A 55252-nucleotide genomic window follows, 5' to 3' on the forward strand; every position below is an offset into this window, starting at 1 on the left:
GGGAGCCGGTGCCGGAGTTCGGGGAGTGGGCGTCGATCACCCGCTTCGACCGGACTCAGCCGGTGGGGGCGTAGCGGGGGATGCGGACCGTGTACGGCAGGGCGTGGAACCATATGCGTCTGCGTATCGGCGGTGTGGTCGGCGAGGAACAAGCGAGGCAGTGTTTCCTCGAAGGTGGCAAGGATGACTGGTTCAGCGTCGCGGCGTATGCGGATGGTGTTCCGGATGGGGCGGCGCCGGAGTACACGATGGAGGTCACCCCGCAGGGTGGGTTCATCAGTGTGAGTTTCTACGATCAGTTGTGCCGGGTGCGTTTTGAGTTTCTGTTCGGGAAGACGGATGCCGGCGTGATGTTCCTGGAGGAGATCTACGATTTCCGTTACCCGGATGAGTCGACGTATTACACCCGGTCGGGATGCGTGACGAACACGAATTACCGGTATCGCCCGGATGGGTCGATGCACTGGCGCCGGACGGACAAGGTCGCGAACGTGATCGAGGAGGCGGATTACCGCGACATCGACGTGTCCACTCATTGGGAGCCGGTGCCGGAGTTCGGGGAGTGGGCGTCGATCACCCGCTTCGACCGGACCCAGCCGGTGGGGGCGTAGCGGGGGATGCGCACCGTGTACGGCAGGGCCTGGGACAGCCGGCTCCTGGTGATGGGTGGTGTCGTAACGGAGGGTGAGGCGCGCCGCCGGTTCGATGAAGGGGGCGAGGAGGAGTGGTTCGCGGTTGCGGCATATGCAGAGGGTGTTCCCGATGGGGCGGCGCCCGAATATTCGATGGAAGTCAACCCGGGGCGGAACTTCATCAGCGTGAGCTTCCATGATCAGCTCTGTCGTATCCGTTTCAAATTCCTTTTTCTGAAGCATGACAATGGAATGATGTTCCTAACGGAGATCTTTGCTTTCCGTTACCCGGATGAGTCGACGTACTACACCCGGTCGGGGAGTGTGTTGACGACGAATTATCGGTATCGGCCAGATGGGTCGATGCATTGGTATCGCGATGATGCGGTGAAGGGTGTGATCGAGGAGGCGGATTACCGCGACATCGACGTGTCCACTCATTGGGAGCCGGTGCCGGAGTTCGGGGAGTGGGCGTCGATCACCCGCTTCGACCGGACCAAGCCGGCATCCTGAGACTGCCCCTCCGGCGCGCGGCCCGACGACCGTCCTCACGGCAGAATGGACAGGATGCCAGGGAGGGAGGGCGCATGATCGTCGGAATCGGCGTCGACCTGGTCGACGTGCCGCGCTTCGAGCAGCAGCTCGCGCGGACCCCGCGCCTTCTCGAGCGCCTCTTCGCGCCGGCGGAGCGGCTGCTCAAGCCCCGCTCTCTGGCCGCCCGGTACGCCGCGAAGGAGGCGCTGATCAAAGCGCTCGGCGGGTCCGACGGGGTGTACTGGACCGACATCGAGGTGACGCCCGAGCCCTCGGGTCGCCCGACGTTCACGCTGACCGGCGAGACCGCGGCGACGGTGTCCGCGCGCGGAATCACCGCGCTGCACCTGTCGATGTCGCACGACGCGGCGCTCGCCACCGCGTACGTCATCGCCGAGGCCGGACCCTCCGCGTCCGAGGCCGGGCCCGCGGAACCGACCCGGGAGGGCGTCGCATGAGGATGGCATCCGGAATCCTGCGCGAAGCGCTGATCGACGTCGACGCGATCGCCGAGAACGTGCGGCACCTGCGTCGCCTGACCGGCGTCGAGGTCATCGCGGTCGTCAAGGCCGAGGGGTACGGGCACGGTGCCCATCGCGCCGCCGTCGCGGCGCTCCGTGGCGGCGCGACGCGTATCGGCGTCTCCGACATCGATGAAGCGCTTGCCCTGCGGCGCCGGGGTATCCGCGCGCCCCTCTTCGCGTGGCTGCACGCCCCCGGAGCGTCGTTCGCCCAAGCCGTCCGTGAGGACATCGAGCTCGGCATCTCCGACATCGACCAGCTGCTGCGCGCGGGCGACGCGGCGCAGGGCGATCGGCCCGCGGCCGTGCACCTGAAGATCGAGACGGGTCTGTCGCGCAACGGCATCGCGCCCGCGGATTGGCGCGTGGTGTTCTCCGAGGCCGCGCGCCTCGAGCGCATCGGGCGCCTTCGCGTCGTCGGGCTCTTCTCTCACCTGTCGAACACGAGCGAGGCCGATGACCTGGCCGCGCTGGCGAAGTTCGAGGAGGGCGTCGTGCTCGCGGCGGCCGCCGGGCTGAACCCGCCGTTGCGGCACATCGCGGCGACGCACGCCGCGATCGCCCTGCCCGCGGCGCGGCTGAACGCGGTGCGCATCGGCATCGGCATCTACGGCATCTCGCCGTTCCACGACCGGTCCTCGGCGGATCTGGGCCTTCGTCCCTCGATGACGCTGCGCGGTGCGGTCGCCGCGGTCCGCCGCGTGCCCGCCGGCACCGGCGTCTCGTACGGCTACGCGTACCGCACGGAGGCCGACACCACGCTGGCGCTCGTGCCCCTCGGGTACGCGGACGGCGTGCCGCGCCAGGCGTCGGATCGGGGCCCCGTGACGATCAACGGCCGGCGCTTCACGGTCGCGGGCCGCATCGCCATGGACCAGTTCGTCGTCGATGTCGGCGATCACCCCGTCGCCGTCGGCGACGAGGCGGTGCTGTTCGGCGACCCGACGCTCGGCGTGCCGTCGGCGAAGGACTGGGCGGATGCCGCCGACACCATCGACTACGAGATCGTGACGCGCATCGGCGCGCGCGTGCCGCGACGGGAGGTCGGGGCGTGAGCGTTCCCGACGAGCTGCGGGGCGAGCGCGAGGTCGCCGGCCCCGCCGACATGGAGGAGCTCGGGCGCGCGCTCGGCCGGGCCCTCGAGCCCGGCGACGTGGTCGTGCTCACCGGTCCGCTCGGCGCAGGCAAGACGACCCTGACCCGCGGGATCGGCGAGGGGCTCGGCATCCGGGGTCCGGTTCAGAGCCCGACGTTCGTGATCGCGCGGACGCATCCGTCGCTCGTCGGTGGCGCCCCTCTGGTGCACGTGGATGCCTATCGGCTCGGCGCCGCCGTCGAGCTCGACGACCTCGACATCGACGTGGAGCACTCCGTCGTGATCGTGGAATGGGGCCGCGGCGTCGCCGACCACCTCGCCGACCACTGGTGGGAGATCGAGATATCCCGCCAGACCGGCGGACGCGGCGTCGACAACGCGTGCGGCGAGATCGCCCCGCACACCCTCGACCTGGATGCGGACGCTCCGCGGACGGTGACGATCTCGCGGAGGCCGTAGTTCAGGTGGGCTGCCGGTCGCGCTTCGAGGGCGAGCGGCGGTCAGGCTCGGCGGTCCACACGTCCCGCAGTGCGCGGAGTGTCTCGTACGCCTGCTCCACGTGAGCGAAGTGCCCGCTGTCCTCGAGCACGGTCTCGCGGTAGCCGGGAATTCGGCGACGCGCGTCGCGTGCGTCCTGGCGCCCGGCGAAGACGTCGTGGCGTCCGCGCACGGCGCGCACCGGTGCGGTGATCCGTTTCCACGCGTCGTCGTCGTGCGTCCGGGCGGCCCGCGCCGCGTCGAGGAAGGCGGCCGGGCGGATCTCGTCAGCCAGCGCGTCGGAGACGGCCGGGTCGACGCGGTCCGGATGCCGGAACAGCGGTCGGGCGAACACCCGCAGCGCGCCGATGCGGCGCAGCCCGTGCAGCAGCGGCCGCGCGAGGGGACCGAGGCTCCGGAGGATCGCCATCGCCGCGACCATGCCCCCGAATGCGGGGAGCGTCAGCCATCCGGTGGCGGGCCGCCGGACCACGGCGCGCACCCCGGCGCCGGTGGGGGAGACGAGCCCGACGGCGACGGTCTGCGCGGGGAACCGCGCCGCGACGTCGAGGGCGACCACGGCGCCCAGGGAGTGCCCGACGACGCGCCACCGCGGATAGCCGAGGGCGCGCGCCACCGCGACGACCGCCTCCGCGGCGGCCGCGGGATCGGGCATCGGACCGGGCGACTCGCCCCACCCGGGCAGGTCGATCGCGATGACGTCGTCGAGGGGGATGCCGAGCCGATCGGCCGCGCTGAGCAGCGGCATCCACGTTCTCCACGAACCCGCGGCTCCGTGCAGCAGCACCGTCGCGACGGTGCCGGTGGAGCGTCGACCGGCGTGAGCGACGACCGGTCCCACGGCCGTCGGCACCACCAGTCGGCGCAACTGTCTTTCCATGTCTCTTGTTCGGAGCCGAGCGCCTCGCCGGATGCCTGCAGAACTCCGGCAATTCCTGCGATCTGCGGCCGCCCGTGCGCGGCATGGCGCGTTCTGCCGGAGTCGTGCCCGGTGAGCAGGCGGCCCGTGTCCCACTTGTGGCGGTTTTCGGCGCGGTGGGGCAGCAGGAATCGGGACATGCGCCGCCATAAGTGGGACGAGGTCCCCCGACCCGCCGACGGCACCGGTGTCGGGCGGCCCGGATACCCTGGAACGGTGATCATCGGCATCGACACCTCCCTCGGCACCGCGGTGGCGGCGATCGCGCACGACGGGGAAGTGCTCGCCGACGAGCAGAGCGCCAACGCTCTCGGGCATGCCGAAGTGATCGGCGACCTGCTGCGCCGAGCTTCGCAGGCCGTGCCGACCCCCACGCACGTCGCGATCGGCATGGGCCCGGGGCCGTTCACGGGGCTGCGCGTCGGCATCGCGACCGCGCGCGCGTTCGCTCTCGGGCGTGGCATCCCGGTCGTCCCCGTGCCGAGTCACGACGGCGTCGCCCTCGGCATCCTTCTCGCCGACGCCCTCACGGGCACCGACACCCCCCGCTTCGCCGTCGTCACCGACGCTCGCCGCAAGGAGTTCGCGTACAGCGTCTACGACGGCGTCGACGACGACGGACTCCCGATCCGGATCATGGATGCCACGCTCAGCCCCCGCGACGACCTCGACGCCCGCCTCGCCGAGGCCGGAGCCGTGCGTCACGACGCGACGAGCGTCTCGGCCGCGATGATCGCGCTCGTCGCGGCCCGCGCGCTCGACGCCGGTCGCGCCCTCGCCGGCCCCGAGCCGCTGTATCTGCGCAGCCCCGATGTCGTCGCCGCCCACGCCCCGAAGCGGGTGAGCGCGTGAGCACGCGCGCGGCGGCGCTCGACGATCTCGACGCCATCATGGCGCTTGAGCACGCGTCCTTCCCGACCGACGCGTGGAGCCCGGCGATGATGCGCGAAGAGCTTGCGTCTCCGCACGGCTGGTACGTCGTCGTCGAAGAGGCCGGCCGGCTCGTCGGCTACGCGGGGCTCCGTGCCGTCCGCGGGGCGAAGGATGCCGACATCCAGACGATCACGATCGCCGAGACCGCCCGCGGCCGCGGCCGCGGGCGTGCGCTGCTGGCCGAACTCCTCGCAGAAGCCGAGCGGCGCGGCGTGCACGACGTGTTCCTGGAGGTACGCGCCGACAACCCCGTCGCCCAGACCCTGTACGCCTCGGAAGGGTTCGCCGAGGTCGGGCGGCGCCCGCGCTACTACCAACCCGACGACGTCGACGCGATCGTGATGCAGCTCGACCTGCGCGCGTGGGCGGCCCGCCGCACGCCCGACGATGCGGCGACGACCGGAAAGGGATGGTGCTGATGGACGCGCCCCTCGTGCTCGGCATCGAGACCAGTTGCGACGAGACCGGGATCGGCATCGTCCGGGGTCGGCAGCTGCTGAGCAACACGATCGCCTCGAGCATGGACGAGCACGCCCGCTACGGCGGTGTCGTGCCCGAGGTCGCCGCCCGCGCGCACCTCGAGGCACTGCAGCCGTCGATCGACGCGGCGCTCGCCGAGGCGGGCGTGACGCTCGACGAGATCGACGCCGTCGCCGTCACGAGCGGCCCCGGACTCGCCGGTGCCCTGATGGTCGGCGTCGGTGCGGCCAAGGGCCTCGCGGTCGCCCTCGACAAGCCGCTGTACGCCGTCAACCACCTCGTCGGTCACATCGCCGCCGACATCCTCGACGCCGACGCCGGCGAGCTGGAGTACCCCACCGTCGCGCTGCTCGTGAGCGGCGGGCACACGTCCCTGCTCCTCGTCCGCGATCTCACCAGCGACGTCGAGCTGCTCGGCGAGACGATGGATGACGCGGCCGGCGAGGCCTTCGACAAGGTCGCGCGCCTGCTGAAGCTGCCGTACCCCGGCGGCCCCGAGATCGATCGTGCCGCGGCTTCGGGTGATCCGACCGCGATCCGCTTCCCCCGCGGGCTCTCGCGCGCCTCTGACATGGCATCCCACCGCTACGACTTCTCGTTCTCGGGCCTGAAGACCGCCGTGGCCCGGTGGGTCGAGCAGCACGAGGCGGCGGGGCAGCCGGTGCCGGTCGCCGACGTCGCGGCGTCGTTCCGCGAGGCCGTCGTCGATGTGCTCGTCACCAAGGCCCTCGACGCGTGCGAGCGCTACGGGGTGCCGCGCCTGCTTCTCGGCGGGGGAGTGATCGCCAACAAGCGTCTGCGCGATGTCGCCCTCGAGCGCGCCGCAGCCGCGGGCGTCGCGGTGCGCATCCCGCCGTTGCGGCTCTGCACCGACAACGGCGCCATGATCGCCGCGCTCGCCGCCGAACTCATCGCCTCGGGACGCCGCCCGTCGACCCTCGCCTTCGGAGCCGATTCGACTCTTCCGGTGACCGAGATCCAGGTGGCGGAGGATCCGGATGCCACGGCCCCGGCGCCCCTGACCGCACGGGCGGCCTCGTGAGCGAGACGCAGCCGCCGAGCCGGCGCGCGCTCAAGGCGGCCGAGGCGGAGGGAGCCCCGACCGCGGCGGAGCAGATCGCCGCGGGCGACGCCTTCGACGACCACCGGCTGCCCACGGCGCAGCTCGAGCGCGCCGCGTTCGGCGAGCACGTCGTGCCCTGGAGCCCGCCGGCCCCGGTCGCGCCACCGTCCGTCGCGCCGTGGGCCCTGGCCGTCGCGATCGCCGCTCTCGTCGCGTCGCTGTTCGCCGGCGTCCTGCTGCCCCTCGGCGTCGTCGCGATCGTCATGTCGATCATCTCGCTGCGCCGCGCGCACGACAGTCGCCGCGTCGCGATCTGGGCGCTCGCGCTCGCCGTGCTGTCGGTGATCTTCAGCGGCGGCTGGCTGATCTGGGCGCTGCCGCAGCTGTCGACGGTCTGATCTCCGGGCCCGTCAGCCCACGCGGTCGGCGAGGAGCGCGACGCGGCGCCCCGCCACCCGCGTCATGAGCAGCGTCGCCGACTCGTCGCCCCTCAGTGACAGGCGGGTCCGTAGCACGGCGGGGTCGACGTCGACCCCGCGCTTCTTGATCTCGAGGGTGCCGATGTTGCGCTCCCGCAGCGCCCGCGCGAGCTTCTTCGTGTCCGCCGGGAGCTCCTCGCGGACGCGGAACGACGAGACGAACGGGCTCGTGAGCGCCGCGTCGGAGGTCAGGTAGGCGATGCCCGGCGCCAGCATCCCGGCATCCAGGGAGCGGGCGACCTCGCCGATCAGCCGCGCGCGGATGACGGCGCCGTCGGGCTCGTGCACGAAGGCGCCGAGTTCGCGCGGCTCGACGTCGGGCGCGTCGGTGGGAGCTGTCAACTCCCACACGTCGTCGCCTCGCACGACGAGCGCAGCGCGGCGCACACCCTCGCGAGCGAGACGTCCCGACCAGAGGACGAGTTCGATCGTCGAGCCGTCGGCGCTGATCCACTGCGCCTCGACGTCGTCCGGGATCAGTTCGCGGTCGAACGCCGGCCCGAGCTTCACGCCGCCGGGTCGCTCCTGCAGCAGCCCGAACACCCAGTCCAGTGACGGCGACCACTGGTCGGCCGACACGCGCCGCGTCTCGCCGTGGCCGGCGGTGCGTCGCGCGGGGTCGAGCCACACGGCATCCACTCCGCCGAGGTCGGCGTCCTCCGCGCGCCCGTGCGCCACGGTCACGGCGTCGCCGAAGGGCGCGAGGTTGTACGCGGCGATCGCGGCCGTGACCTCGTCGGCGTCGACCGCTTCGACGCGGATGCCGAGACCCGCGAGGCCGAGGGCGTCTCCGCCGATCCCGCAGCCGAGGTCGGCCACCGACGAGACGCCGGCCGCGCGGAACCGCCCCGCATGGCGGGCGGCGATGGACAGCCGCGTCGCCTGTTCTAGTCCCGCCCGGGTGAAGAGCATGCGGTCGGCGAACGGACCGAACTTCGCGGCGGCCTTCACGCGCAGACGGGCCTGGCCCACCACGGCGGCGACGAGATCGGGGGAGTGGCCGGCGGCCCGCAGTCGCGACACCGCGCGCGCGGCTTCGTCGGTCGTCGTGAGCGGACCCAGCTCGTCGAGCAGGGACAGGCCCTCGGCGGTGAGCAAGGCGGTGAGCTCGGCGATCTCCACCGGCCCAGCCTAGGTGTCGATTCTGTTGGCACTCGCGTTGCGTGAGTGCCAACGCTTCTCTACACTCGGATTAGCACTCTCCCCGCGTGAGTGCTGACAAGTCTTCTGTAACGAGAAAGAAGAGGTAGACCGTGTCGGTTTCCATCAAGCCGCTCGAGGACCGCATCGTCATCAAGCAGGTCGAGGCTGAGCAGACCACCGCGAGTGGTCTCGTCATCCCCGACACCGCCAAGGAGAAGCCGCAGGAGGGCGAGGTCGTCGCCGTCGGACCCGGCCGTATCGACGACAACGGCAACCGTGTCCCCCTCGACGTCACCGTCGGCGACCGCGTGCTCTACAGCAAGTACGGCGGGACCGAGGTCAAGTTCGGCGCCGACGAGTACCTGGTGCTCTCGGCTCGCGACGTCCTCGCGGTGGTCGTGCGCTGATCGCTCTGCGATTTCCGTAGAACCCCGGATGCCTCGGCATCCGGGGTTCTGCTTTTGGCGCGGAATGCGCGGTGTCCGGCAGATCCGCGTCGGCGCCCGCGCCTAGGCTGAGGCAGTGACCCCCGCTTCGCCGCCCGCCTCGGGATCCGTCCGCGGCGGCCTCTTCGCCTTCGCCGCCTATCTGCTGTGGGGCGTGCTGCCGCTGTACTTCCTGCAGCTCGAGCCGACCGGTCCGTGGGAGCTGGTCGCGTGGCGCATCCTGCTGTCGTTCGTGTTCTGCCTGATCCTGCTGACGGTCCTGCGCGCGTGGCGCCCCTTCCTCGCGATCGTCCGGCAGCCCCGCCTCCTCGGCCTGACGGCGCTGGCGGGCGCCCTCATCTACGTCAACTGGCAGACCTACGTCTACGGCGCCCTGAACGACCGGGTGATCGAGACGAGCCTCGGCTACTTCATCAACCCCATCGTCACGGTGCTGCTCGGGGTCACGGTGCTCCGCGAGCGGCTGCGTCCGGTCCAGTGGATCGCGATCGGGCTGTCGGTGGCCGCGGTGATGGTGATCGTCGTCGGTTACGGGGCATTCCCCTGGATCGCCCTGACGCTGGCGCTGTCGTTCGGCGTCTACGGACTGGTCAAGAAGCAGATCGGCCCGTCGGTGGATGCCGTCAGCGGTCTGACCCTCGAATCCTTCTGGCTGCTCCCGGTCGCCGTCGTGCAGCTGATCCTCGTGGCCGTGACGAGCGGGCTCACCATGGGCGCGAACGGCCCACTGCACACGGCCCTGCTGGCATCGGCGGGAGCGATCACCGCGATTCCGTTGCTGCTGTTCGCGGCCGGCGCTCGCCGGGCGCCGCTGACGGTCATGGGTCTCATCCAATTCGTCGCGCCGATCATCCAGTTCGGGATCGGCGTGTGGGTGCTGCACGAGCCGATGACGCTCGAGCGGTGGATCGGATTCGGGCTGGTCTGGGTCGCGCTGACGATTCTCAGCATCGACTCGCTCGTGGCGGCGCGTCGGCGCCGGACCGCAATATCGGATGTCAGCGAACCCGTCTAGAGGGCGTTATGACGCCGTGACCTCGGCGACGCACATCGTTAACGAACGGCAACACGACGAAAACGTGGAGACGATTAGGTTTAGGACACCAGACGGCACCCCTGTGCCGTCCAACGTTCATCCACAGCAAGGAGCACTATGAGCGTCTTCACGCGTTCGCGTGCCGGCAAGGTCCTGGGCGGTCTCGCTCTGGTCGGTGCCAGCGCGCTCGTCCTCGCCGGTTGCGCCGGTGGCGGCGACGCCGCCGCCCCCAGCGCATCGTCCAGCGGAGGCGCCGTGTCCAAGGCCGACGGCACGTTCAGCGTCGGCACGATCCTGCCCGCCACCGGTAACCTCGCCTTCCTCGGCCCGCCCGAGGTCGCCGGCGTGAAGCTCGCGATCAAGGACATCGAGGCCACGGGCGACGCGTTCCCGTTCAAGACCACGCTCACCGAGCGCGACTCGGGTGACACGACGACCGACATCGCCACGCAGTCGGCGACGGAGCTCGTCAGCGCCGGAGCCGACGTCGTCATCGGTGCCGCGTCCTCGGGTGTGTCGTTCACGTTCGTCGACCAGCTGGTCAACGCGGGCATCGTCCAGATCTCGCCGGCCAACACGTCGCCCGACTTCACGACGTACGCCGACGACGGGTACTACTGGCGTACCGCCCCCTCGGACGTCCTCCAGGGTCGCGTGCTCGGTAACCTCATGACCGGTGACGGTGCTGCCAACGTCGGCATCATCTACATCAACGACCCGTACGGCACCGGCCTGAAGGACAACGCCACCAAGGCCGTCGAGGCTGCCGGCGGCGAGGTCTCGGTCGCGGTTCCCTACAACCCGGGCGACACGGTGTTCACGTCGCAGGTCGACCAGCTCCTGGCCGCCAAGCCCGACGCCATCGCGGTCATCGCGTTCGAGGAGACCTCCTCGATCATCCCGCAGCTGGTGAACACGCAGGGCTTCCCGGGGTCGAAGGTGTACTTCGTCGACGGCAACCTGTCCAACTCGTACGAGTTCCAGCCCGGCACGCTGCAGGGCGCCAAGGGAACGCTGCCCGGCAACCCGGCCGACACCGCCTTCCAGAGCCGTCTTCTCGAGGTCGACCCGGCGCTCACCGACTTCAGCTACGCGCCGGAGTCGTACGACGCGGTCATCGTCGCGGCCCTGGCTGCGGCGCAGGCCAAGGACGACTCGGGCACGGCGATCCGTGACAACCTGCAGTCGGTCACCGAGGGCGGCGAGAAGTGCACGACCTTCGCGGACTGCCTGACGCTGATCAACGACGGCAAGGACATCGACTACGACGGTGTCTCGGGCCCGATCACGTTCGACGCGAACGGTGACCCGACCGAGGCGTACATCGGCATCTACCAGTACGGTGCCGACAACAAGTACACCCTGCTGAACACGGAGTTCGGTTCGCTCAACGAGTGATCTGATCCGATCAGGGAGGGCCCGGATGCCACGGCATCCGGGCCCTTCTGTCTGCGTCCCGCGCGCGAGGGGTCAATATCTGTCGCTTCAAATGCTCTCAGGCGACAGATATTGACCCCTCACGCGGCACGCGCGGCGGTCAGGCCGCGGGCGCCAGGCCGCAGGCGGCGGCGGTGAAGGCGAGCAGGTCGTCGGCCACCGCCTGCGGGCGCGGCAGCGAGACCACCACCTCGCGGCCGTCGACGCGGGCGACGAGGTCGAAGAGCGTTCCGACCTTGTCTTCCGCGATCGCGTGCGGGTCGCACCGGCGCGGCGTCACGGCCACCGTCAGCGTCGAGGGGGCATCGCCGGGGGAGACGGTCGTGTCGAGCCCCGCTTCCTCCCCTCCGGCGAAATGCAGCAGCGGGGTGCCCCGCAGCGCCTCGAGCTCGATCGGCGCGCCGTCTCCGCCCGTCGGCGTGATCGAGATCGTCAGGTCGGCCGTCCCGTCTCCGCGGGGCGAAGCGGCCGTGGCCGCGACCTCCGCCACGGCCGCGAGATCGTCGCGGTCGCACTGTGTCGCGCTCAGGCGGGCGAGGATGCCGAGCGGATCGTCGGCGTCGACCTCGGACGTACCCGAGATGCCGCCGATCGTCGTCTCGAGGGTCACGCGGGCCGCCCCGTCGCCCGACCCGCAGCGCAGGGCGGGAAGGGTCACCGGAAGGTCCAGGATGCGGCCGGGCGCGAGCGTCTCCGCGCGGAGGGCATCCCACGCGGCCGGGGAAGCCAGCGCCGGCGCCGCCAGTGTGGCGGCTGCGATCGTCACCGTCTCATCCGAACCGTTGTCGACCCGGAGCTGCACCCGGCCCGGCGCGATGTCGCCGCGTTGCTGGATGACCGCGACCGTCAGGCCCGTCGGGATGCCGGGGGGAGGAGCCGCGGAGCATCCCGCGAGGGCGACGCCCACCAGGGTGAGCGTCGCCCCCACGGGACGCGCGCGGATCAGGCTTCGGTCTCCCGTGCGTCGCGCTTGGCGTCCTCGTCGGCGGCCAGCGTGCCGAGGTACAGCTCGATGACGCGGGGGTCGGTGAGCAGCTCGCGCCCGGTGCCCGTGTACGCGTCCTTGCCCTGGTCGAGCACGTACGCCCGGTGGCAGATCTGCAAGCAGCGGCGGGCGTTCTGCTCGACCATGATGATCGTCACGCCGGCGCGGTTGATTTCGGCGACCCGGAGGAACGTCTCGTCCTGGCGAACGGGGGAGAGGCCGGCCGAGGGCTCGTCGAGGAGCAGGACCGACGGGTCCATCATGAGCGCGCGACCCATCGCGACCATCTGCCGCTCACCGCCCGAGAGCGAGCCGGCGCGCTGACGGCGGCGCTTGGCGAGTTCGGGGAACAGGCCCGTGACGAACTCGAAGCGCTCGGCGAAGACCTTGGGGCGCTGGAAGAGCCCCATCTGCAGGTTCTCCTCGATCGACAGGCTCGGGAACACGTTGTTGTTCTGCGGGACCATGCCGACGCCCTTGCCGACGAGCTTGTCGGCCTTGAGCGCGGTGATGTCCTCGCCGTTTAGAAGGACGGCACCGCCGCGGATCTTGACCTGGCCGAAGATGGCCTTCAGCAGGGTCGACTTGCCGGCGCCGTTCGGGCCGATGATGCCGATCAGGTCGCCCTGGTAGGCATCGACGGTGCACCCGTTGAGGATGTTCACACCGGGCAGGTAGCCGGCGACGAGGTCGTCGGTACGCAGCACCGCGGTGCGGGTTGCGGTTGCGGTGTCGGTCATCAGAGCTTCCCGTCCTTCTCGTCGGCGACGAGGTCGGCTTCGGCTTCGGCGGCGGCCTCGGCCTGGATGGTCTCCATCTGCGACGTGGTCATGTCGCCCAGGTCGGTGTCGTGGTGCGCGCCAAGATAGGCGTCGATGACCGCCTGGTCGCTCATCACCGTCTCGGGCGGGCCCTCGGCTACCACGCGGCCCTCGGCCATGACGACGACCCAGTCCGAGATGTGGCGGACCATGTGCATGTCGTGCTCGACGAAAAGCACCGTCATGCCTTCCTTCTTCAGGTCGAGGATGTGGCCGAGCAGGCTCTGCGTGAGAGCCGGGTTCACGCCGGCCATCGGCTCGTCGAGCATGACGAGCGTCGGGTCGCTCATGAGCGCGCGCGCCATCTCGAGGAGCTTGCGCTGGCCGCCGGAGAGCGACGCGGCGAAGTCCTCGCGCTTGGCATCCAGCTTGAACCGGCGCAGCAGGTCGTCGGCGCGCTCGGTGTTCGACTTCTCCTGCGAGCTCCAGATCCCGGGGATCATGGCCCGGAAGATGTTCTCGCCCTTCTGCCCGCGTGCGCCGAGCAGCATGTTCTGCAGCACGGAGAGGCGGCCGAGCGACTTGGTCAGCTGGAACGTGCGGACCATGCCCTTGCGCGACACCTTGAACGCGGGCACCCCGGCGAGGTTGGACCCCTCGAAGCTCCAGCGGCCGGTGTTGGGCTTGTCGAACCCGGTGAGCAGGTTGAACAGCGTGGTCTTGCCGGCGCCGTTCGGGCCGATGAGGGCCGTGATCTGCCCGCGGGGGATCTCGAGGTGCTCGACGTCGACGGCCTTGAGCCCGCCGAACTGCCGCGTGACTCCGTCGGCGACGACGATCGGGTCGACCTTCTCGCAGCCGGGGCCGACCTCGCCCTTCACCAGGGGGTGGGTGACGGTCGTGTCAGACATTGAACGACAGCTCCTTCTTGTTGCCGAAGATGCCCTGTGGCCGGAAGATGACCAGGAGCATCAGCCCGATCCCGACGATGATGAAGCGCACCTGCCCGGTCTGGGTCGAGCTCATGAAGCCGAGGACGCCGATGTCGCGGAGCCCCACGATGATGCCGTTGGACAGCGACAGCAGCACCCAGAAGAGCGCGGCGCCCACGATGGGGCCGAGGAGGGTCGCGGCGCCGCCGAGTAGCAGCGCGGTCCAGATGAAGAACGTCAGCGCGGTTCCGTAGTTACCGGGCTGCACAGCGCGCGGGAGGATGAAGACCACGCCGGCGAGACCGCCCATCACGCCGCCGAGCACGAGCGCCTGCATCTTGTAGGAGTAGACGTTCTTGCCGAGGCTGCGCACGGCATCCTCGTCTTCGCGGATGCCCTTGACGACGCGGCCCCACGGGCTGCGCATCAGGAGCCACACCAGCAGAGTGGCGAGGATCACGAGCCCCCAGCCGAACAGGCGCACCCACCAGTCGTTGGCGGAGTAGGTCCACGGCCCGATGCCGTAGGTGCCGCCGGGGAGCGGGTTCATGTTCTGGAACTCGCGGTTGTACCCGTTGAGGCCCTGCGAACCGCCGGTGATGTCGGTGAGCCCGACCGTCGAGACCACGTATCGGACGATCTCGGCCGCCGCGATGGTCACGATGGCGAGGTAGTCGGCGCGCAGCCGCAGGGTGGGGATGCCGAGGATGAAGGCGAACAGCACCGAGGCGACGATGGCGACGAGGATCGCCATCCACACGGGGGCCGAGAACGAGAGCGTGGCGATGGCGAAGGCGTAGGCGCCGACGGCCATGAAGCCGGCCTGACCGAAGTTCAGCAGACCCGCGTAGCCGAAGTGGACGCTGAGGCCGATCGCCGCGAGGGCGTAGGCGGCCGTCGTCGGGCTGATGAGCTCGCCGGCGGCGTTGTTGAAGATTGAGAGCCCGTCCATGTCGTTCTTCCTCAGCCGATCCGCTCTTTACGACCGAGCACACCTTGCGGCCGGAACAGCAGCACGCCGATGAGGACGATCAACGCCACCGCGTACCGGAGGTCCGGCGGGATGACGATGGTGGACATTTCCGTGATGATGCCGATGATGAGCGAGCCGACGAGGGCGCCGAAGGCACTGCCCAGACCACCGAGGGTCACCGCCGCGAACAGCAGCAGGAGGATCGCGAAGCCCATGTCCCACGTGACACCGCGGTACAGGCCGTAGAGCACGCCCGAGAGGCCGGTGAGTGCGCCCGCGAGGACCCAGACGATGCGGATGACGCGGTCGACGTTGATTCCGGATGCCGCCGCGAGCGAGGCGTTGTCGCTGACCGCGCGGGTCGCCTTGCCGATGCGGGTGCGGGTCAGGAAGTAGGCGACCGCGGCGAGCATGACCACGCTGACGCCCATGCTGATGAGCGACGTGAGCGTGATCGTCACCGGACCGATCGTGACGTTGTCGGTGATGCCGGTGTCGATGTTCCGCGTGCCGCCGTCGAAGAAGTAGAGGTACAGGTAGCGCAGGACGATCGAGAGGCCGATCGTCACGATGAGCACCTGGACCAACCCGACCCCGCGTTTGCGGAGAGGTTTGAACAGCACGGCATCCTGTGTCCAGCCGAGGGCGGCGGACAGCGCCACCGTGAGCAGCACGGCCAGGAGCAGGTTCCAGCCGAGCGAGGTGAACACGTAGAAGATGATCGCGCCGAAGGTCAGCATCTCGCCGTGCGCGAAGTTGTTCACACCGGTCGTGCCGAAGATGAGCGAGATGCCGATCGCGGCGAGGGCGAGCAGCAGCCCGAAGTTCAGGCCGTAGATGAAGCGCGAGAAGAGGGTCTCCCAGATCGACCCCGTCGCCGCGGTGCCCTCGCCGGTGGGGAAGAGGACGTTCACGGTGTTGGTGGTGCCGACGGTCACGTCGCGCGTGATGTTCTCGGGGTCGCGCGGGGCGACGCCGTCGGGCAGCGAGTCGACGTTGAGCTTCGCGGTGTACTGGCCCGGGCCCGGGACGGCGACCGACCAGCGGCCGTCGGCACCCGTGGTGCCGACTTCCGAGAAGCCGGAGCCCTCGACCGCGATCTCGACCCCTTCGACGGGTTCGTCTCCGCTGCGGATGATGCCGCCGATCGTGTACTGGGTCGCGACGTCGACCGCACCGGGCGTCGACGCCGGGGTGGGAGCCGGTGTGGTCTGCGCGTGAGCCGGTGCGGCCAGGAACAGACTCAGGGCCGCGACCGCGCTCGCCAGAAGCGACACGATGAGGAGGGCTGGGCGGGCAAGGGTGCGCGATCGTGTCGCGGTGGGGGAGGAATGACCCACGGAGTCTCCAGTTCGGCAGCGCTGACGATGTCGTTTCGTCAGCTTCGACGATCGACGCTACGAGCGTAATGTGTCGTTCGTGTTTCGGCTCGTCGCCGTTAGCGAACCGTGTCGTGGCGAAGCCGCCCGCGCGAGCGGCGACTCGGGAATGATTCCGCCTCTCGCGGCGCTTAGAATTCATGGCGGAGCGCTTCGCGCGCACCGGCCGACGTCGTCCTTTTTCGAACAGGCGCCGCGCGCGCAGGAGGATCCATGGAGCAGCACGACCCCTTCGGTTTCATCGGACTGACCTATGACGACGTCCTGCTCCTGCCGGGGCACACGGACGTCATCCCGAGCGAGGCCGACACGTCGTCGCGGCTCACCCGTCGCATCACCGTCGCGACCCCGCTGCTGTCGTCCGCGATGGACACCGTGACCGAGGCCCGCATGGCGATCGCGATCGCCCGCCAGGGCGGCATCGGCATCGTGCACCGCAACCTCTCGATCGAGGACCAGGCGGCGATCGTCGACCAGGTCAAGCGCAGCGAGTCCGGCATGGTCTCGAACCCGATCACCACGACCCCGGATGCCACCGTGGCCGAGGTCGACGCGATGTGCGCGCAGTACCGCATCTCGGGTCTGCCGGTCATCGACCCGGACGGCGTCCTGGTCGGCATCATCACCAACCGCGACATGCGATTCGTCTCGGGCTTCGAGCGCCAGACGACCCTGGTCAAGGACGTGATGACGAAGGAGGGCCTCATCACCGGCCCCGTCGGCATCCACGCGAACGACGTCATCGCCACCTTCGCCAAGCACCGCGTCGAGAAGCTGCCGCTCGTGGACGACGACGGCAAGCTCGCGGGCCTCATCACCATCAAGGACTTCGACAAGAGCGAGAAGTACCCGCTCGCGACCAAGGACGAGCAGGGCCGCCTGCGTGTCGGCGCGGCGATCGGCTTCTTCGGCGACGCGTGGCAGCGCGCCGAGGCCCTGCGCGACGCCGGTGTCGATGTGCTCGTCGTCGACACCGCCAACGGGCAGTCGGCCGGCGTCATCGACATCGTCCGTCGACTGAAGGCGGACGAGTCGTTCGCGCACGTCGACGTCATCGGCGGCAACGTCGCCACGCGCGAGGGCGCTCAGGCGCTCATCGACGCCGGCGTGGACGCCGTGAAGGTCGGCGTCGGTCCGGGCTCGATCTGCACCACGCGTGTCGTCGCGGGTGTCGGCGTGCCGCAGGTCACCGCCATCTACGAGGCCGCGCAGGCCGCGATCCCGGCGGGCGTGCCGGTGATCGCCGACGGCGGCCTGCAGTACTCGGGCGACATCGCCAAGGCGCTCGTCGCCGGTGCCGACACCGTGATGCTCGGTTCGCTGCTCGCCGGCACGGACGAGTCTCCGGGCGAGATCGTGTTCCAGGGCGGCAAGCAGTTCAAGCAGTACCGCGGAATGGGGTCGCTGGGTGCGCTGCAGACCCGTGGCAAGAAGACCTCGTACTCGAAGGACCGGTACTTCCAGGCCGACGTCCCCAGCGACGACAAGCTGATCCCCGAGGGCATCGAGGGTCAGGTCCCGTACCGCGGGCCCGTCGCCGCGGTGGCGTACCAGCTCATCGGCGGTCTCCGGCAGTCGATGTTCTACGTCGGCGCCCGCACGGTCGAGGAGCTGAAGACCAAGGGCAAGTTCGTCCGCATCACCTCGGCGGGACTCAAGGAGTCGCACCCGCACGACGTGCAGATCGTCGTCGAGGCTCCGAACTACAAGAAGTAATCGGGATTCCGAAGGGCCGGGCGAGCGATCGCCCGGCCCTTCGGCGTTCCGGACGCGCGGCTACGCTGTGCGAATGATCCGACGTGAGAGGCATCCCTCGGTCACCGTCTCGGCCCGACGCACCGAGGCGTACACGGACGGCGTCTTCGCGATCGCGGCGACGCTGCTCGTGCTGGACCTCACGTCGCAGTCGCTCGGCGACGTGACCTCGGATGCCGACCTCGCCGGCGCCCTGCTCGACATGCGGCATCCGGTGTTCTCGTTCGTCATCAGCTTCCTCGTGCTCTGCATCATGTGGATGACGCACGTGCGGCAGTTCGAGTGGATCGTGCGGATCGACAACGCGGGGATGTGGATCAACAATCTCCGGTTGCTGCTGATCGTGCTGGTCCCGTTCACGACGTCGCTGGACACCGACTACTCCGAGTTCCTGCTCGGTCGCCTGCTGCTGCCGGTGAACTTCTTCCTGGCGATCCTCGTGGGCTGGTTCCAGTGGACGTGGGCGCTGCGCTCGGGCGCGATCCCCGACCTCTCGCGCGACGATGCGAAGCGCCTCGGGCGTGCGGCCCTCAGCGCCGTGATCCTCAGCGGGCTCGCGGTCGCGGTGAGTCCTCTGGTCGGGTCCGCCGGGTTCCTGCTGTTCCTCTTCGACGGGCCGCTGACCCGGAGGCTGCGTGGGGCGGACGCGCCGACCGATCCTGCCGCCACGCGCTCGACGCCCCCGGCGGAACCGGGGGCGTCGAGCGCGACGGACTGAGGGGACCGCGCGCGGTTCGGTATCAGCGGGCCAGCGACGGTTCCGCGGGTGCCGCCTGCGGGTCGACCACCGCGCGCGGCGACCGGCCGGCGGGGAGGAGCAGGGCCAGGCCGGCGGCGACCAGCAGCACCGCCGAGCCGACGAAGATCGCGGGGCGGGCGGCATCCACGTAGAGATCCGGCACCAGCTGCCCGCCGGCGCCGACGAAGATGGCCGTCATGACGGCGGTCCCGAGCGCCAGCCCGATCTCGCGCACGGTGGAGTTGACGCCGGACGCCTTCGCGTGGTCGACGACGTCGAGTGTGGCGAGCAACGCCGTCGCCGACGGGGCGAAGACGAGTCCCATGCCCACCCCCGCGAAGATGAACGGCGGCACGAGCGTGGCGTACTCGACCTCGGCCGACATGGTGAGCGCGATCCAACCGAGGGCGATGGCCTGCAGCAGGAGCCCCGCGATCATGAGCGGACGCGTTCCGACCCGCGGGGCGAAGATGCCGGCGAGCGGCGCGACGACCATCGGAGCGAGGGTCCAGGGAGTCGTCTGCAGCGCCGCTTCGAACGGGGTCGACCCCTGCACCACCTGCAGGAACTGGATGAGAAGGAACACCGCACCGAACGTCCCGAAGCTGAAGGCGAAGCCGACCACGTTCGTGACCGAGAACGACCGGTCGCGGAACAGCCGCAGGGGCACGAGGGGCGACCGGGTCCGCAGCTGCCAGCCGACGAACGCGATCACCAGGAGCGAGCCGAGCACGAGTTCGACCACGACGGATGCCGAGCCCCACCCGTCGTCGTTGCCGCGGACGATCGCGTGCACCAGGGCCAGGACGCCGCTTCCGGCCAGGACGGCCCCGACGACATCGATGCGCGCGCGGTCACCGAACGCGTTGGGGAGGGCCCACAGGGCGAGCGGGATCGCCAGGACGGCGACGGGCACGTTGAGCCAGAAGATCGCCTGCCAGTTCCACCCCTCCATGACCGCGCCGCCCACGAGAGGTCCGACCGCGACGCCGAGACCGGAGATGCCTCCCCAGATGCCGATGGCGAGAGGTCGACGCTCCGGGGCGACGGCGCCGCTGAGGAGGGCGAGGGACAGCGGCATGACGCCTGCCGCACCGAGTCCCTGGACCGCCCGTGCCGCGATCAGCTGAGCGGGGTCGACGCTCAGCGCCGCGAGTACGGACCCGACCCCGAAGGCGACGATGCCGACGACGAACGCCGTGCGCCGTCCGAAGCGATCACCGAGGGCGGAGGCGATGAGGATGAGGCTCGCGAAGGCGAGCGTGTACGCGTTGACGAACCACTGCAGCTCCTCGATGCTCGCGCCTAGTTCGCGGTGGAGAACGGGCAGGGCGTTGGTCATGACGAGGTTGTCGAGAGTGGCCATGAACATCGGCAGGGACGCGGCGATCACGACCCAGACGAATGGCCGCGATCGGGTGGAAGTGTTCACGAGAGCTCCTTGTTGTAATCGACTGATAACAAATCTGAGGTCACTGTAGTAATCGACTGATAACCTGTCAACATGCCGTCACCGACAGACTCCGCGCCCGCGCGCCGAATGAGCTCGGAGGAGCGGCGGGAGCAGATCCTGGCCGCCGCGCTCGCCGTGTTCGGCGCCAAGGGATACGTGGGAACCACGACCGACGACGTGGCCCGCGCGGCGGGCATCTCCCAGCCGTACGTCGTGCGTCTGTTCGGCACGAAGGAGAACCTCTTCGTCGCCGCACTCGAAGCCGCCCTGGACCGCCTGTTGGGCGCGTTCGCCGCGGCCGCCGAGGGTGCGAGCCCGGGTGAGCTGCCGGAACGCGTCGGCCACGCCTACATCGGTCTCCTACAGGTGCGGGGTCTGCATCAGACCCTGTCGCACGCGTTCCTGCTCGGCGCTCACCCGGTCATCGGACCGCGTGCCCGTGACGGCTTCGCGCGCGTGTGGGAATTCCTGCGCGACGTCGGGTTCGACGTCCAGTCCGCCCAGGCGTTCCTGGCCCAGGGCATGATGATCAACTCGATGTTCGGTCTGCGCCTCGCCGACGACTACGACACCGACCCGCGGGTGCACGAGCTCTTCGACGCCTGCTTCCCGACCGACAAGGTGCGTGTGCTCTCGATGGCGCCCCGGGCGGACGAACCCTGGTGAGCACGCCGACCGGCAAAATGCGGGCGGGTAGGCTGGGGGAGTGACCATGGAGATCGACCTCGGCCGCGCCAAGCGTGCCCGCCGCGCCTACACCTTCGACGACATCGCCGTCGTGCCGTCGCGCCGCACGCGGAACCCGGAAGACGTGTCGACGGCGTGGACCATCGACGCGTTCCCGTTCGAGATCCCGGTGCTCGGCGCCCCGATGGACTCCGTCGTGAGCCCCCGCACCGCGATCGAGCTGGGCCGCCTCGGCGGTCTCGGCGTCCTCGACCTCGAGGGGTTGTGGACGCGCTACGACGACCCCGAACCGCTGCTGGCCGAGATCGCGGGCCTCCCCGACTCCGAAGCCACCCGGCGCATGCAGGAGCTCTACTCCGAGCCCATCAAGCCGGAGCTCGTGCGCGACCGTCTCGCCGAGGTCCGCGCTGCCGGGGTCACCGTCGCCGGAGCGTTGACCCCCCAGCGCACCCACGACCTGTACGAGACCGTCGTCGCCGCGGGCGTCGACCTCTTCGTCATCCGCGGGACGACCGTCTCCGCCGAGCACGTCTCGAGCGTGGCCGAGCCGCTGAACCTCAAGAAGTTCATCTACGACCTCGACGTTCCGGTGATCGTCGGCGGTGCCGCCACCTACACCGCTGCCCTGCACCTCATGCGCACGGGCGCGGCGGGTGTGCTGGTCGGCTTCGGCGGCGGCGCCGCCTCCACGACCCGCGCGACCCTCGGCCTCCACGCTCCGATGGCCACCGCGGTCGCCGATGTCGCCGGTGCCCGCCGTGATTACCTCGACGAGTCGGGCGGCCGCTACGTGCACGTCATCGCCGACGGCGGCGTCGGAACCTCGGGCGACATCGTCAAGGCGCTCGCCATGGGTGCGGACGCGGTCATGCTGGGCGTCGCGCTCGCGCGGGCCACCGACGCCCCGGGGCGCGGTTTCCACTGGGGTCCCGAGGCGCACCACCCCAAGCTGCCGCGCGGCCACCGCGTCGCGGTCGACCGCGTGGGTCCGCTCGAGCAGATCCTGTACGGCCCGGCCCCCGTGGCCGACGGCACCGCGAACCTCATCGGAGCGCTCAGGAAGTCGATGGCCACGACCGGGTACTCCGACCTCAAGGAGTTCCAGCGCGTCGAGGTCGTCGTCGCGCCCTACGGACACTGATGCCGGAGACCGCGTGACCTCTCCCACCGCGCTCGAGCAGGAGCCCCGCCAGGTCTTCCCGCCGACCCTGCGCGAGGTCATGCTGCGCCCGCGCTGGCTGGCGCTCCTGGCGTTCTCGCTCGTCGTCGCCGGCCTCCTGGCGTGGCTCGGGCAGTGGCAGCTCGGCCGCGCGATCGACACGGCCCCCGCCGAGCCCGGCCAGACAGAGATCGTGCGACCGCTCGCCGATGTCGCGCAGCCGGGCGCCTATCTGCCCGAGCCCCTCGTCGGGCAGCGGGTCGAGGCCAGTGGTCGCTGGATCCCCGACGACTTCCTCGTCGTCTCGTCCCGGTACAACGACGGTGTCGAGGGGTATTGGGTCACCGGTCAGCTGCGAATCGACGGGGTGGCGACGCCCACCTCGATCGCGGTCGCCGTGGGCTGGGCGAGCGATGCCGCCTCCGCGCGGAACGCCGTCGACGCCCTCCAGGCCCAGGTCGAGTCCGATCCCGACGCCATCGTCACGGTGACCGGGCGTCTCATCTCGGACGAGGGTCCGGGCCGCCCGCCGGCGGGGGTCGACCCGCAGACCATGTCGCGGATGTCTCCGGCCGTGCTGCTGGGGCGCTGGCACGACGTCGACGGGGTCGCCGTCTACCGTCCCTATCTCGCGTCGCAGTCCGCGATCGGACCCCTGGATGCCATCGACTCGCCCGCTCCCGATGAGCGCTCGAGCGTGAACTGGCTGAACATCTTCTACGCCGTGGAGTGGGCCATCTTCGCCGGCTTCGCCCTGTACCTCTGGTACCGCCTCGCCCGCGACGCGTGGGAGAAGGAAGTGGAAGATCTCGAGGACGAACAGTCCGAGGCCCTCGCGGCGGGTTCCGCGGAATCCCGCGACTAGACTGGCATCCATGCCCCGCGCCCCCAAGCTCGCCTCGTTCCCGGCGATCCGCGGAGCCCTGAAGTTCTACCAGATCTGCTCGATCATCACCGGTACCGGCCTGCTCCTGCTCGTCGCCGAGATGATCGTGAAGTACACGCCCATCCACAAGGAACTCTTCCTGGGCGGATCCGGTGGCTTCCTGTGGTTCGCCGATGCCATCCCCGGACCCGGATGCCAGTGGTTCTCCCTGTTCGTGCCGGGTGGCAGCGGCTGCGAGATCCTCTCGACCGGCGACGGTGTGAACATCTCGCTCGCGATCCTCGTGATCCACGGCTGGTTCTACGTCGTGTACCTCTTCTCCTGCTTCCGCGTGTGGAGTCTCATGCGCTGGCCGTTCCGCCGTTTCGTGTTCCTCGCGCTCGGCGGCGTCGTGCCCTTCCTCTCCTTCATCCTCGAGGTGCGCACCGCCCGCAGCGTGCGCGCCTACCTCGCCGAGCGCGAAGCCGCCGAGGCATCCGCTCCCGTCCCCGCCCCGGAAGGACCCCGGTGACCGAACAGACCGAAACGTCGCAGCGTCCCGTCCTCGTCGTCGACTTCGGCGCCCAGTACGCGCAGCTGATCGCCCGCCGCGTCCGCGAAGCCGGTGTCTACAGCGAGATCGTCCCGCACACCGCGACGGCCGACGAGATCGCCGCGAAGAACCCCGTGGGCATCATCCTCTCCGGCGGCCCCTCATCGGTGTACGAAGAGGGTGCCCCGCGGCTCGACGGTGGCGTGTTCAACCTCGACGTGCCCACGCTCGGCATCTGCTACGGATTCCAGGTGATGGCCCAGGCCCTCGGCGGCGAGGTCGCGAACACCGGTCTCCGCGAGTACGGCGCGACGGATGCCACGGTCGTCACCGAAGGCACACTCCTCGAGGGGCAGCCCGTCGAGCAGAACGTCTGGATGAGCCACGGCGATCAGGTCTCGCGCGCCCCCGAGGGGTTCGAGGTCCTCGCGCGCACCGCGCACACGCCCGTCGCGGCGTTCGCCAACGACGCCCGCCGCATGTACGGCGTGCAGTGGCATCCCGAGGTGAAGCACACCGACCACGGCCAGCGGGTCATCGAGAACTTCCTGCACAAGGCGGCCGGGCTCCCGGCGGACTGGAACAGCGGCAACGTGATCGCCGAGCAGGTCGCCCGCATCCGCGAGCAGGTCGGCACCGGCCGCGTGCTGTCCGCGCTGTCGGGCGGCGTCGACTCCGCCGTTTCGACCGCCCTCGTGCACGAAGCCGTCGGCGACCAGCTCGTCGCCGTGTTCGTCGACCACGGGCTCCTCCGCAAGGGCGAGCGCGAGCAGGTCGAGAACGACTACGTCGCCTCCACCGGTGTGCGGCTCATCACCGTCGACGCGCGCGAGACGTTCCTCAACGCCCTCGCCGGCGTCAGCGACCCCGAAGAGAAGCGCAAGATCATCGGCCGCGAGTTCATCCGCGCGTTCGAGAAGGTCCAGGCCGACCTCGTCGCCGAGGCGAAGGCCGATGGCGAGCCGATCCGGTTCCTCGTGCAGGGCACGCTGTACCCCGACGTCGTCGAGTCCGGCGGCGGCGCGGGAACCGCGAACATCAAGTCGCACCACAACGTCGGCGGCCTCCCCGAAGACCTGCAGTTCGAGCTCGTCGAGCCGCTGCGCACCCTCTTCAAGGACGAGGTCCGCGCGATCGGTCGCGAGCTCGGCCTCCCCGAGGCCATCGTCGGCCGGCAGCCCTTTCCGGGGCCCGGTCTTGGCATCCGCATCGTGGGCGAGGTCACCGCTGACCGCCTCGAGATTCTGCGTGAGGCCGACGCCATCGCCCGCGCCGAGCTGACGAAGGCCGGCCTGGATGCCGAGATCTGGCAGTGCCCCGTCGTGCTGCTGGCCGACGTGCGCTCGGTGGGCGTGCAGGGCGACGGCCGCACCTACGGTCACCCGATCGTGCTGCGCCCCGTCTCCAGCGAGGACGCGATGACCGCCGACTGGACGCGTCTGCCCTACGACGTGCTGTCGAAGATCTCCAACCGCATCACCAACGAGGTGCGGGAAGTCAACCGCGTGGTGCTCGACGTGACGTCGAAGCCGCCGGGGACGATCGAATGGGAGTGAGCCGGGTCTGACACCGGCTCCCGCGCCCCCGCTGTCGTCCGGCTCCGGGGTGTCGTCTTCCGATCGAGAGCAGGGCCCCTACCCCGATCGACCGGAAGACGACACCCCTCCACCGGACGGCGGCGGGGGCGCTCTGTCGTCAGCGGCTGAGAATGGGGGCGCACCTGCGGTGCGCCGGGTCGAGAACAGGGCCCCTACCCCGATCGACCCGAAGACGATGCCCCTTCGTCGTCCGTCGGTGCCGGCGCTCTGTCGGTCCGCTGAAGGTAGGGGGCGCACCTGCGGTGCGCCGGATCGAGAGCAGGGCCCCTACCCCGATCGACCGGAAGACGACGCCCCCTCCACCGGACGGCGGCGGGGGCGCTCCGTCGTCAGCGGCGAAGGTATACGTTGGAGGCGTCGGCGATCAGCCCTCGGGAATCTCCCGGGTTCGTCCGGCCAGAACGGCACAGGTCTCCCGTGACCCGTATCGACTTCTCCGGCTACCGCGACGTGCTGCGCGTGACCGGAGCCCCCTGGTTCACCCTCGCCGGGTGGGTCGCCCGCTTCCCGCGCGGAACGCTCAACCTCGGCATCGTGCTGCTCGTCCAGGCCGCAACCGGGAGCTTCGCGCTCGCGGGTGGCGTGGGCGCCGCCTTCGTCGTCGGCACGGCGTTCGCGGGCCCGCTGTGGTCCCGACTCATGGATCGCCGCGGGCAGCGCCCCGTGCTGCTCCTCGCCGCCCTGACGCTGTCGCTCGCGGTCGTGATGCTCGTGTGGGCGGTGCTCGCCGCGACACCGGTCGTGACGTGGTTCGGGATGGCGGTGGTCGCCGGCGCCGTCTCGGTCGACGTCGGACCCGCGGTCCGCGCGCGGTGGAGCGCCCTCGTCCCTCCTGAGCGGCGGCACAGCGCCTACGCCCTCGAATCGATCGCCGACGAGAGCGTCTTCGTCATCGCCCCGCCCGTCCTCACGCTGATCGCCGCGGCGGCCGCCCCGCAGGTCGGGATCGCCGTCGTGGTGATGGTGGGCGCGATCGGGCTCCTCTGGCTCGGCCTGCTGCGCGGGTCGCAACCGCCCCGCGTCGCCGTCACCGGTCCGCGTCCACGCCTCCTGCCCCCGGTCGGCATCCTTCCGGTGACCGTCGCCTGGGTCGGGGTGGGAGCGATGTTCGGCTCATTCGACGTCACCGCCGTCTCCTGGGCGGACCGAGCCGGTGCTCCGTGGTTGGCCGGGCTCCTGATGGCCTCCCTCGCCGTCGGGAACACCGCCGGCGCGCTCGTCTACGGCGCTCTTCGGCAGCGGGGCTCCCTGCGCGCCCGCTGGCTCCGCAGCAGTGTTCTGCTCGCCGTCGCAGGGTCCGCTCTGCCGTTCGTCGCCGACAGCCTCGCGGCACTGGTGGTCGCCGCGGTGGTCGGGGCTCTCATCGGGCCGGTCCTGGTCGCGGGGTTCGCTCTCGTGGAGTCGCGGGCGGACCGCGACCGCGTCACGGAACTCCTCGCGTACCCTTCGCTGGGCTTGGGAGCCGGCATTCCGCTGGGGTCGACCCTGGCGGGAGTGGGGCTGGATGCCGCAGGCCCCGTGCTCGGGTTCACCGTGATGGCCGTGAGCTGTGCGGCGACCCTCGTGCTCGGCGCGACCGGCGAGGCACTGCTGTCGGCCCGACCGAAGGCGGCATCCATCCGCTCGATGGGAGTCGGGTCGTAGGGGAGGATGGGGGCATGAGTGACAGGTTCGTGCGGCCGACTCGACTCGACACCGTCTTCAACGCGGCGGTGGCCGCGCTGACCCGTGCGGGGCTGCCCCTCGCGGGGAGCCGGGTGCTCGCCGTCCGGGGCCGTTCGTCGGGGGAGTGGCGCACCACGCCGGTGAACCCTCTCCGCGTCGCCGGCGACCGTTACCTCGTCGCTCCGCGCGGGACGACTCAGTGGGTGCGGAACCTCCGCGCGGCCGGAGGCGGTGAGCTGCGCGCGGGGCGGTCGGTCGAGGTCTTCCGGGCCGAGGAGGTGCCGGATGCCGAGAAGCCGCCCATCCTGCGCGCGTACCTGGTCGCGTGGGCGTGGGAGGTCGGCCGCTTCTTCGAGGGCGTCGACAAGAACTCGCCGGAGGAACGGCTGAGGGAGATCGCGCCCGGGTTCCCGGTGTTCCGGCTGCGCTCGGAGGGCCGTCGATGACCGGCTTCCCGGACGCGTGGTACCTGATCCTCTCGAGCCGATTGATCCCCGACCTCGACGGCGGGTACACGATCTCGACTCTCGCCCGCGCGCGGCAGATGGCGGATGCCGGTGCCCCGACGCTGCTGCTGACGGTCGACCCGGGCGAGGGGGAGGCGCACGCCGAACACCGCGCGGAGTTCGTGCGGCGCGGGGCGGCAGCGGCATCCGAGGTCTTCCGGAATCTGTTCGACGAGGCTGTGAGCCCGGAAGGCGGAGCAGCCGACTGGTTGCGCGCGGCCGCTCGGCCCGGCGCGGCCGATCCGGCGCTGGAGTATCGGAGCGTCGCCGCCGGTGCGGTCGATCTGCCGAACGTCGTCGATCCGCACTGGCACCTCTCGACCGCACCGATCGTCGTGCGAGATGCCGCGGGCGCCGCGGCGGGGGTCATCGACGGGTTCGGCGCGCTGTACCGCGCTTGGCTCGCGCACGTGGTCTCCGGGCTGCGCGCGGAGGTCGACCGACCCATCGTGCTCGTCTGCGAGTCGCGACAGCTCGGTGAGCTGATCGTCGACTGGGTCGACCCCGACGTACGAATCCTCCACACCGTCCACACGATCCACCTCGAGCCGCCCTTCACCCCCGACGCGCCCGTCAACGCGCTCTGGGAGAGGTGGCTGGCGGCGGCTTCCCGCTTCGACGCGGTGCTCTGGCCGACCGCATGGCAGCACGACGACGTGCGGGCGCGCTTCGGCGACGGCCGGGTCGACGTCGTCGCGCCGCACGGCATCCCGGTGCCGGACGAGATCGAGTACGCGCCGGAGGGGCCCGCCGTGGTGCTCGGCAGACTTGCGCCGGGGAAGCGGGTGGACCACGCGATCCGGGCCTTCGCGCGGGTGGTCGCGGAGCTGCCGGCCGCCCGGTTGGAGGTGTGGGGAGCCGGCCCCGGGCGCGCGGCGCTCGAGGCGCTCGTGACCGATCTGGGGCTCAGCGAGTCGGTGTCGCTGCGCGGGCTGACGCTCGACCCCGGCGCCGTTCTCGACTCCGCGGCGGTGTATCTCACGACCTCCGCGTTCGAAGGACAGGGGCTCGCGCTCGCCGAGGCCCTCGCGCACGGCGTTCCCGTCGTGGCCTACGACATCCGCTACGGCCCGCGCGACATGCTCGCCGAGGGGGGCGGCATCCTCGTGCCCGACGGCGACGAGGACGCGCTCGCCGCAGCCCTGGTGCGGGTGCTGGGCGATGCGGCGTTGCGGCGGCGTCTCGCCCGCGAGGCTCGGGCGTCCGCTGCGGCCCTGAGTCCCACGCGCGCGATGCAGACGCTCGCCGCCGCGGCCGCCGACGCGTTGTCTCGCCCGACGCGCCGGTAGGGCGAGCCGGCGCTCTCGCCCCGTTCGGTGTCCAAGACACGCCGTCAGCGGGCGACCCGAACGGCGTGTCTTGGACACTCGACGGGGGTGCGGTGCGTCAGCCGCGGCCGGCCCAGGGGTCGTAGTCGGCGATCAACGGCTCCTGCGGCGGGCGGGTGGCATCCGGGACGTGCTGCAGGTTGATGCGCACGCGGTACCAGAGCGAGCTCGAGCCGCGCATGCCGTCGAGCATCACGTCGGCGGGATGCAGCGCCGCCGCCGTTTCGGGATGCCGACCCTTCCACTGCTCGAGGGCGTCGAGCGCCTCGGGCTTTGTCTTCGTGCGGGCGACCTCGATGAGGGGCATCGTCGAGGCGCGGCGCCCCGAGCCGTCCGATCCGCGCGGCGGCTTCTCGGCGGGCCCCATCTGCTCGGCCAGGGCGAGGAGTCCGTCGAGCGAACCCGGGGCGGCGTCGATGCCCTCGTGCGGGTCGCCGGTCGCCGCGAAGCGCTCGGGCACCGTGAGCACCGTGAACTCCTCGGGGCGTCGTTCGCGGAGTTCCTCCCACGTGAGCGGCGTCGACACCCGCGCGTCGGGAAGCGGGCGGATCGAGTACGCGGATGCCACGGTGCGGTCCTTCGCGTTCTGGTTGAAGTCGACGAACACGCTCTCCCCGCGCTCCTCCTTCCACCAGCGCGCCGTCGCGAGACCGGGTGTGCGATTCTCGACCTCGCGGGCGAGGGTCTCTGCCGCGCGGCGGACATCGGGGTACTCCCACTCCGGACGGATCCGAACGAGGATGTGCAGCCCTCGCGAGCCCGAGGTCTTCGGCCAGCCCACGAGGCCGTGGTCCTCGAGCACGTCCCGCGCGGTGAAGGCGACGTCGACGATCTGCGCCCAGTCGACCCCGGGCATGGGATCGAGGTCGATGCGGAGCTCGTCGGGATGGTCCAGGTCTTCGGCCCGCACCGGGTGGGGGTTCAGGTCGAGGCATCCGAGGTTCACGATCCAGGCGAGACCCGCCGCGTCGCGGATCACCGTCTCCTCGGCGGACGTCCCCGAGGCGTAGTGCAGGGTCGCCGTGTCGATGAAGTCGGGGTGGTTCTCGGGGACGCGCTTCTGGAAGAACGGCTCCTGGTCGAGGCCTTTCGTGAAGCGCTTGAGCACCATAGGCCGGCCGCCCGCGCCGCGCAGGGCACCGTCGGCGACCGCGAGGTAGTACCGGACGAGGTCGAGCTTGGTCAGGCCCGGCTCGGGGAACACGACGCGGTCGGGACTCGTGACCCGGACCTCGTGCCCGGCGACGTCGAGGACCGTCGGGGGCGTCTTCGCAGGGCTCATGTCGCGAGGGTAGTCCCGTGGCATCCGGGGTGGGACTCCCTTGCGGACGCGGCAGATGCGGGGTGCGGCGGCCGTGCCGGCGTCGAGTGTCCAAGACACGCGGGTGCGACAGCGGTGCCTCCGCGTGTTTTGGACACCGAAATGTGGGCTGAGGTCTCACGCCGTGCGGTTCCCACTTCAGTGGCCAAGACACGCGGATGCCATGGCGATGCGTCCGCGTGTCTTGGACACCGAACGACAGCGCAGGGCGGGGCAGGGCGGCGCCGGGGGCACTGAACCGCTTGGCCGGGGCGATGGAGACGCCCTAGAGCGGAACGACGAAGGGCCGCCCCGAACGGGACGGCCCTTCGTGTGAAACGGTGCGTCAGTTGTTGCCGCGCAGGATCGCGAGGATGCGCAGGATCTCGACGTACAGCCACACGACGGTGACCATGATGCCGAAGGCGCCGACCCAGCCGTAGACGCGCGGGGCGCCGTTGCGGACGCCGCGCTGGATCTGGTCGAAGTCGAGCACCAGCGAGTACGCGGCCATGATGACCACGAAGACGCCGATGATGACACCGAGCGGGATGCCGAAGATCTCGATGGTGCTGCGGAGGCCGAACGCGCCGCCGGCCAGGGGCACGTTGAAGAGCATCAGGCCCAGGTTGATGAGGCTGAAGACGAGGTAGCCGACCATCGCGATCATGAAGATCTTGGTGGCGCGCTTGGAGGCGCGAATCTTGCCGCTGGCGAACAGGGCGAGGGTCACACCCACGACCGACAGGGTCGCGAGGGTGGCCTGCACGACGATGCCGGGGTAGATGAACTCGAAGAACGCCGAGATACCACCGATGAACAGACCCTCGAACGCCGCGTACGCGATGAAGATCGGGACCGACGGCTTCTTCTTGAACGTCGCGACCATCGCGAGGACGAAGCCGACGAGGCCACCGATGAGCATCGGGGCGATGTTCGGGCTGGGGTTCGCGACGGTGACGCTGCTCATCGTCCAGATCCAGCCGACGACGGCGGTGACGACGAGGACGGCGAACAGGCCGAGGGTCTTGAAGACCGTGTCTTCGACCGTCATGCGGTCGGTCTGCACCGCGCCCGCGGACGGGGCCGAATACATGCCCTCGATGTTCGCCGTCTCGGCGGCCGCAGCGGCGGCGGTCATCGACTGGGCCGGCGGGGGGCTGTAACGGGTCTGGGCTCCGCCACGAGGGTCCTGGAACGCCGGGTTGTTGAATGCCGGGTTGTTGAGGGCCACAGGGACTCACACTCCAAATTGCTGATGATCACAGCACCGTGCTGTAGACCAACACTAGCTGAGGATGCCGCGAGAATCCCGGGACGGACTGGGATTCTGCTATGAGCGAGCGGCGTCCGTCGGCTCGCCGGATAGCCTGGGCCGGTGCCAGTCGAGCGCCCCCTGATCATCGGTCACCGAGGTGCTCCGGGGTATCTCCCCGAGCACTCCCGTTCGTCGTACGAGCGGGCGATCGCCGCGGGGGTCGATGCCGTCGAGCCCGACGTCGTGCCCACGAAGGACGGGGTGCTCGTCGTCCGCCACGAGAACGAGATCGGCTCCACGACCGACGTGTCGACGCGCGCGGAGTTCGCCGCGCGCCGTCGGACCGGCGTCGTCGACGGCGACCGGCTCGAGGGGTGGTTCACCGAGGACTTCACCTGGTCGGAGGTCGAATCGCTCCGCTGCCGCGAGCGGATTCCCGCGCTGCGGCCCGGGAGCGCGGAGCACGACGACGTCGACCCGGTGCTGAGCCTCCGCGACGTGCTCGACCTCGCGAGGGTGGGGGGCGTCGGCGTGGTGCTGGAGATCAAGCACGCGGCCTTCTTCGCCCGCGCCGGGTTCGACATGGCGGAGCTCGTGGAACGGGAGCTCCGGGATGCCGCCTGGTGGGACGACCCCGCCCTGGTCATCGAGTCGTTCGAGCCGCTCGTCCTGCAGCGGCTGCGGGAGCGTGGCATCCGGGCTCCGCTGGTGCAACTGATCGAGGCGAGCGGGGCACCGTGGGACCTGAGGGAGCGCGATGGTGCCCGAGCGGCGTCGTATGCGTCGATGCTCACCCTGGCCGGTCTGGACGCGCTCGCCGAGGCGGTCGACGGCATCAGCCCCGACAAGCGGCTGATCCTCGCCCCCGACCGGCTGGGGAGGGTGCGGGGCCCGGCGCCGTTCGTCGCGAACGCGCAGAGGCGCGGGCTGCGGGTGTTCACGTGGACGTGCCGCCCCGAGAATCCGTTCCTGCTGCCGGGCTTCCGACGCGGCGGCGGGTCGGCCGCATTCGGCGACTACGAGCGGGAGTGGTCCGTGCTGCGCGAGGCGGCGCTCGACGGCATCTTCGTCGACCACCCCGACCTGGGCGTGGCGTTCTTCCGGGCGTAGGCGCAAGCCCCGGTCGGCACTCCGTCCCGGCGGTGAGGATGGCGGGATGACGGTGGATTTGACGGTGGTTGGCGGCGGGATCTCGGGGCTGGCGTGCGCACGAGCGGTGCGGGATGCCGGGGGCTCGGTCCGCGTGATCGACCGCGGGCGCCGGCCGGGCGGGCGACTGTCGAGCCGGACGATCGACGGACGCGCGGTCGACCTCGGAGCGTCGTATTTCGTCGTGGGCGACGACGAGCGGTTCGCGCGGGTGGCGGCGGACTGGGAGGCCCGCGGGGTCGCGCGGGGGTGGACCGACACGTTCTCGGCGATCGACGCGGACGGGTCGGTCACCCGCAAGACCGGACCTCTGCGATGGGCGGCGCCGGGCGGCTCGCGTGCGCTCGTGCTCGATCTCGTCGACGGCGTGGATGTCGAGTCGGGCCGCGAGGTCGCCCACGCGGCACCCTTCCGCGTGGACGGGCTGGATGCCGGCGAGGTGGTGCTCGCGATGCCCGAACCGCAGGCGCGGCGCCTCACGGATGGCATCCCGGTCGCGCCCCAGGAGTGGGAGCCGGTGATCGCGGTCGTGCTGCGGTGGGACGAGCGCCGCTGGCCCGCCGACCTGCACGGTGCGTTCGTCAACGGCGACCCCGAGGTCGCGTTCCTCGCGGACGACGGCGACCGTCGCGGGGACGGCGCCCCGGTGCTCGTGGTGCACACGACGGGCGCCGCGGCGCGGCGGTACCTCGACGAGCCGGATGCCGCGATTCCGCCGGTCGCCGCGGCGACGCGGCGTCTGCTGGGCATCGACGTCGAGCCGGTCTCGGCCGTCGCCCACCGCTGGACCTTCGCGCGCCCCACCCGGACGACCGGCGAGCCGTTCTTCCGCTCGCCCGGTCTGTCGCTCTGCGGCGACGCCTGGGGTGAGTCGGCGGCCGTGCGCACCGCATGGGCGTCGGGCGACGCGCTCGGCCGCGCGCTCGCGGCATCCTGACGCCCGGGATCCTCGGCGCATCAGCGGCATAAACGCGATTTGCACGCATAAACGCGCTGCGAACGCGTTTATGCGCGTGGATCGCGTTTATGCGTGGTGTGGGACGGCGGGTCGGTGCGCCGCGACCGGCTCGGGGCGTCGCGTTCCGGAACGACGCGCTCGGCCGCGCGCTCGCGGCATCCTGAGGCGACGCCCCGAAACCACAGGGCATGTCGGCATGCGCCCGTAGGGTGGGGGGATGGACGCAGGGGGCGCGGGCATCGAAGCAGTGCAGGTGAAACGGGCGTTCGGCGCCGTGACGGCGGTGGCGGACGTGACGTTCACCGCCGAGCCGGGGCGGGTGACGGGGCTCGTCGGACCCAACGGATCGGGCAAGACGACGCTGCTGCTCATGCTGGCGTCGCTGCTGCGGCCGGACGGCGGCGAGGTGCGCATCGGCGGGGTCGATCCCGTGGCCGATCCGGCCGGCGCACGCCGCCTGCTCGGCTGGATGCCGGACTCGCTGGGCGCATGGCCCACTCTGACCGCGCGTGAGGTGCTGATCGCCACGGCCCAGCTCTACGACCTGTCTCGCGCCGACGCGCGGGTGCGGGCCGATCGGCTGCTCGAGCTCGTGGACCTCGTTCCTCTCAGCGGTTCCGCCGCGCGTGTGCTCTCCCGCGGTCAGAAGCAACGGTTGGCGCTGGCGCGCGCCCTCGTCCACGAACCGCAGGTGCTGCTGCTCGACGAGCCGGCGTCCGGACTCGATCCGCAGGCGCGCATCGATCTGCGCGTGCTGCTCCGGCGACTCTCCGACGAGGGACGCACGATCCTGATCTCGAGTCACGTGCTGTCCGAGCTCGAGGAGGTCGTCGACGACGCGGTGTTCCTGCTCGACGGGCGGACCGTGGGGCGCGACCGCGTGGCCGCGGCGACCACCCGCCTCCGCGTGTGGCGCGTGCGACTGGCGGCCGACGCGTCCCGGAGCACGGCCTCGGACCGCGACGTCGTCGCGGCCGCCCTCGGGCGCACGCCGGACGACGTGGGTGTCGATCGCCGCGACCTGCTCGTGTCGTTCGCCGACGAGTCGGCGGCGGTGGCGGGTCTGCGGGCGCTCGTGGGAGCCGGCATCCCGGTCGTCGAATACGCCCCCGCGGTGGGGGATCTCGAACACGCCTTCCTCGATCTGCGAAGAGGCGCTGCGGCCGAGGGGAGCCCCGAATGAACGCCCGCCGCCTCGGAACCGTCATCGGTATCGACCTGCGTCAGCGCGTGCGGTCGGTGGGCTGGTACGTGCTGCTCGGGATCTTCGCGGTGATCCTGCTCGCGCTGCTCACCCTGTCGTTCTCGTCGTTCTCGCTCAGCACCGGCGGCAACGGCTGGTTCTACTCGCTCGTCATCATGTTCGTGCTGCTGCTCGTGCTGCTGGTGTCGCCGACGCTGAGCGGCAGCGCCGTCAACGGCGATCGGGATGCCGCGACCCTCGCGCCCGTGCAGGTGACTCTGGTCACGACGACGGAGATCGTGCTCGGCAAGTTTCTCGCGGCATGGATCTCGGGGCTCGCGTTCCTCGTCGTCGCGCTGCCGTTCCTCGTGGTCGCGACGTTCGTCGGAGAGCTCAACCCCGCCGTGATCGCCTCGTCGCTCGGCATCCTGGTGCTCGAAGTCGGCGTCGTGGCGGCGATCGGGGTCGGTGTGAGCGCGATCGTGGCGCGGCCGGTCTTCTCGGTCGCCACGACGTACCTGCTGGTGGCGGCGCTGACCCTGGGGACGCTGATCGCTTTCGGTCTCGGAGGGACCGCGCTGCGGACCGAGCAGACGATCACCACGCGCGACCTCGACTGGAACGCGGTTCCCGCGGGGTGCGACCCGTACATGGAGAACGACGCGACCGAGTGTCCGCGACCAGACGAGATCGGGTGCACCACCTCTACCTACACGACCGAGGTGCCCCGGTTCGACCGCGTGTGGGGCGTGCTCGCGGCCAACCCGTTCGTCATCCTCGCGGACGCGACGCCGCCGACGTACGACCAGTACGGCAACCCCTCCGACCTGTTCTCGCAGATCGCGACCGGCGTGCGTCTGGCCCAGATCCCGCCCGAGACGGCGCAGTCCTACGACTACTGCGCCAACGGGTCGCTCGAGGGCCGGTCGGCAGAGGACCAGATCGCGGGAACCGTACCGAGCTGGTTCGTCGGGCTGTTCCTGCAGCTGGTCCTCGCCGCCGGCCTGCTCGCGTGGGGCATCGCCCGCACGCAGACGCCGGCGCGTCGGCTGCCACCGGGGACGCGGATCGCCTGAGTCGCCTCAGCGGTGGCGCGTCCGAGGGGCGACCGCGTCAGGCGTGTCCGTCGGCGGCCGGGAAGCCCGGGTCGTCGGCGTCGCCGAGCGCGTCTCCGGTGTGGTCGTCGAGGTCGACGTTCTCTTCGGCCTGGGCTGCGTCCTCGCGGACGTCGTCGGTGACGGCATCCGTGGGGGCGGCGCTGTCGGCGCGGGCGTCGTCGGAGTGACGGGAGGGCAGATCAGGTGTGCTCATGTCGCCACGGTGCCCCATGGGCGGGGGACCGGCGAGCGGCTTGACACGACGGGGGTCCTAGTCCGTGGCATCCGGGAGCGTCAGGTCGACCGTCGGCCAGACCGGGAGCGGGTCGGCGAACGCGACCCACGCGTCGGGACCGGCCGCGAGCTCGTCGTCGGTGAGCGCGGCGCGGTCGAGCAGGTGCCGCAACCGCGGCGCGGAGAGGTCGAGCCCGGTGAACGCGATCTCCTGCCCGAGGCCCATACGACCGTCGTCGGTGCCGATCGGTTCGATCCACATCGCCGACCCCACGTGCTCCCAGCGGGCCAGGATGCCGGGTCGCGACGCCACGCGACAGAACCCGGCCGAGCGGACGAGCCGGCCCGCGGCACCGTCGTCCAGCCGGTCGAGCGCGGCCTGCAGGCGGGCGGGGTGGAAGGGGCGCACCTGGTCGTAGCGCAGCGTGCTCACGCGGTTGTCGCGCATGAAAGGGTCGTGCTCGTCGTTGAGCGCGCGGACCCACCCCGCCCGTTCGAGCATCTCGGTCTCGTGCGCGCGCGGGACGCCGGCCGACAGATCGGCGAGCGGATCGCGGGTGAGACGGAGCGTCGCACCCGGGTTGAGGTGCGACGCGAGCGCCATCTGCACCGCGAGCGCGGCGGTGGGCACCGCCTCCCAGTTGACCCAGACGATGCGGGTCGCGATCTCCAGCGCCAAGGCTGCCTGTCGGGCGCGGGCGCCGATGTCGCCGCGCGAGTCGCCCGGCGCGGTGAACGCCTCGAGCGGCGCGTCGTCGAGAAGGTCGCCGATCATGTGCCGCGCATCGACGACGCACACCGCCTCGACGTCGACCCCGCCCCGCGCGGCGACCGCGTGGAGCAGATCGACGTCGGTGCCGAGGTCGACCACGGTGTGTGCGTCGGTGGCGCGGGGCCGCGGGTGGGGGAGCGCGGGCGCGGAGCTCCGGGTGGCCACGTGCAACGGGCGGTCCAGTGCGACGGCGAGGCGTTCGGCGTAGGCCCGCCGTTCGGGCGCGCACACGCCCATCGTCACGATCGTCATCTCCACGGCATCCGCCCTTCGTTTGTCGGAAATCGGGGGACAGCTTATCTTGTTATTGAGAACGGTTATCAACAGGAGGATGCCATGAAGGTCCGCAACTCGCTCAAGTCGCTGAAGAACCAGCCCGGCGCGCAGGTGGTCCGTCGCCGCGGGCGCGTGTTCGTGATCAACAAGCTCAACCCCCGGTGGAAGGGCCGGCAGGGATAACGCGAACGAGAACCGTTCCCGATTGGCTAGACATATTGCAATTCGTTTATGCGTCTGATGTTCTTAAGGCGTGGACAAGATCGCCGGGCTCTCCGAGGCCGCTGAGCTGTTCAAGGTCCTCGGCAACGAATCCCGCCTCGCGCTGGTGTGGTTGCTGAGCCGCGAACCGCTCACCGTCGGCGCGCTCGCCGACGAGGCCGGGCTGTCGCAGCCGTTGGTGTCGCAACACCTCCGCACGCTGCGCCAGGCCGGGCTCGTGACCTCGGAGCGTGAGGGCAAAGAAATCCGATACGCCCTCGCCGACCAGCACGTCGCTCACGTCGTGCTCGATGGGATCGCCCACGTCCAAGAACCGAACGAGCAGGGGAACGAGCAATGAGCACCACCGAAACGCACGCGGAGCACTCCGTCGACGAGCACGCCCACGGCGAGGACTGCGGTCACCAGAAGATCGAGCACGGCGACCACGTGGACTACGTGCACGGCACGCACCACCACGCGCTCCACGGTGACCACTACGACGAGCACGAGTCGAAGGCCGAGCACGGCGTCGACGACCACGCCCACGGTGACGCGTGCGGCCACGAGGCCGTCGCGCACGACGACCACGTGGACTACGTCCACGACGGCCACCGCCACGCGGCGCACGCCGACCACTACGACGAGCACTGATACTCGTCGCGCCTCTCGAGACTTCGACGGTCCGCGCCTCCACCGGAGGAGCGGACCGTCGTCATGTGTGCCCGAATCGTGCGATGAGTCGTACCAACGTCGGCAGCCCGCGTGACGTGGCGGCCGCACCGCTGAGGCGTTCGATGACGGGCGTCGCGTTCGACTCGCGCTCGCGTTCGTTGAGCGTCACCGTCCAGCCGTCCGCGCTTTCGAGCAGCGTGCACCGGCGCCGGGCGGCCTCATCCTGCGCTCGCGGGCCGAGGGTGATGGGACCGCCCGCGTGCAGGGTCAGCTCGCGGCGTGCGGCATCGGGGGCCGGCGCGTGGTCGGTGACGATGGCCCGCACCTCGTCCAGCGTCAGAGTGAAGATCTCACGCTCCACGCCCGCTCGCGCGGCCAGGACGAGGGCGGCATCCTGAGCGCGCTCGGCCTCGCCCGCGAACACCACGGTGCCGTTGCTCTGAAAGGGCGCGGGGTCGTGGCATCCCGCTTCCACGAAGGCCGCGACGAGGTCGGCGGTCGTGACGTGCCCGCGCTGACCCTGGTTGAGATTGCGGACGAAGGCGACGTGGCGCATGGGGGGAGGGTAGCGCGGGGCGAGGTGTCGGGCTCGGCTCATCGACGGCGCATAGGCGCGCTTCGTGGGGGGTTTAGAAGCCCCTGGTGTCATCGGCGGCATGATGCGACGAAAGAGGATTGCGACCGCCGCGCTGGGATCGGTCGCCGTGGTGGTCCTGGTGGCGGGCTGCAGCTCCGCGGTCTCGACCGATGCGGCGACGAGCGTCCCGACGGATGCCTCGTCGGAGGCATCGACGAGCGCGGTCGTCTCGGGACAGGGGTTCTGGGATCAATCCGTCGTGCATTCCCTCTCGATCTCGTACGAACAAGACGATTACGACGCGCTCATCGCGGCGTACATCGACACCGGGGAGAAGGAGTGGATCGAGGCGACCGTCGTCATCGACGGTGCCACCTTCGAGAACGTCGGGCTGAAGCTGAAAGGCAACTCGTCCTGGAAGGGGCTCTCCACCGACGCGGACGCGGAGCTCAGTTCCGAGAACCCCGAGGATCTGCCCTGGATCATCGACCTCGACAAGTTCGTGGATGGACAGGAGTACGAGGGGTCGGTCGAATTCGTCATCCGTGGGAACAGCTCCGAGACCTCGCTCAATGAGGCGGTCGCACTGGATCTCCTGGAAGCCTCGGGCCTCGCGTCCGAGCAGGCGGTGGCGACCCGGGTGGAGGTGAACGGGGCCGAGGCGCTGCGCCTCGTCGTCGAGAACCCCGACGATTCGTGGGTGGAGCGCGCCCTCACCGGATCGACCGCGCTGTACAAGGCCGAGACCGGCGGCGACTACTCCTATCGCGGTGACGATCCCGAGTCGTACACGGACGTCTTCGACCAGGAGGCGGGAGAGGACGACCTGACTCCTCTGATCGACTTCCTCCAGTTCGTCAACGAGTCGGACGACGCGACGTTCGAGGCGGAACTCGGACAGCACCTCGACGTCACCTCGTTCGCGACCTACCTCGCCTTCCAGGAACTCGTCGACAACTTCGACGACATCGATGGCCCCGGAAACAACTCCTATCTCTCGTACGACGCGAGCACCGGCCTCATGACGGTGATCTCGTGGGACCTCAACCTCGCTTTCGGCGCGTCACCCGGCGGCGGTGGGCAGGGGCAGGGCCGAGGCCAGGGGCAGGCGCAAGGACAGGCACAGGGGGGAGGCGGTGGCGGTCGGGGAGGCGGGAGCAACGTGCTCTCCGAGCGGTTCCTGGCGAACGCGACCTTCACGGCGCTGTACCAATCCGAACTCGACCGGTTGACGCAGGAGCTCTACATGTCGGGGCTGGCGCAGAACGTGCTCGACTCATGGACGCAGACGCTCGAGGAAGGTGCGTCGGATCTCGTCTCGTCGGACGTGGTGAGCTCGGAGGCGAGCTCGGTCGCGCAGTACTTCAGCGAGTAGCGGGCTTTACCTGGCCGGTCGGGGTAGGAGCGGACGCTCCCTCAGGCAACGCCGGGTGTACGTTGCGGAGATGGAGCCGATCCGTGTGGGTCTCGTTGCGGATCCGGCCTCGCCCACTGAAGTCGCTCGCCGAATGACCGACCTCGTCCCGCCGGCGGGAGCTGACGTGCAGGTCTGGGATATCGAGATCATGAGCGAACCCTTCACCCTGGGGTCTGAGGACGTCGACGTCGCCTTGGCGCGACTGCGGGCACATGCCGAGCAAAAGGCGTGGGACCTCGTCATCGGTGTGACCGAACTGCCGTTGCGTGACGTGGACGGCCGCTACTTGCTGGCCGCGATCGACCCCCGGCGTCAGTCCGCGGTGCTTTCCCTCCCCGCTCTCGGCGGCTTCCGGGTGGGCACGCGTGCCCGCCATGCCGTCCGAGGACTCGTCAGTGGCATGGCGGAGCCGATGATGCCTGAAGAGCAGCGTCTGCCCCTCCCCGGGGTCAGCGCCCGGGGGCGGGTGCTCCTGGGCATGGTGCTGGCGAACCGTCCGTGGCTGCTGGCAGCAGGGCTCAAATCCGCACTCGTCGCGGCATTGGCAACCGGAGCGGTCGCAACGATCGAGCCGACGGTGTGGCTGCTCGCCGCGTCACTGTCGGGGTGGCGTCTCGCGGTGGCGACCATCGTGTCCATCGCGATTGTGATCACATGGATCGTGATCGACGGAGAACTCTGGGACCGTCCCGAAGACGATTCAGCGCAGGCTCGGGAAAGATCTCGTCTCTACAACACCTCGACTCTGCTGACTCTCACCGTCGGAGTCGTCATCTGCTATCTCGGCCTCTACGTCGTGAATTTGGCCTGGGCACTGTTCGTCCTCGACCCGACGGTCATGGGCGATTCGCTCGGCGCATCATTCGGCTACGGCGATCTGTTCGTGCTCACCTGGTTCGTCGCGTCGGTGGCGACCATCGGCGGGGCGCTCGGAACGGGCTTGGAATCGGACGACGCGATCCGCGCGGCCGCGTACTCGAAGCGTGAAGAGGATCGTCGAGCGCGGCTGGCTGGTGACTTGACATAGGGGGCCGCATCCCGCCGCCGTGAGGCGAGATGGGGTGCGGGTCGGTCAGGCCGCCCGTGCCGTGCCGCCGGCGGCGGTCCAGCGCGCCGGTACTCCGCGCATCAGCAGCACGTGATCGAGAACCGCCGCGCCCGCGGGGAGCGCGTCGAAGAAGGAGGACTCGACCTCGGGTGAGCCGGCGTGGGTGACGCTCCAGGAGTCTGTGTCCAGGCGCAGCCCCTCGAGGCCTCCCGATCGTCGTGGCGACCAGCCCTCGGCATCCTTTCGGAAGAACTCGGATGCCGTGGTCAGAGAGTCGAACAGTCCGCTGTCGAAGTCGGCGTAGGGTTCGGGGTCGACGCGGACGCGGACGTGGAGGTCGACGGCGTCGAACTTCACCTCGATCCGGTGGTCGGAGGTCGCGGAGTGAACACGGGCTGCCGCGTGCGTTCCGGGGAAGATCCGCCCGCCGACGAGTCGCACGAGTCGGGAGGAAGAGTGCCGGCGGGGGATGTAGACGCCGGTGCGCGGCCCGTCGGGCGTGTCCCACTCCGCCGCGATGCGGTGGGCGGCGTTCTCGCTCGTGTGTCCCACTTCGGCCCGGCCGAGGATCGCGGGGCGGAGGTGGCGGAGCCGGATGAGGCAGACGCCGGCGACCGCGGAGTCATCGACGATTTGCGGGCGCATGCCGTCGGGGAGCATCGAGCGTGCGACATCGGGGTCGAGACGGTAGTTGACGAGCAGGCGGCGCTCGATGGTCGCAACCATCGGGGGAGTGGGCATCGGCCGGGGCTGCTCGATGCGGGGATGCGCGGTGGTGCTCATCGCAAACTCCTTAGCTTGTTAGCTAAGAAGCTACTCGCAATTTAGCGAGAGTGCTAGATTCGTGTCATGACCGACGCGGCATCCGATGTCTTCGCCGCCCTCGCGCACCCCACGAGGCGCCAGATCCTGCAGGATCTGAAGGCTGGGGAATTGGCCGCGGGCGACATCGCGTCGCGATTCTCCGCGAGCGGGCCGACGATCTCGCGACACCTCGGCGTACTGCGACAGGCCGGGCTCGTCGCCGAGTGGCGCGACGGCAACCGGATCCTGTACTCACTGGTCGGCGAGCGGCTCGCCCTCTCGGTCGGCGACTTCCTCTCGGTGGTGTGTCCCGAGCAGATCGTGCTGCGCGAGGTCCGCAAGCGGCGTACGCCGGGCCACGGCGACGGGGTAGTCGCGACGGCCTGAGTGCGGCTCTGGCTGAGCTGGAGAAGTGGACGCGACGGCGGGAGTCGAACCCTACGCGAACCCCTGACCGGGTCCGGATGGGTGCAGCTACGCGCGTTAATCCGCGCTGGCCCAGTCACCTGGTGGGCGCTCGATATCGCCGGATCTGCGGCGAGTGTGGCCAAAATGTGGCCACGTTCGGACACCTGGCTCTAGGTGCGCGAATACCAGGTCAGCACGTTGTCGAGAACGGGCACGACGCTCTGCCCGGCGAGCTCGCGCTGATAGGTCAGCGCCGCGGACGCCCGCGGGGCTCGATCGAGGGTCATTGTGAGCGATTCCAGAGGTGCCCAAACCACGTCGATCCACTTCACGGGCCAGGTCACCGGCCACACCAAACCGTCGCGGAGTCCAACGCACACGGCCGCACCGTGAGCGACCGCGTTCCTGGGTATTTGAAGCGCCCGGTAGAGCGGGTGGCGCGCGTCAGGGGTGGCGAGATCGCCCAGGATGCTGGCCCAGAACAGGGCTTCGCTCGCGTGGATAGTGGCCCAAGTCGGGTCCGAGGGTTCAATCGCTCCGACTGCGCGCCGCATCGCCGCGAGGGCATCGACGCGAGGACCGTCCGTCATCCCAGCACGATAGCTCGACTCGATCGCAGCGAAGATGCGGGCAAACGCCCTCATTTTTCGCGGCTGTAGGGCGCTCTCCCTCGAAAGGGCTCAGCCCCTCTCTAAAGCCGCGGAATCACGCCACGCATCGCTGTACGTGCTGGGTGATTTGAGGGCGTTCAGCGCCCGCGCCGCGCCCTACGCGCCCTACAGCCTGAACCGAACGAACCGGGGAGAGGGAGTTTCGGGCGGGGCGCGGGTCAGGAAGGGTGGGGGCGGGTGGAAAAAATCGTGGTGAACCCCGCGGGGGCCGGGCGGGCGGGGGTGCACTGTCCTCGCACCCCCACCACCCACCCCGTCCCCGCGATCGTTCTCAGTCGTTCGTGTCACCGCGCTTGCCGACGTTCGCTCAGCGTGAGGAACGGGCGTTTCGCGGCAGACGGGCCAGGCCCGAGCGGGTGACGACCGGTGGCCCGACGCCTACCAACGAGCGTCGGCTACAGCTGGGGCGTGCGGAACAGACTTTCTCCTGGTACGAACTCGAAGGCTGTGTCCGAGAGCTCGCCATTCGCCCAGGCGTCGAGACGCACAGCCACCTCGGCTGCGGTGCGCGTGCGGCTCGCGATCTCCTCTGCGGACCAGGATCGACCGTTCGCGCTGCCCAGCAGTCCCAGCATCTGAGCCTGCCACCACCCCGCCACGCGCTGGCCTCCTGCCGACCACAAAGCGACGGCCGGCGCGGTGATGCTGGCAGCAAGAATAGTTGTCCGGTGCGCGATATCCCCAGGCGACGACGCCTGCAACTCTAGGGTGACCTTCAGCGCGCCAGATGCGGCCGCGCGCCGTTCGTCAACCGCCTTCTCGTGGGCGTGGCGGCGGCGACCGGCCCGTTCGGACACCTGCGATAGCCCGAATCCGAGCAATACGGAGACAAGCGCGACAGCGATCGTCACCCACGGTTCCCAGGGACTACCCGACAGCGCATCGACGATGCGCTGCACCTGCTCGTCAGTCACTCGGCCACCATAGCGATTGGGCTGCCTTCTAGTGGGCGACGCGACAGAGCGCCCCGGCCGCGTGGTGCAGCCGGGGCGCTCTATTTGGGGCGCAGGTGGGTCTTAGCCCTCAGAGAGAACGGAGCTCGCCACCTTCCTTCCGCTTGCCCGATGCGGCGAGGTTGACGCCCTCGCGTGTTATGCGGCGCCCGCGAGAGCGCGGTAGACGGAGAACGCTCCAGTGCGGGCGAGAGCGACGTCGCCGCGCCAGGTGGCCAGGACGCCGTACTTACCCTCGGCCGCGTAGAGCTCGTTCAGGGGCTGAAGGGTGAGTCCGAGGCGCTGGCCGATCAGCAGCTGCCGGAAGTCACCCACGAATGCGTCGGTCGCACGGTTGAGCGTGCCCTTGGTGTAGCTCGGAACGCGGTTCACGCGGAGTCGCGGAACGTCCGCGAGGGCGGTGGGCACGCCGAGCGGCTGCCCGGTCGTGTCGACGGCTCGGGCGTACTGGCGCTCGAGCTTCGAGGACCACACGACCGCCGTCGGCGACTCATTGGCATCCCGGACGGTGTAAACGGCGTCGAGGATCTCGTTCCAGAAGCCCGCAGCGACAGAAGGCGTCGTGCCGTTGGCCGCAGCCGTGCCGAGAACGTTCTGTGCGCGCTGCGCGAGCATCGTCGCCAGGACGCCACGCGGGTTCGGCGGGCTCGGCAGGTCGATCGTGCCGGCGCCCTCGGTGATGCCACCGTACAAGGCCACCTCGTCGATCTTGGCGGCGATAGCGCGGGCGAGGGCGTTTACCACCAGCTGGTCGGAGTTCTCGACGTCCTGCCACCACTCGATGCTGGCGGTGACGATCGCGCTCAGCGTCTTCGCTTCCAGCGTGACGCTGTCGAATGTGGGCTGCGACAGTCCCACGCTGTCGTTCTCCGCACGGAAGCCGACGGTGGGGTCTCCGGTCTGTCGACCGATCTTGACCGTCCCTGCCTCCATGGGCACGATCGTCGCCTGCGCGAGCGATACCGCGGATTCGGATCGCGCGAGGTCGATCAGTTCGCCGGCCCAGGCGGTCGGAACCAGCGCGGATCCCGTTCCGCCGACGGCCAGGGCACGAACCATCGCGCCGAGAGAACCGTAGTTCGCCTGCGCGGCGCCCGCGGCATCTCGACTCTGCAGCGCTCGCTCGAAGACCGGGTGCTGCCGGATGCTCTCACCCGCGAGGACGGCGGCCCGCTCCCCGGTGTCGAGGTTTCGCCAGGCGGGGACGTCGCTCCCTGCGCCCGCGACGAGCATGCCGGCGGCGGGCGTACCCGCGAATGCCCGCTCCTGTTCGAGTGCTCGCCGCACCTGCTCGATCCGGGCGGTGCGCTGCGTCAGTTCCGTGTCGATGCGGTCGAAGCTCTGGCGTTCCTCGTCGGTCAGCGATCGCGTCGCTGCGAGGTCGCGCAGCGGCTGCATCTGCTGTTCGAAGACTTCGCGGCGCTCGGCGATCAGCTGATCGAGGGCGCCCTGCGTTGTGTTGGACTGGGTCATATCCGGTCCCCTTCTTTCGGTGCGTGAATCGCGATTCGATTTGCCTGTCCGGCGCATCCCGCCGGCTCTGCCGTCCAGTGCGCCGCAATCCCGCGGCGCAAGCTCGTGTTTTAGCCGTTCGGCCAGTCGACGTCGGCGATGTCGTGCGTGGCCGTGAACGTCCGTCCGCAGGGGCACACGTAGTGCCCGACGAAACGCCCTCCGCGGCGGTTCCCGCGGCTCGGCCAGGACGTGGCGCGGCACTCCGTGCACATCGCGCCGAACGGGCTGGAGATCGTCGCGTGCCGCACGTCGGACAGAAGCCGCCCGAGCGGAGCGTCGCATTCGTCGACCAATTCGGCCAGCGCCTCACGGAATCGGCGGTACGACGGCTGCGCGGCCAGCTGCGTGTGCCCGAATCCCTCGACCTGGTCGGCGAACGGACGTCGCGTGTCGCGGCGGCGGGCGTCGAGCTCGGCGCTCGACAGTGGCCCGCGGCCGTGTTCGCGGGTCACGCGGCGACCGTCCTCGAGCGCCACGCGGGCGACCCCTCGGCGAGAGATCCATCATCACGGCGCCCGCATCCGCACCACCCGCTCGACGCATCGAATTGACACTCGTGCGGCGCGTCGGCGCGCGGCTCGGCGCGACGCGGCGAAGGGCGACGGAGGGCAGGAACAGCGCGGCCGAGGCCGCCGCCCAGGTCGGCGTACGCGGCGCTCACGATGTCGCTCCGGTTCTCGTGGGGGCGAGGTGCTGTGTCATGTGTCAGTCGTTCTCTCGTGAGGTGTCGCGGTGGCGTAGTCGACGCAACGCGCTGGCGTGTGCCATTCGTGCATCGCCGCATGCTCGGCAGGGTGCGCCCCCGGTTCCGTTTGTCGGCGCATGCTCGAGACAGAAGGGCGACGGGATGCCGTCCGGGTCGGGTCCGGCGGCTTCCCCCGGCGCATCCCCCGAACTCCTCCCCTCCCCCCTTCCCCCCTCTATCGGTACGCCGTCCGGATGCGATCCGGATGCCGCAGGAGGGGGCGGGAGAGTCGACTGCTTCGGCTTCTCCGGTGGGGTGTGGAACTCGGCTCGCACCTGGAAGTACTGCCGGTCGTCGGGGCCGACGTAGGTCCGCAGAAACCCCACTTCCTCGAGCATCAGCACATGCGTCGTCAGGTCGTCCTCCGACGTGGTCGGGTCGTTCGCGAACGACGCTCCCTTGATGGATCGGACGTTCAGCCGCGCGCGGCCCTCGTCGTCCGCCCACATGCGCAGCACGATCGCCGTGAACCGCACCGCGGCGGGCAACTCGCCCAGATCCTCGTTGGCGATCTCCTCGGGCGTCAGAAACCGTCGCTTCGTCATCGCCATAGCGCGTCGTCCCTCGCAGCGCCGTCATGAACGCTTCGTGCCGCTCGTGCTCGAGCACCCAGAAACACTCGGTCCACCCCGAGCCGTCGTGCGGGAGCAGATCCGCGCCCTCTCGAGCCGAGGCGAAACGCTGATCGAATCGTTCGCGCATCGCGGCTAGGGCGCCCCGCTCCCACGAGGGCGGCGTCTTCTCGGCCAGCATCAGCAGCTGCCCGTCTCCGCGCGCCGTGAGCTCCCGGATCCGAGCCAGACGGGAGCAACGTCCCACCTTCATCACGCCGTATCGCGGCCAGTAGATGACGTACGTGTACGCGTGTCGCTTCACCGGTCACCCCTTCGCGCTCGAGGTGTGGGTCGACGCGGCGCGGGCGAGGCCGCCGCGGTGCGCGTGCACGGATTCGACGGCGTCACGGAGGGTGTCGTCACTGAGCGCGACATACACCTGCGTCGTGGCCGGCGAGGCGTGCCCGAGCAGCTTCTGCACCGTGAACGTGTCTCGCGTGCCCTCATATGCGAGGGTCGCGAAGCGGTGACGCAGCTGGTGCATCGTCACCCCATGCGGGAGGGCCGCGTTCACGCGCTTGCTCATGTAGTGGGGGCTGATGTGCCCGTTGACCTGGCCCGGGAAGATGAACCCGCTCCCGCGGGCACGCAGCGACCGCGCCAACCGCTCCGGAACCGGCAGCACGCGCTCTCGAGCGCCCTTGCCGAGCACACGCAGCGACCACAGCCCGTCGCGCTCGCGCAGATTGGTTGCATGCAGGCCGGCCACCTCCGCGCAGCGCAGGCCGAGCCCGGATGCTAGCTCGATCGCGAGCCTCACGTCGGGATCGGCGCCCGCGAGCGCCACGGTCACGTCGTCCTCGGCCGCTGGCCGCGGAACCCCTCGACGTGTCGGCATCACGGGCAGTTTCTTCGTCGGGTCTTTCTTCGTCCGCTTCGTATCCTTCGCCCACCGATAGAACCCCGAAATCGCGGACGCCCGCCCGCGCCGCGTCTCGTGCGCCCACGCCTTGCTCCCGAAGTAGTCGAGCAGCACGTCCGTCGTCACGTCCCACGGGCTCACCCGCCCATGCTCACGGGCGAACGCTCGCAACGCCCGCCCTCGCGCGCGGATCGTGCCCGGCATCCGTCCAGTGCCGCGCATCGACCGTTCCCACGCCTGAATATGCGGCTCCCACAGATCGGGCGCGACGAGCGGCTTACACCGCTCCGTCTCGCGAAGCGGATTCACGCGAACGCGGCCGGACTCCTCTGCCCAGCGGAAGAACGCGCGCGCCGAATCGGTCACGTTCCCGTTGGTGAGCTTCGCCATGTTGCGCGAGAGCACCCACCGCTCGAAGTCCTCACGGGTCACAGCCTCGATCTCGAGATCCGTCGACTCGGCGAACAGTCGCATGTGCCGAACGCGCCGCTCGACGGTCGCCTCGCCGATTCCCGCGACCTGCTGCGCGGTCGCGAAGTGATCGATCGCGATGTGCCACCGATCCTCGACGACGAGCGGCCGGTTCACGACGCGCCACCGAGCGGGGAGAGCGTCCAACACTCGGACCAGTGCATCGTCGCCGTGCACGTGGTGCAGGTGAAGTCGCCGTTACGTGCGATGATCCACCTCACTCGGCCGTCGCAGAGGAATGCGACATCGAACCACGAGCACGACGGGCAGACCGCTGTGACGATCCACGCTGCCGGCCCTTCGTGGCCGTAATCGCCGGACGGGTGATTCTTCCCCTCACAGTCCTGTGAGGGTGCGGTGGAATCGATCTCGACCGGGAGCACGCCAAGTCGGCGCGCCTCGTCGTACTCGTCGTCGGCGAATGCCTGCGTCGGGGCGGGCGCAGGTCGCACCACGTCGATGAGACTGTGACCACGCATCACGCGACCGCCGTCCCCTGACGCTCGTTCGACTCGAGCCACCGCACGAGCTCGCGCTTCGAGTAGAGAATGCGTCGTCCGGCCTTGGTGTAGCGAGGGCCGCGGCCCTCGTAGCGCCATTGGCGCAGCGCCGCTTTCGAGACGTGCAGCAACTCTGCCGCGCGGTCGTCGGGCACGTAATCGCTGAGTGCTTCGTCGTCCGTCATGACACTCTCCCATCTGTTGCGTTATGCAACTGTACGCGAGGCTATATGCAACTGATCGAAAGTGCAACAAAACATGAGATAAAGCGACTAAGCTCGCTCAGCATGAAGGTGGGCGACGGAATCGGCGAGCGAGTGGCCGCGCTGCGCGGCAGGCGAAAGATGAGCGCGCAGCGGCTCGCGGATGCATCCGGTGGCAGGATCACCAGGTTCACCATCGCCGCTATCGAGTCCGGCCGTCGCAAGTCGCCGTCGATGGACGAGGTCGCGCTGCTCGCTGCTCTCCTAGGCGTTCCTCCCATCGCGCTCCTGCTGCCGCTAGACCGCCCATACGCCCAGGTGGATGTGTCGCCGGGCTGGTCCCCAACCGTTTCCGAGGTGATGGGATGGTTCTCCGGTGCGCCGCAGGCTCACTTCTCGGACGGCTACGTGGGGAGCGCGCCGCCTGCGCCTGTCGCGCCAGAGGCGATTCCGTACTGGCTCGGGCAGTATGAGCGCGCTCTAGCTGAGATCGGGGGTGTCACGATGCTGGGCGATCAAGGGGTTACGTGGATCGGTGACGGCCCCGCGCCGACCCTCGAGTCGGCGCGGAGCAGGCTCGAACAAGCGAGAAGCGCTCTCGAGTTGATGAGAGTGAGTCTCGATCGCGAAGACGGTCTGGCCGGCGTCGTCGTGCAGGGCTTCCCGATCGAAGCGGAGCCGGACTACCCGAACGATGTCGACGGCGAACCGAACTAATGGGCAGCGTCGAGCCGTACCTCACCGCCGCGGGCAGGCGCTACCGGGTTCGCTGGCGCACGCCGGACCATAAGAGCCGCCAGAAGCGGGGGTTTGAGCGAAAGGCCGACGCAGAGCGATATCTGCGCACAGTCGAGGGCGCGAAGGATCGCGGCGAGTACGTCGATCCGGCCTCGGCGCGCGTCACGGTTGGCGAGCTCGGCCGCGAGTGGCTCCGCGACAAGGAAGCCGCGCTGAAGCCCTCAACATATCGCGCCACGGCCGATGCCTGGCGCGTTTACGTCGAGCCCCGGTGGGGAGCGACGGCTGTCGCGGGCGTGCAGCACAGCGCTGTGCGCGAGTGGGTGCAGCAGCTGTCGGACGGCACCGCTCCCACGGCGCGCAAGGATTCACCACGCGCGGCTGCACAGGCCGGTCGACCGAAGTCCGCCACGGTCGTGCTGCGCGCTCACGGCGTGCTCGCATCCGTTCTCGATATCGCCGTGCGCGACCGTCGTGTGAGCCGCAATGTCGCGCGGGGGCTCGACAACATGCCACGGAAGGTCAGTAAGGCGCACGTGTACCTCACGCACGACGACGTCGATCGACTCGCTCGGCATGCGGGGGAGCACGGCACGCTCGTGCTCACTGCCGCCTACACGGGCCTCCGATGGGGCGAGCTCACAGGCCTGCGCGTGCGCGACGTTGACGCCCTTAATCGACGCCTGTCCGTGCAAGAGAACGCGGTCAAGGTCGGCTCTGAGATCTACGTCGGAACACCCAAGACGCACGCGCGACGCGTGGTGCCGTACCCGGCGTTCCTTGGCCTGCCGATCGCGAAGCTCTGCGAGGGCAAGGGGCGCGACGCCCTCCTGTTCGGCGACGGGCTGGTGCACGTCGTGCGGCCACGCACGAGCGAGTCGTCTCGGTCGTGGTTCTTGACTGCGCTCGAGGCTGCCGGCCTGCCGAGGATGACCATCCACGATCTGCGTCACACGGCCGCATCGCTCTCGATCTCGTCGGGTGCGAACGTCAAAGCCGTGCAGCGGATGCTTGGCCACAAGTCCGCGGCCATGACCCTTGACGTCTACGCCGACCTGTTCGATGAGGATCTCGGTGCCGTCGCCGACGCACTCGATCGGGCTCGATCCGAGGCAGTTGTGGCCATTCCGTGGCCAAATCCGGCCGCTAGGCGCTGACCGAGCCCCGCTATACCGCGGAATTTCAGGCCAAAACGAGCTGATTGAGTGGACGCGACGGCGGGAGTCGAACCCGCCACGCCTTCGGTTATGAGCCGAGGCCCGGGACCGCCCGGATCGCCGCGATGTGCCCCCACGCTAACCCGACCGCACGGCAGCGCCAACGGGCGTTGCGTCCCGTGACGGGATGTGTCGTCACGGGACGCGCCGCCCCTCCAGGATCATCCGCGTGGAGTGCTCCAGGTGCGCGCGGACCGCGTGCTCGGGGTCGGCCAGCGCCGCCTCGACGTAGGCGCGGTGCTCGGTCGTCAACGCGCCGGCGCCGTACGCGGGGCGGACGTGCGTGAGCAGCAGGTGCATCTCGGAATCGAGACGCCGGTACTCCTCGGCGATGCGGGGGGAGTCGGCGGCATCCACGAGGGCCCGGTGCACGCGGGCGTGCGCGGCAAGCGTCGCGGGCCAGTCCCCGGATGCCTCGGCCGCGGCCAGCGCGTCGAGGGCGCTGTCGACGTCGGCGGGCCGGATGCCGCGGTCGCGCACGATCCGCAGGGCTTCGGTCTCGAGGGCGCACCGCAGTTGCTGCAGGGCGACGAGGGCGGCGTCGTCGAGGAGCGACACCCGGACGCCGCGGTACGGCTCCGCGGTGACGAGCCGCTCAGCGGTGAGGGTCGCGAGGGCCGTCCGCGCGGTGTGACGCGAAACGCCGTGGGTCGCGCTCAGCTCCTCCTCGCGGAGCGGTGTGCCCGGGGCGAGCTCGCCCGACAGGATGCCATCGCGCAGCGCGTCCGCGACGACGTCCGCCGTGCGCGGGCCGGGGCCGGGGGGAGTGCCCGCGCCACCTCGCGGTGAGGGCGGGAGCATCGGGGGATCACGCCGGGGCCGTGGCATCCTGAACCTTCTCACGTCGACGGGACGGAGCCGACACGACGGCGAGCCCGACCGCGATGAGCGCGAGGCCGATCGCGCTCACGGCGGTGAGGTTCTCGTGCAGCACGAGGAGCCCGAGGATCGTCGCCCCCAGAGGCTCGGCGAGTGTCAGTGTGGACACGGTCACGGCGGTCAGCCGCGCCAGACCCCACCCGAACAGCAGGTAGGCGACGGCGGTGGTGACGATGCCGAGCCAGAGTGCGAGCGCGAGGCCGTTCGGGGTGAGGAGCCACGACGTTCCGGCCGCGAGCAACACGGGGACGCTCGCGACGGCCGCGGTACCGAAGACGGTTCCCATGACGCGCGTGGAGTCCCACCCCCTCTCGATCAGCGCCTTTCCGCACACCGTATAGAGCGCGTACGACATCCCCGCGCCCGCGGACGCGAGGAGTCCGCCGGGGGCCAGGGCGACAGCGCCGCCGGTCACCCCCGACACCAGGGCGACCCCGGCGAGGGCGACGGCGGTGGCGAGCATCCACCGGCCCGACGGCAGGCGGCGCGAGCGGACGGCATCCACGATCCCCGTCGCGATGGGGGCGGAGCCGAGAGCGACGACCGTGCCGATGGCGACGCCGTTCTCGCGGGTGCCGAGGAAGAACAACGGCTGGTAGGCCAGCACTCCCGCCGCACCGACGGCGATGAGCACCGCCGTCGGACCCTTCGCCGTGCGGGCGCTCGGGCGCGGGCGTCTCCGCAGCAGGGCGATGATCCCGAGGATGCCGCCGCCCACTACGATGCGCGCGGCGCCGACGGCCAGGGGAGAGGCGTCGACGCCGGCGAGCGCCTGCGCCGTGCCGGTCGTGGCGAAGCAGAGCGCGGCGGCGAGGACCGCGAGGGCGGGAAGCATGGAAGGATTGTTACACAATCCGGCGGTACGCGTCAGTCCTCGCGCAGAGCCTGCACCATCGAGCGCAACGCCGCTCGCGCCGTCGCCTGTTCGGCATCCGTCATTCCGCCCAGCATGCGGCGTTCGACCGACCGCACGGCGGCGCTCGCCTCCGCGAGCTCGCGGCGCCCCTTCTCGGTGAGGCGGGTCGGGAGGGTCTTGCCCGAGGGCGCCGTCGCCGGGCGCTCCACCACGCCATCGCGCTCGAGGGATTGCAGAAGGACGTTCATCGACTGACGGGTGACGAACGCGCCGCGAGCGAGATCGGAGTTCGACGAACCGGGGCGTTGGGCGAGGAGCTCGAGGCAGGAGTAGTGCGTGATCGTCATGCCCAGTGGGCGGAGGACGTCTTCCATCGCGGCCCGCAGGGCGCTCGCCGCCTCCTTCAAGAGATAGCCGAGCGAGCTGTCCAGGTTGATCACCTCTTGCGCCATGTCAGTATTCTGACATACGCTCTGTGTCAGAAAACTGACACGAAAGAAGGAACCCATGCCCGTCACCGGCCCCGACTTCCTCTCCCTGCAGGTGCGCGACCTCGATGCCTCCCGCGCGTTCTACGAGCAGTACCTGGGTCTCGTGCGCTCGCCCGCGGGGCCGCCGCACGCGGTGGTGTTCGATACCGCCCCGATCGCGTTCGCCCTTCGCGACCTCGTTCCCGGCACCGACCTCGCCGCCGTCGCGCAGCCGGGTGTCGGCGTCGCGGTGTGGCTTCACGCCACCGACGCCCAGGCGATCCACGATGCGCTCGTCGACGGCGGCCACCGCATCGTCGCCGCACCCGTCGACGGTCCGTTCGGCCGCACCTTCACCTTCGCCGACCCCGACGGCTATCACGTCACGCTTCACGACCGCGCGTGACGCCGGGCCCGGTCGCCGGGCGGCGGAAGCGCCCCGCAACGGCGGGTAACGTGGGTGCATGGCGACGACGGCGGGGCGAGGCATCCTGGCCCTGGGGACCGTCGCCGTGCTCCTCATCATCGGTGTCGTGCTGGCACTGCTGGTCGATCCGTTCACCCGGATGCCGATCGAGGTCGACGGTGCGACCGAGTGGGTCGCCCGCGTGTTGCTGGTCCTCGCGGTGGCGTGGGTCGTGATCGGCATGCTCGCGGCTCGGACGCGGCTCGTCGGACGGCCCGGGGCCGCCGCCGCCCGCGCGACGTGGATCGCGTCGACCCGTCCCTGGCGTGCCCGCGAGTCGACGCTGGGCGTCCTTCCGCTCGACCGCTGGTTCATGATCCTCATCCCCGGTGTCCTGCTCGTGGCGACGCGCATCACCCAGGCGCGCGGCGACGGGGTCGGAAGCGTCGTGCTCGCCGTCGCGGGGTGGCTCGTGTTCGCCCTCGCCGTCCGGCTGCTTCTGGGAACGCGCTCGCCGTGGCCGGTCATCGCCGCGGTCGGCGGCGCCCTCGTGCTGCGCTGCATCGTGACCCTGGCCGCGCTCTCGTTCTCGGGACCGGAGGGCGTGTGGCCCGCGCTCTGGAGCATCGGCGCCGTCCGGGTGCTCTACCTCGCGGTCGTGCTCGGTCTCGTCGGCTGGGTGTTCGTCGTCGCCGGGTGGTCGCTCGAGCCGCAACTGGGTCGGCGCCGCGCGGCGGGAGTCGCCCTCGCGGGGGTGGGGGCCGTGTTCGCGCTGCCCACGGCGACCGCCGCGGCGATCGGTGCGACCGAGGCTCTCCGCGGGTGGAACAGCCAGATCGGGGTGCTGCCGTGGCACCTCGCTCGCGCGACGGGTCTCTACGACACGCGATTCCCCACCGAGGCCCTCATCGTCGCCGCGGTCGTCGCTGCGCTCATGACCGTCGCCGGTATCGTCCTCGCTCTGCCCCTGCAGGCGGAGGAGCGGCGGCGGCGCCCCGCGGCGTCCTGAGGGTCAGCCCGCGAGCGTCCGGTCGAACGGGCCGCCGCGACGGATGTCGCGGACCTCTTTGCCGAGCGGCATCAGCGACACCGGCACGAGCTTGAAGTTCGCGATCCCGAGCGGGATGCCGATGATCGTGATGCACAGCAGAAGTCCGGTGACGATGTGCTCGAGGGCGAGCCACCACCCGGCGAGGATGACCCACACGACGTTCCCGAGGAAGGATCCGACGCCCGCGGTGGGCTTCGCGACGATCTCGCGTCCGAAGGGCCACAGCGCGTAGAAACCGATCCGGAACGACGCGATGCCCCACGGGATCGTGAGGATCAGGATGCAGAGCACGATCCCGGCTGCGAGGTAGCCGAGGAACAGCCAGAACCCCGAGAGGACGAGCCACAGGATGTTGAGGATCAGGCGCATGCTCTCATTCTCTCGTGCTCATCGGCGCATCTCCGGATGCCGATGATCGGTGTCGGACCGACTGTTCACCTCCTGCACACCGTCTAGGACGTTCCGGTCCACCCGTGCGTGGTGCAGTGACAGGACCCGATCCCCGAGGAGTGTCATGTCGACCCTGCGTCGTGCCCTCGCGGCCGCGGCGGCGAGCGCCGTCTGCGCCGCCACCGTCGTCGCTCTGCCCCTGCCGTCGCTCGCCGCCGAGCCCGGTGGCATCCACATCAATGAAGTCGAGTCCAGCGGCGGTACTCCCGGCGACTGGGTGGAGTTCATCAACACGTCATCGTCGCCGATCTCGCTCGCCGGCTACACCTTCAAGGACTCCGACGACACGCACGCGTTCGTCTTCGGCGCCGACGCGTCGGTTCCGGCCGGGGGCGTCTACGTCATCGACGAGAAGGGCGGTGTCGGCAACTTCGACTTCGGCCTCGGCGCCAACGACTCCGCCCGACTGTTCGACGCGAGCGGCGCGCTCGTCGACTCGCGCTCGTGGACGGCGCACGCGGCGACCACCTACGGCTACAACCCGGGCGGCTCACCCGAGTGGACCGAGACCGCCGAGCCCACCAAGGGCGCCGCGAACACCTTCGGAACGTCGACGCCCTCGCCGAGCCCGTCGCCGACGTCGACCCCGACGTCCGGCCCCGCGCCGACTTCGGACGTCGTCGTCAACGAGATCGTCTACGACGCGGTCTCGGGCGTGGCGTCCGACAGCATCGAGCTGTACAACTCCAGCTCCTCCCCGGTCGACATCGGCGGATGGAAGGTCAGCGACGACAAGCGC

The 55252-nt window shown here is 70.2% G+C and carries 62 protein-coding genes and 1 tRNA gene (1 of these 63 only partly in view); 37 read left to right on the forward strand and 26 right to left on the reverse strand.

Annotated features, from left to right (window positions below):
- Positions 1-113: 113 nt before the first annotated feature.
- From QM517_RS12020 to tsaE, 5 genes are all read left to right on the forward strand, one after another.
- Positions 114-611 (forward strand): hypothetical protein, encoded by a 498-nt coding sequence (locus tag QM517_RS12020; RefSeq protein WP_283287675.1) that lies wholly within the window; start codon positions 114-116, stop codon positions 609-611.
- 6 nt (positions 612-617) lie between these two features.
- A complete protein-coding gene (locus QM517_RS12025) occupies positions 618-1145 on the forward strand; it encodes a hypothetical protein (RefSeq protein WP_283287677.1) in 528 nt (175 codons plus the stop codon).
- 74 nt (positions 1146-1219) lie between these two features.
- Positions 1220-1624: a holo-ACP synthase gene (locus QM517_RS12030; protein WP_077050604.1), complete on the forward strand. Its 405-nt coding sequence runs from the start codon at positions 1220-1222 to the stop codon at positions 1622-1624.
- Positions 1621-2742 (forward strand): alanine racemase, encoded by a 1122-nt coding sequence (alr, locus tag QM517_RS12035; RefSeq protein WP_303655590.1) that lies wholly within the window; start codon positions 1621-1623, stop codon positions 2740-2742. The genes QM517_RS12030 and alr overlap by 4 nt, the downstream gene beginning before the upstream one ends.
- Entirely contained in the window at positions 2739-3242 is a 504-nt protein-coding gene (gene tsaE / locus QM517_RS12040; protein ID WP_308208904.1) for a tRNA (adenosine(37)-N6)-threonylcarbamoyltransferase complex ATPase subunit type 1 TsaE, read from the forward strand. The genes alr and tsaE overlap by 4 nt, the downstream gene beginning before the upstream one ends.
- Position 3243: 1 nt before the next feature.
- On the opposite strand, the gene QM517_RS12045 is transcribed toward tsaE, so the two are convergent.
- A complete protein-coding gene (locus tag QM517_RS12045; protein ID WP_283287682.1) occupies positions 3244-4161 on the reverse strand; it encodes an alpha/beta fold hydrolase in 918 nt (305 codons plus the stop codon).
- 255 nt (positions 4162-4416) lie between these two features.
- Between QM517_RS12045 and tsaB the strand changes: the two genes are divergently transcribed.
- The 4 genes from tsaB to QM517_RS12065 are packed head-to-tail and all read left to right on the forward strand — an operon-like array spanning position 4417 to position 7074.
- Positions 4417-5052 carry a tRNA (adenosine(37)-N6)-threonylcarbamoyltransferase complex dimerization subunit type 1 TsaB gene (gene tsaB, locus QM517_RS12050; protein WP_283287684.1) on the forward strand — a complete coding sequence of 212 codons (636 nt, stop codon included), beginning with the start codon at positions 4417-4419 and terminating at the stop codon, positions 5050-5052.
- A gap of 38 nt (positions 5053-5090) precedes the next feature.
- Positions 5091-5552 (forward strand): ribosomal protein S18-alanine N-acetyltransferase, encoded by a 462-nt coding sequence (rimI, locus tag QM517_RS12055; protein ID WP_303655623.1) that lies wholly within the window; start codon positions 5091-5093, stop codon positions 5550-5552.
- Positions 5552-6655: a tRNA (adenosine(37)-N6)-threonylcarbamoyltransferase complex transferase subunit TsaD gene (gene tsaD / locus QM517_RS12060; protein WP_283287687.1), complete on the forward strand. Its 1104-nt coding sequence runs from the start codon at positions 5552-5554 to the stop codon at positions 6653-6655. Before rimI ends, tsaD begins: the two co-directional genes overlap by 1 nt.
- The gene (locus tag QM517_RS12065; RefSeq protein ID WP_077050598.1) at positions 6652-7074 is read left to right on the forward strand and encodes a hypothetical protein; all 423 of its coding nucleotides are present in this window, start codon (positions 6652-6654) and stop codon (positions 7072-7074) included. The genes tsaD and QM517_RS12065 overlap by 4 nt, the downstream gene beginning before the upstream one ends.
- 12 nt (positions 7075-7086) lie before the next feature.
- On the opposite strand, the gene QM517_RS12070 is transcribed toward QM517_RS12065, so the two are convergent.
- Positions 7087-8277: a class I SAM-dependent methyltransferase gene (locus tag QM517_RS12070; RefSeq protein ID WP_283287690.1), complete on the reverse strand. Its 1191-nt coding sequence runs from the start codon at positions 8275-8277 to the stop codon at positions 7087-7089.
- Positions 8278-8408: 131 nt separating this feature from the next.
- On the opposite strand from QM517_RS12070, the gene groES reads away from it, so the two are divergent.
- From groES to QM517_RS12085, 3 genes are all read left to right on the forward strand, one after another.
- Positions 8409-8705 (forward strand): co-chaperone GroES, encoded by a 297-nt coding sequence (gene groES, locus QM517_RS12075; RefSeq protein ID WP_076491199.1) that lies wholly within the window; start codon positions 8409-8411, stop codon positions 8703-8705.
- A gap of 115 nt (positions 8706-8820) precedes the next feature.
- Positions 8821-9759 carry an EamA family transporter RarD gene (gene rarD / locus QM517_RS12080; protein ID WP_283287692.1) on the forward strand — a complete coding sequence of 313 codons (939 nt, stop codon included), beginning with the start codon at positions 8821-8823 and terminating at the stop codon, positions 9757-9759.
- A gap of 138 nt (positions 9760-9897) precedes the next feature.
- Positions 9898-11178: an ABC transporter substrate-binding protein gene (locus tag QM517_RS12085; RefSeq protein WP_077050595.1), complete on the forward strand. Its 1281-nt coding sequence runs from the start codon at positions 9898-9900 to the stop codon at positions 11176-11178.
- 139 nt (positions 11179-11317) lie between these two features.
- Here QM517_RS12085 and QM517_RS12090 read toward each other — a convergent pair whose 3' ends face one another.
- Genes QM517_RS12090 through QM517_RS12110 form a run of 5 tightly spaced genes read right to left on the reverse strand, consistent with a single transcriptional unit; the run spans position 11318 to position 16208 of the window.
- The gene (locus tag QM517_RS12090; protein WP_139340621.1) at positions 11318-12124 is read right to left on the reverse strand and encodes a hypothetical protein; all 807 of its coding nucleotides are present in this window, start codon (positions 12122-12124) and stop codon (positions 11318-11320) included.
- A gap of 35 nt (positions 12125-12159) precedes the next feature.
- Positions 12160-12942, reverse strand: coding sequence for an ABC transporter ATP-binding protein (locus QM517_RS12095; protein ID WP_278103748.1), 783 nt, complete (start codon positions 12940-12942; stop codon positions 12160-12162).
- Complete coding sequence (locus QM517_RS12100) at positions 12942-13874, reverse strand: ABC transporter ATP-binding protein (protein ID WP_077050592.1); 933 nt, start codon at positions 13872-13874, stop codon at positions 12942-12944. The genes QM517_RS12095 and QM517_RS12100 overlap by 1 nt, the downstream gene beginning before the upstream one ends.
- Positions 13867-14847 (reverse strand): branched-chain amino acid ABC transporter permease, encoded by a 981-nt coding sequence (locus QM517_RS12105; protein WP_283287695.1) that lies wholly within the window; start codon positions 14845-14847, stop codon positions 13867-13869. Before QM517_RS12105 ends, QM517_RS12100 begins: the two co-directional genes overlap by 8 nt.
- A gap of 11 nt (positions 14848-14858) precedes the next feature.
- Positions 14859-16208, reverse strand: coding sequence for an ABC transporter permease subunit (locus QM517_RS12110; protein WP_278103750.1), 1350 nt, complete (start codon positions 16206-16208; stop codon positions 14859-14861).
- 252 nt (positions 16209-16460) lie between these two features.
- Between QM517_RS12110 and guaB the strand changes: the two genes are divergently transcribed.
- The gene (gene guaB / locus QM517_RS12115; protein WP_077050589.1) at positions 16461-17963 is read left to right on the forward strand and encodes an IMP dehydrogenase; all 1503 of its coding nucleotides are present in this window, start codon (positions 16461-16463) and stop codon (positions 17961-17963) included.
- A 73-nt stretch (positions 17964-18036) separates the two neighbouring features.
- Positions 18037-18720: a TMEM175 family protein gene (locus QM517_RS12120; protein ID WP_283287697.1), complete on the forward strand. Its 684-nt coding sequence runs from the start codon at positions 18037-18039 to the stop codon at positions 18718-18720.
- Between the two features lie 22 nt (positions 18721-18742).
- Here the strand turns inward: QM517_RS12120 and QM517_RS12125 are convergent, their stop codons facing one another.
- On the reverse strand, positions 18743-20173 hold the full coding sequence (locus tag QM517_RS12125; protein ID WP_283287699.1) for a DHA2 family efflux MFS transporter permease subunit: 1431 nt from the start codon (positions 20171-20173) through the stop codon (positions 18743-18745).
- A 72-nt stretch (positions 20174-20245) separates the two neighbouring features.
- Between QM517_RS12125 and QM517_RS12130 the strand changes: the two genes are divergently transcribed.
- From QM517_RS12130 to QM517_RS12165, 8 genes are all read left to right on the forward strand, one after another.
- Positions 20246-20860 carry a TetR/AcrR family transcriptional regulator gene (locus QM517_RS12130; RefSeq protein WP_283287701.1) on the forward strand — a complete coding sequence of 205 codons (615 nt, stop codon included), beginning with the start codon at positions 20246-20248 and terminating at the stop codon, positions 20858-20860.
- Positions 20861-20906: 46 nt separating this feature from the next.
- Positions 20907-22022: a GuaB3 family IMP dehydrogenase-related protein gene (locus QM517_RS12135; protein WP_077050586.1), complete on the forward strand. Its 1116-nt coding sequence runs from the start codon at positions 20907-20909 to the stop codon at positions 22020-22022.
- Positions 22023-22101: 79 nt separating this feature from the next.
- Entirely contained in the window at positions 22102-22905 is an 804-nt protein-coding gene (locus QM517_RS12140; RefSeq protein WP_303655626.1) for an SURF1 family protein, read from the forward strand.
- Between the two features lie 10 nt (positions 22906-22915).
- On the forward strand, positions 22916-23437 hold the full coding sequence (locus tag QM517_RS12145) for a DUF3817 domain-containing protein (protein WP_160897493.1): 522 nt from the start codon (positions 22916-22918) through the stop codon (positions 23435-23437).
- Positions 23434-25014 carry a glutamine-hydrolyzing GMP synthase gene (gene guaA / locus QM517_RS12150; protein ID WP_283287705.1) on the forward strand — a complete coding sequence of 527 codons (1581 nt, stop codon included), beginning with the start codon at positions 23434-23436 and terminating at the stop codon, positions 25012-25014. The genes QM517_RS12145 and guaA overlap by 4 nt, the downstream gene beginning before the upstream one ends.
- Positions 25015-25473: 459 nt before the next feature.
- Entirely contained in the window at positions 25474-26700 is a 1227-nt protein-coding gene (locus QM517_RS12155; RefSeq protein WP_283287707.1) for an MFS transporter, read from the forward strand.
- A 14-nt stretch (positions 26701-26714) separates the two neighbouring features.
- A complete protein-coding gene (locus QM517_RS12160) occupies positions 26715-27167 on the forward strand; it encodes a nitroreductase family deazaflavin-dependent oxidoreductase (protein WP_077050581.1) in 453 nt (150 codons plus the stop codon).
- The gene (locus tag QM517_RS12165; RefSeq protein WP_283287710.1) at positions 27164-28516 is read left to right on the forward strand and encodes a glycosyltransferase; all 1353 of its coding nucleotides are present in this window, start codon (positions 27164-27166) and stop codon (positions 28514-28516) included. Before QM517_RS12160 ends, QM517_RS12165 begins: the two co-directional genes overlap by 4 nt.
- Positions 28517-28613: 97 nt before the next feature.
- On the opposite strand, the gene ligD is transcribed toward QM517_RS12165, so the two are convergent.
- Both ligD and QM517_RS12175 read right to left on the reverse strand, forming a co-directional pair.
- Positions 28614-29837 (reverse strand): non-homologous end-joining DNA ligase, encoded by a 1224-nt coding sequence (ligD, locus tag QM517_RS12170; RefSeq protein WP_283287712.1) that lies wholly within the window; start codon positions 29835-29837, stop codon positions 28614-28616.
- 364 nt (positions 29838-30201) lie between these two features.
- Positions 30202-31089: a Bax inhibitor-1/YccA family protein gene (locus QM517_RS12175; protein ID WP_283287714.1), complete on the reverse strand. Its 888-nt coding sequence runs from the start codon at positions 31087-31089 to the stop codon at positions 30202-30204.
- A 144-nt stretch (positions 31090-31233) separates the two neighbouring features.
- Here QM517_RS12175 and QM517_RS12180 point away from each other — a divergent pair, with 144 nt between their 5' ends.
- From QM517_RS12180 to QM517_RS12195, 4 genes are all read left to right on the forward strand, one after another.
- Positions 31234-32223: a glycerophosphodiester phosphodiesterase family protein gene (locus QM517_RS12180; RefSeq protein WP_283287715.1), complete on the forward strand. Its 990-nt coding sequence runs from the start codon at positions 31234-31236 to the stop codon at positions 32221-32223.
- Between the two features lie 46 nt (positions 32224-32269).
- Positions 32270-33199, forward strand: a complete 930-nt coding sequence (locus QM517_RS12185) for an NAD(P)/FAD-dependent oxidoreductase (RefSeq protein ID WP_283287717.1) — start codon at positions 32270-32272, stop codon at positions 33197-33199.
- A gap of 238 nt (positions 33200-33437) precedes the next feature.
- On the forward strand, positions 33438-34403 hold the full coding sequence (locus QM517_RS12190; protein ID WP_283287719.1) for an ABC transporter ATP-binding protein: 966 nt from the start codon (positions 33438-33440) through the stop codon (positions 34401-34403).
- Positions 34400-35479 (forward strand): ABC transporter permease, encoded by a 1080-nt coding sequence (locus QM517_RS12195; RefSeq protein WP_283287721.1) that lies wholly within the window; start codon positions 34400-34402, stop codon positions 35477-35479. The genes QM517_RS12190 and QM517_RS12195 overlap by 4 nt, the downstream gene beginning before the upstream one ends.
- A 37-nt stretch (positions 35480-35516) precedes the next feature.
- Here the strand turns inward: QM517_RS12195 and QM517_RS12200 are convergent, their stop codons facing one another.
- Positions 35517-35714: a hypothetical protein gene (locus tag QM517_RS12200; RefSeq protein ID WP_283287723.1), complete on the reverse strand. Its 198-nt coding sequence runs from the start codon at positions 35712-35714 to the stop codon at positions 35517-35519.
- A 57-nt stretch (positions 35715-35771) separates the two neighbouring features.
- Positions 35772-36758, reverse strand: coding sequence for a GTP-binding protein (locus QM517_RS12205; RefSeq protein WP_283288287.1), 987 nt, complete (start codon positions 36756-36758; stop codon positions 35772-35774).
- Between the two features lie 84 nt (positions 36759-36842).
- Here QM517_RS12205 and ykgO point away from each other — a divergent pair, with 84 nt between their 5' ends.
- The 3 genes from ykgO (at position 36843) to QM517_RS12220 (ending at position 37637) form a co-directional block, all read left to right on the forward strand.
- On the forward strand, positions 36843-36965 hold the full coding sequence (gene ykgO, locus QM517_RS12210; RefSeq protein WP_077050572.1) for a type B 50S ribosomal protein L36: 123 nt from the start codon (positions 36843-36845) through the stop codon (positions 36963-36965).
- Between the two features lie 70 nt (positions 36966-37035).
- Complete coding sequence (locus tag QM517_RS12215; protein ID WP_283287726.1) at positions 37036-37344, forward strand: ArsR/SmtB family transcription factor; 309 nt, start codon at positions 37036-37038, stop codon at positions 37342-37344.
- Positions 37341-37637, forward strand: coding sequence for a hypothetical protein (locus QM517_RS12220; protein ID WP_077050570.1), 297 nt, complete (start codon positions 37341-37343; stop codon positions 37635-37637). The genes QM517_RS12215 and QM517_RS12220 overlap by 4 nt, the downstream gene beginning before the upstream one ends.
- Before the next feature lie 61 nt (positions 37638-37698).
- Here the strand turns inward: QM517_RS12220 and QM517_RS12225 are convergent, their stop codons facing one another.
- Positions 37699-38214 carry a DUF1697 domain-containing protein gene (locus QM517_RS12225; RefSeq protein ID WP_283287729.1) on the reverse strand — a complete coding sequence of 172 codons (516 nt, stop codon included), beginning with the start codon at positions 38212-38214 and terminating at the stop codon, positions 37699-37701.
- A gap of 64 nt (positions 38215-38278) precedes the next feature.
- Between QM517_RS12225 and QM517_RS12230 the strand changes: the two genes are divergently transcribed.
- Positions 38279-39610, forward strand: coding sequence for a CotH kinase family protein (locus QM517_RS12230; RefSeq protein ID WP_283287731.1), 1332 nt, complete (start codon positions 38279-38281; stop codon positions 39608-39610).
- A gap of 133 nt (positions 39611-39743) precedes the next feature.
- Positions 39744-40679 carry a hypothetical protein gene (locus QM517_RS12235; RefSeq protein ID WP_202400984.1) on the forward strand — a complete coding sequence of 312 codons (936 nt, stop codon included), beginning with the start codon at positions 39744-39746 and terminating at the stop codon, positions 40677-40679.
- A gap of 45 nt (positions 40680-40724) precedes the next feature.
- Here the strand turns inward: QM517_RS12235 and QM517_RS12240 are convergent, their stop codons facing one another.
- The gene (locus tag QM517_RS12240; RefSeq protein ID WP_283287735.1) at positions 40725-41483 is read right to left on the reverse strand and encodes a DUF2071 domain-containing protein; all 759 of its coding nucleotides are present in this window, start codon (positions 41481-41483) and stop codon (positions 40725-40727) included.
- A 66-nt stretch (positions 41484-41549) separates the two neighbouring features.
- Here QM517_RS12240 and QM517_RS12245 point away from each other — a divergent pair, with 66 nt between their 5' ends.
- A complete protein-coding gene (locus QM517_RS12245; RefSeq protein ID WP_283287737.1) occupies positions 41550-41891 on the forward strand; it encodes a metalloregulator ArsR/SmtB family transcription factor in 342 nt (113 codons plus the stop codon).
- A gap of 191 nt (positions 41892-42082) precedes the next feature.
- On the opposite strand, the gene QM517_RS12250 is transcribed toward QM517_RS12245, so the two are convergent.
- The 7 genes from QM517_RS12250 to QM517_RS12280 form a co-directional block, all read right to left on the reverse strand.
- Entirely contained in the window at positions 42083-42502 is a 420-nt protein-coding gene (locus QM517_RS12250; RefSeq protein ID WP_283287738.1) for a hypothetical protein, read from the reverse strand.
- 476 nt (positions 42503-42978) lie between these two features.
- Positions 42979-43497: a hypothetical protein gene (locus QM517_RS12255; RefSeq protein ID WP_283287739.1), complete on the reverse strand. Its 519-nt coding sequence runs from the start codon at positions 43495-43497 to the stop codon at positions 42979-42981.
- A 177-nt stretch (positions 43498-43674) separates the two neighbouring features.
- Positions 43675-45009: a phage major capsid protein gene (locus tag QM517_RS12260; RefSeq protein ID WP_283287740.1), complete on the reverse strand. Its 1335-nt coding sequence runs from the start codon at positions 45007-45009 to the stop codon at positions 43675-43677.
- 110 nt (positions 45010-45119) lie between these two features.
- Positions 45120-45503: a hypothetical protein gene (locus QM517_RS12265; protein WP_283287742.1), complete on the reverse strand. Its 384-nt coding sequence runs from the start codon at positions 45501-45503 to the stop codon at positions 45120-45122.
- Between the two features lie 253 nt (positions 45504-45756).
- Complete coding sequence (locus tag QM517_RS12270) at positions 45757-46347, reverse strand: hypothetical protein (protein WP_283287744.1); 591 nt, start codon at positions 46345-46347, stop codon at positions 45757-45759.
- Positions 46348-46675: 328 nt separating this feature from the next.
- On the reverse strand, positions 46676-47860 hold the full coding sequence (locus QM517_RS18680) for a tyrosine-type recombinase/integrase (protein ID WP_283287746.1): 1185 nt from the start codon (positions 47858-47860) through the stop codon (positions 46676-46678).
- A 361-nt stretch (positions 47861-48221) separates the two neighbouring features.
- Positions 48222-48428, reverse strand: a complete 207-nt coding sequence (locus tag QM517_RS12280) for a helix-turn-helix domain-containing protein (RefSeq protein WP_283287747.1) — start codon at positions 48426-48428, stop codon at positions 48222-48224.
- Between the two features lie 45 nt (positions 48429-48473).
- Here QM517_RS12280 and QM517_RS12285 point away from each other — a divergent pair, with 45 nt between their 5' ends.
- Positions 48474-49163 (forward strand): helix-turn-helix transcriptional regulator, encoded by a 690-nt coding sequence (locus QM517_RS12285; RefSeq protein WP_283287748.1) that lies wholly within the window; start codon positions 48474-48476, stop codon positions 49161-49163.
- On the forward strand, positions 49163-50341 hold the full coding sequence (locus QM517_RS12290; RefSeq protein ID WP_283287750.1) for a tyrosine-type recombinase/integrase: 1179 nt from the start codon (positions 49163-49165) through the stop codon (positions 50339-50341). Before QM517_RS12285 ends, QM517_RS12290 begins: the two co-directional genes overlap by 1 nt.
- Before the next feature lie 49 nt (positions 50342-50390).
- Here QM517_RS12290 and QM517_RS12295 read toward each other — a convergent pair.
- From QM517_RS12295 to QM517_RS12310, 4 genes are all read right to left on the reverse strand, one after another.
- Positions 50391-50466 (reverse strand) — tRNA-Met (locus tag QM517_RS12295).
- A gap of 70 nt (positions 50467-50536) precedes the next feature.
- Positions 50537-51202 (reverse strand): GntR family transcriptional regulator, encoded by a 666-nt coding sequence (locus QM517_RS12300; RefSeq protein ID WP_283287753.1) that lies wholly within the window; start codon positions 51200-51202, stop codon positions 50537-50539.
- A gap of 7 nt (positions 51203-51209) precedes the next feature.
- Positions 51210-52115, reverse strand: coding sequence for a DMT family transporter (locus QM517_RS12305; protein WP_283287754.1), 906 nt, complete (start codon positions 52113-52115; stop codon positions 51210-51212).
- Between the two features lie 32 nt (positions 52116-52147).
- Positions 52148-52588, reverse strand: coding sequence for a MarR family winged helix-turn-helix transcriptional regulator (locus QM517_RS12310; protein WP_283287756.1), 441 nt, complete (start codon positions 52586-52588; stop codon positions 52148-52150).
- Between the two features lie 55 nt (positions 52589-52643).
- Here QM517_RS12310 and QM517_RS12315 point away from each other — a divergent pair, with 55 nt between their 5' ends.
- Together QM517_RS12315 and QM517_RS12320 are read left to right on the forward strand one after the other, a co-directional pair.
- Positions 52644-53012: a VOC family protein gene (locus tag QM517_RS12315; protein WP_283287758.1), complete on the forward strand. Its 369-nt coding sequence runs from the start codon at positions 52644-52646 to the stop codon at positions 53010-53012.
- Positions 53013-53070: 58 nt separating this feature from the next.
- On the forward strand, positions 53071-54021 hold the full coding sequence (locus tag QM517_RS12320; RefSeq protein WP_283287760.1) for a hypothetical protein: 951 nt from the start codon (positions 53071-53073) through the stop codon (positions 54019-54021).
- Between the two features lie 3 nt (positions 54022-54024).
- On the opposite strand, the gene QM517_RS12325 is transcribed toward QM517_RS12320, so the two are convergent.
- The gene (locus tag QM517_RS12325) at positions 54025-54432 is read right to left on the reverse strand and encodes a YccF domain-containing protein (RefSeq protein WP_077050562.1); all 408 of its coding nucleotides are present in this window, start codon (positions 54430-54432) and stop codon (positions 54025-54027) included.
- Between the two features lie 145 nt (positions 54433-54577).
- Here QM517_RS12325 and QM517_RS12330 point away from each other — a divergent pair, with 145 nt between their 5' ends.
- Positions 54578-55252 carry the start of a lamin tail domain-containing protein gene (locus QM517_RS12330; RefSeq protein WP_283287763.1) on the forward strand. Its footprint extends 2655 nt past the window's final position, so the window shows 675 of its 3330 coding nt (coding positions 1-675); it begins with the start codon at positions 54578-54580; the stop codon falls past the right edge of the window.

Source organism: Microbacterium sp. IEGM 1404, assembly GCF_030056775.1.
Classification (GTDB): domain Bacteria; phylum Actinomycetota; class Actinomycetes; order Actinomycetales; family Microbacteriaceae; genus Microbacterium.

Bases quoted from the DNA above. Each gene is read 5' to 3' on its own strand.
- QM517_RS12020 (WP_283287675.1), top strand. From the start codon at position 114: ATGCGTCTGCGTATCGGCGGTGTGGTCGGCGAGGAACAAGCGAGGCAG.
- QM517_RS12025 (WP_283287677.1), top strand. From the start codon at position 618: ATGCGCACCGTGTACGGCAGGGCCTGGGACAGCCGGCTCCTGGTGATG.
- QM517_RS12030 (WP_077050604.1), top strand. From the start codon at position 1,220: ATGATCGTCGGAATCGGCGTCGACCTGGTCGACGTGCCGCGCTTCGAG.
- alr (WP_303655590.1), top strand. From the start codon at position 1,621: ATGAGGATGGCATCCGGAATCCTGCGCGAAGCGCTGATCGACGTCGAC.
- QM517_RS12045 (WP_283287682.1), bottom strand. From the start codon at position 4,161: ATGGAAAGACAGTTGCGCCGACTGGTGGTGCCGACGGCCGTGGGACCG.
- rimI (WP_303655623.1), top strand. From the start codon at position 5,091: ATGGCGCTTGAGCACGCGTCCTTCCCGACCGACGCGTGGAGCCCGGCG.
- tsaD (WP_283287687.1), top strand. From the start codon at position 5,552: ATGGACGCGCCCCTCGTGCTCGGCATCGAGACCAGTTGCGACGAGACC.
- QM517_RS12085 (WP_077050595.1), top strand. From the start codon at position 9,898: ATGAGCGTCTTCACGCGTTCGCGTGCCGGCAAGGTCCTGGGCGGTCTC.
- QM517_RS12095 (WP_278103748.1), bottom strand. From the start codon at position 12,942: ATGACCGACACCGCAACCGCAACCCGCACCGCGGTGCTGCGTACCGAC.
- QM517_RS12100 (WP_077050592.1), bottom strand. From the start codon at position 13,874: ATGTCTGACACGACCGTCACCCACCCCCTGGTGAAGGGCGAGGTCGGC.
- QM517_RS12105 (WP_283287695.1), bottom strand. From the start codon at position 14,847: ATGGACGGGCTCTCAATCTTCAACAACGCCGCCGGCGAGCTCATCAGC.
- guaB (WP_077050589.1), top strand. From the start codon at position 16,461: ATGGAGCAGCACGACCCCTTCGGTTTCATCGGACTGACCTATGACGAC.
- QM517_RS12120 (WP_283287697.1), top strand. From the start codon at position 18,037: ATGATCCGACGTGAGAGGCATCCCTCGGTCACCGTCTCGGCCCGACGC.
- QM517_RS12130 (WP_283287701.1), top strand. From the start codon at position 20,246: ATGCCGTCACCGACAGACTCCGCGCCCGCGCGCCGAATGAGCTCGGAG.
- QM517_RS12135 (WP_077050586.1), top strand. From the start codon at position 20,907: ATGGAGATCGACCTCGGCCGCGCCAAGCGTGCCCGCCGCGCCTACACC.
- QM517_RS12140 (WP_303655626.1), top strand. From the start codon at position 22,102: ATGCTGCGCCCGCGCTGGCTGGCGCTCCTGGCGTTCTCGCTCGTCGTC.
- QM517_RS12145 (WP_160897493.1), top strand. From the start codon at position 22,916: ATGCCCCGCGCCCCCAAGCTCGCCTCGTTCCCGGCGATCCGCGGAGCC.
- QM517_RS12160 (WP_077050581.1), top strand. From the start codon at position 26,715: ATGAGTGACAGGTTCGTGCGGCCGACTCGACTCGACACCGTCTTCAAC.
- QM517_RS12165 (WP_283287710.1), top strand. From the start codon at position 27,164: ATGACCGGCTTCCCGGACGCGTGGTACCTGATCCTCTCGAGCCGATTG.
- ligD (WP_283287712.1), bottom strand. From the start codon at position 29,837: ATGAGCCCTGCGAAGACGCCCCCGACGGTCCTCGACGTCGCCGGGCAC.
- QM517_RS12185 (WP_283287717.1), top strand. From the start codon at position 32,270: ATGACGGTGGATTTGACGGTGGTTGGCGGCGGGATCTCGGGGCTGGCG.
- QM517_RS12190 (WP_283287719.1), top strand. From the start codon at position 33,438: ATGGACGCAGGGGGCGCGGGCATCGAAGCAGTGCAGGTGAAACGGGCG.
- QM517_RS12195 (WP_283287721.1), top strand. From the start codon at position 34,400: ATGAACGCCCGCCGCCTCGGAACCGTCATCGGTATCGACCTGCGTCAG.
- QM517_RS12200 (WP_283287723.1), bottom strand. From the start codon at position 35,714: ATGAGCACACCTGATCTGCCCTCCCGTCACTCCGACGACGCCCGCGCC.
- QM517_RS12205 (WP_283288287.1), bottom strand. From the start codon at position 36,758: ATGACGATCGTGACGATGGGCGTGTGCGCGCCCGAACGGCGGGCCTAC.
- ykgO (WP_077050572.1), top strand. From the start codon at position 36,843: ATGAAGGTCCGCAACTCGCTCAAGTCGCTGAAGAACCAGCCCGGCGCG.
- QM517_RS12220 (WP_077050570.1), top strand. From the start codon at position 37,341: ATGAGCACCACCGAAACGCACGCGGAGCACTCCGTCGACGAGCACGCC.
- QM517_RS12225 (WP_283287729.1), bottom strand. From the start codon at position 38,214: ATGCGCCACGTCGCCTTCGTCCGCAATCTCAACCAGGGTCAGCGCGGG.
- QM517_RS12235 (WP_202400984.1), top strand. From the start codon at position 39,744: ATGACCGACCTCGTCCCGCCGGCGGGAGCTGACGTGCAGGTCTGGGAT.
- QM517_RS12240 (WP_283287735.1), bottom strand. From the start codon at position 41,483: ATGAGCACCACCGCGCATCCCCGCATCGAGCAGCCCCGGCCGATGCCC.
- QM517_RS12245 (WP_283287737.1), top strand. From the start codon at position 41,550: ATGACCGACGCGGCATCCGATGTCTTCGCCGCCCTCGCGCACCCCACG.
- QM517_RS12250 (WP_283287738.1), bottom strand. From the start codon at position 42,502: ATGACGGACGGTCCTCGCGTCGATGCCCTCGCGGCGATGCGGCGCGCA.
- QM517_RS12260 (WP_283287740.1), bottom strand. From the start codon at position 45,009: ATGACCCAGTCCAACACAACGCAGGGCGCCCTCGATCAGCTGATCGCC.
- QM517_RS12270 (WP_283287744.1), bottom strand. From the start codon at position 46,347: ATGGCGATGACGAAGCGACGGTTTCTGACGCCCGAGGAGATCGCCAAC.
- QM517_RS12280 (WP_283287747.1), bottom strand. From the start codon at position 48,428: ATGACGGACGACGAAGCACTCAGCGATTACGTGCCCGACGACCGCGCG.
- QM517_RS12285 (WP_283287748.1), top strand. From the start codon at position 48,474: ATGCAACTGATCGAAAGTGCAACAAAACATGAGATAAAGCGACTAAGC.
- QM517_RS12290 (WP_283287750.1), top strand. From the start codon at position 49,163: ATGGGCAGCGTCGAGCCGTACCTCACCGCCGCGGGCAGGCGCTACCGG.
- QM517_RS12300 (WP_283287753.1), bottom strand. From the start codon at position 51,202: ATGCTCCCGCCCTCACCGCGAGGTGGCGCGGGCACTCCCCCCGGCCCC.
- QM517_RS12305 (WP_283287754.1), bottom strand. From the start codon at position 52,115: ATGCTTCCCGCCCTCGCGGTCCTCGCCGCCGCGCTCTGCTTCGCCACG.
- QM517_RS12310 (WP_283287756.1), bottom strand. From the start codon at position 52,588: ATGGCGCAAGAGGTGATCAACCTGGACAGCTCGCTCGGCTATCTCTTG.
- QM517_RS12315 (WP_283287758.1), top strand. From the start codon at position 52,644: ATGCCCGTCACCGGCCCCGACTTCCTCTCCCTGCAGGTGCGCGACCTC.
- QM517_RS12320 (WP_283287760.1), top strand. From the start codon at position 53,071: ATGGCGACGACGGCGGGGCGAGGCATCCTGGCCCTGGGGACCGTCGCC.
- QM517_RS12325 (WP_077050562.1), bottom strand. From the start codon at position 54,432: ATGCGCCTGATCCTCAACATCCTGTGGCTCGTCCTCTCGGGGTTCTGG.